This window comes from Sphingomonas pokkalii (genome assembly GCF_003096275.1).
Classification (GTDB): Bacteria; Pseudomonadota; Alphaproteobacteria; order Sphingomonadales; family Sphingomonadaceae; genus Sphingomonas; species Sphingomonas pokkalii.
The window spans coordinates 454,189-511,859 of record NZ_QENQ01000001.1 but is presented as its reverse complement, the minus strand read 5'-3'; the positions used below and the strand labels follow the sequence as shown (position 1 = coordinate 511,859).

The window sequence follows — 57,671 nt, the reverse complement described above, 5'->3', positions numbered from 1 at the left end:
AATCCGGAGAGCATGATCTGCGCGAAATCCTGGCAGACCCCGCCGCGCTGGGCGAAGGCCTCGTGCGGGGGGGTATCGACCAAGGTAGCGGTGGGGTCGAAGGTGAAGTCGCGCTGGATGCGACGGGCGAGCGCGATGCCGGCATCGAGGATGCCGCGATCGGGATCGAGTTCCTCGGCGCACCAGGCGGCGATGTCGCGATCCAGCGGAATCAACGGCGAAGGGAACAGATAGGCGGCAGGACCCGCCGGCGTGGGATCACGGCTTTCGCGTGCCCAGGCCGCGATCTGGCGCAGCGTCGGATCGTCCGGCGCGGGCACCGGAATCGGCCGATGAACGCGGATACGGGCGCGGCTCTCGATCGTCAGGCTGCTGGCATCATGCTCGACGACCAGCCGCACGACATTGGCGAGCCCCGCTTCCGCCCGTGCCGGATAGGTGCGCCCGCCCGGTTGCACCGTCAGCCGGTAGTCTTCGATGGTCTGGCCGGACCAGAGGATGGGCTTCAGGCGCAAATTGCAGCGCGCGAAGGCGACCGGCTGGGCATAGTCGAATCGCGTCACGTGGCGGATGCCGTAGAACATCATGCGAGCACCAGCCCCGCCGCCCGCAGCGGCTCGGCACCGTGCAGGAAATAGCGGCGGCCGATCGCATCCGACAGCGCGCCGAGCCGGGCCTGGAGATCGGCCAGCCACGCATCGTCGATCCGTGTCGCCCGCGCCGTGACCAGTGCCGCCGCGATCGCGCGGGCCTGTTCCTGCTGCGGCTCGGCCAGGCCATCATCGGATAGCACCGGCAGCGCATTGAGATGGGCGGAGATCGCCGCGGCCTGGAACGCGATGCCGCGCGGATTGCCCGGATCGAGCGCCAGCAGATCGAGCACCGGCACCCGCGCCATCCCGGTCAGATAACGCTGCCGATAACTGATCTGGCTGTCGCTGAGATCGAGCAAGGTGGAAAGATCGTCGGCAGTGGCATCGGGCTGGCCCAGCGCGCGGAGGAAACCGATCGTTGCCAGCGCCCGCTCCACCCGGCGGCCGAGATCGTGGAAGCGCCAGGCATCGGTACGGCCCATATGCTCGGCCGCCTGCCCGGCCAGCGCAGAATAGCGACGCTGCAGCGATCCGGCGCGATCGAGCAGCACGCCGCGTTCGGGAAAGGGCGCATCGAGCAGCCGGATCATGTCCGCCGACAGGCGATCGCGCGATACCGCCCCGATCATGCGTGCCTGCTGGTTGATCCTGCGCACGCTCTGCCCCTCGCCCTCCGCTTCCAGGGCGGCGCGGGCAAGCTGGGTGAGATCCTGACGCTTCAGCGCACGCGGTGCCGGCGCCGCACCGGCGGTAACGACGATCTGTGCGAGCCGGCCCACCGTTTCCGGCGCCAGCGCCGCACCGGTATCCGCGCTGATCGAATGGCCGAGCAGCACCCGCAGCACCGAGAGCAGCGCCTCGCCCCGTTCCAGATAGCGACCGAGCCAGAACATGTTGTCCGCAACGCGGCTGGGCAGTGTGCCCGGATTGCGGCGCAGCTGGGTGGAATCCCCCGCCGGCAACAGCGATACCGGCAGCACCGGATCGGGCCCATGGACGCAGACATCGGCGGACCAGCTGCCCTCCCCCATCACCGCCGCCCGCGCATCGGCATGATCGCCGATCCGCGCGAAGCCGCCGGGCATCACCACCCAGCGCCCTTCCGCATCGCGCGCCGCGAACACGCGCAGCGTGAACGGCCGCGCGGCCAGGCGATCCTCGTTGACCGCAGGCATGGTGGAAAGGCAGACCAGTTCCTGCCCGACATAATCCTGCGGCCGTCGACCCAGATCGTCGAGCAGCGCCGCACGCGCCGCGGCATCAAGCTGCGCGCCGATCGCCTGCCCGCCGCCCGGCAGACCCAGCGGCGGCGTGCCGAACGCGGGTGCCAGCACCAGCCCCTCGATATTGGCGGCGACATGGGCAGCCTCCGCCGGCTGGCCGCACCACCAGGTGGCGATGTTGGGCAGGCGCAGCGGCTCGCCGAGCACGATCTCGCTCAGCCGCGGCAGGAAGGCGGCAAAGGCCGGCGCTTCGAGCAGCCCGGCGCCGGGCGCGTTGGCGATCACGACATTGCCGGCCACCATCGCATCGATCAGCCCGGCGACGCCGATCCGCGAATGCGAATCAAGCGCCAGCGGATCCAGAAAACGTGGATCGAAACGGTGCCACAGCGCATCGATGCGCTTCAGCCCGGCGATGGTGCGGACATAGAGCCGATCGTCGAGCACGGCGAGATCGGCGCCCTCCACCATCAGGAAGCCCAGATAGCGGGCGAGATGCGCCTGTTCGGCATAGCTGGCGGTGAAGCGCCCCGGCGTGAGCAGCGCCATGCGCGGTTCGGCACGGCGACAGGCGGCGGCGACGCCATCGCGAAAGGCAGCGAAGAACGGAGCGTGGCGTTCGATGTTGAGCCGCCCCTGCAGACCGCCCAGCGTGCGCGCCATCGCCAGCCGGTTTTCCAGCGCATAGCCGGCACCCGCGGGCGCCCGCAGATGATCGGCCAGCACCCGCCAATGGCCATCGGGGCTGCGGCACAGATCGAACGCGACGAAGTGAAGATGGTGTTCCCCCGGCGGCGTCAGATGGGTGAGCGGCCGCAGGAAGAACGGACTGCCGGTCAACAAGGCGGCCGGGACATGGCCTTCCGCGACCAGCTGGCAGGGACCGTACAGATCGCGCAGCAGCGCTTCCATCAGTTCGGCACGCTGGACCACGCCCGCTTCGATCCCGCGCCATTCGGCGGTTTCGATCAGCAAGGGCACCGGCGAAAGCGGCCAGGGGCGTTCTTCCCCTTCATCCCCGACGCGGTAGCCGGTGCCGATATCCTCGGCGTGGCGATGGGACCGTTCCCGCGCCAGCGCGAACCCCTCGCCGGAAAGCCCGGCCAGTTCCTCGAACAGCGCGCGCCACGCATCGCCCACGGGCGCGCACAGCACGTCCCCTGCCGGCGCGAGCCCGCAATATTCCGTTATCCAACGATCGGCGATCGTGCCGGCGTCGAACAATCCCGCCTCGGCAAGGCTGGCCACAGCTGCTTCCCTTTCTCGGCCGTGGTGATGGGCGAAACGATGGTGCCATGCAACACGGGAGATGTTCGGGACTGCGTTAGCCGAGCTTGGCGAGCGCTGCGTCCAGGGTACACAACCCTGCCTGACCGCGCGCGTTGCATCCGGGGATGGAAAGAATCCGATCGTGCGGGCCGTGGATGCCCAGCGGCCGGGCGCTGCGGAGCTGCTCCAGCGTCTGCGCGCGATAGCGGATGCGGACATAGCGCGTGCCGGCCTTGTCGTGCAGCCGCTCCAGGATCAGCGCACCGCCGGGCACCGGATCGTCGGCGGCGAAGCCCGGCACCTGCCAGTGCACCGCGAACAGCCCGCCAAGATTGGCGATGTTGGTGTCATGGCCGGAGATCATCGTGATGCGCGGGCCGGTATCGGCCAGCCCGGCGCGAACGATATCGGCCAGCCCGGCGAAATTGGCCGCGGCAATGTCGCGCGGGCGGGCGAGGATGCGGAACTCGAGGGCGTGGAACTCCCCCAGCGCGGTGACGTCGGCCAGCGTCGCGCGGCCCCAGCCAATCTCCGCCATCGGCTTGCCCTCGGCCGCCTCGAGCAGCAGGATCTGGGCGGCGGTGGAGGCGCGGTCGAGCGCGCCGGTGAGTTTGGGGCGCTTGTCCGCGCGCGCCGGGGCGACCCCGGTCGGTGTGGCGGAAACGCCGCAGCCGGGGCGCGGGGTGCCGCACAGAATCGTGTCGAGCCGGGTGAGCAGCGGCCGATAGCGCGCGTCGAGCGCGGCGAACCCGCCGGGGCCGACTTCGGCCGCCACGGCCGCATCGGCCCGGGCAGGGTCGAGCGGTGCCTTGCCCGATTCGATCGCCGAGAAGCGGGGATCGGGTTCGTCCTGCGGGCGATGGTCGATCGCCAGCGTGCAGCCCGGCACCAGCGTCGCCGCCCAGGCCTTGGCCGTCGCGATGGTGCGTTGATCGCTGTCCGCGACGATGCGGATCGCGGCGGGCACGGGGCAGCCCTTGGCCGGGAGCAGGCCGTACTGGCGCCATGCGACCCCATCGGCGCTGCCCAGCCGCGCCACGGCGGCGGCGCCGTGGGGGGTGAGCCAGCCCGGCCGAACCGGCCAGTCCGGCCAGCGATCGGGGGTGACCTCGGCCGGCATCGCCGGAGCCTTGGTCGGCGGGCGGACACCATGGCGCATCAGCACCACGACACGGTCCACCACCAGCGGATCGGCGGGGCGGGTGCCGGCGATCGCCGGTGAACCCATTGCCAGCGCCAGCCCCAATGCGATCCGCAGCTTCATCATCGTTCGTTCCTCAGAAGTGGATCTGCACGCCGCCGCGCAGCTGCGTGCCATAGCGTTCGCGTTCAACCAGCAGGTTGCGCGAACCGATATAGCGGCGCCACGGCGCGTCGGTCAGGTTGATCGCATCGCCGAACAGGGTGAACTGCGGCGTCACCTGATAGCTGAGGTGCACGTCGAGCTGGCCATTGCCATCGGTATATTGGTCGGTCGCCGCCGCCGTCGAAATCGTATCGAGGTACGAGGAGCGATAGTTGAACGCGACGCGCGCGCTCAGCCCATATTTCTCGAAGAAGATCTGCGCATTGCCGACATTCTTCGACTGGAAGGCGAGCGGAAGGTCGCCGGCGCGGACGGCACCGGCATTGGCGTGGCCCCAGACATGGGTGAAGTTCGCCGAGACGCCGAATCCGCCGAGCAGGCCGGGCAGGAAGGTGAACTGCAGCTGCACATTGCCTTCGACGCCGGTGATCGTTTCCGAATCGGCGTTGAGCAGGCTGGTGACGTTGGCCGCGGCATAGGTGACGTTGGCCGCGGTCACGTTGGTCTGGCGAACGGTGTTGCTGTAGATCGGGTTGTCGATCTGCTTGTGGAAGGCCCCCGCCGAGACGATCGCACCCGGCGCCGGATAGAATTCGAGCGTCGCGTCGTAATTCACCGCGCGATAGGGTTTGAGGTTCGGATTGCCGAGCGCAATCGCCGCGGTCGCGGGATCGCTGGTGTCGACCACCACGAACGGCGCGAGGTTGGCATAGTTGGGGCGGCCGATCGACGTGGTCACCGCGCCGCGCAGCAACAGGTCCCGCGTGAGTTCGAACTTGGCGTTCACGCCGGGGAACACGTCCGTATAGCTGGTGTGGCCGAAGCTGTTATAGCCATCGGTCAGGGTCGAGGCGGCGTTGACCACCTTGGCCTTCACATCATCCTCGGTATGTTCGACGCGCACGCCCGGAATCACGGTGAGGCCGCCGAACTTCAGCGTCGCCATCACATAGCCTGCGGCGATATTTTCGCGAACCTTGGAATCGTTCGACAGCGTGTCGCTGATCGTGCTCGTCGTATTCAGCTTCGCAACCGAGGGGTTTGCGTTGAAATAGGCGGCTGCATTGGCATAGTTGATCCGCTCGCCAAAGCCGAACATGCCGTCATAAAAGTCGGTCTCGCCGATGCTGGCGACGTTGCTGCCCAGCGTCCATTTGGTGCCGCCGGCGCCGTAATTCGACTTGTTCTGATCGTTATATTTATCGCGCGTCAGATATTTGCCACCCAGCTTGATGCTGGAATCATCGCCGATCGCGACCGGGTGGCTGTAATCGATGCGGCCTTGCCACAGTTCCTCATAGGTGAAGCGCTGGTCGAAATTGACCTTGCTGAACAGGAACAGCGACGGGTTGGTGAACACCGGCGTCGTCGCCGCGAGGGTATAGGGGTAGGTGGTGGGATCGTAGCGCAGCGTCAGCGGCTTCTTCTTGTCGGTCGCGAAGGTGAATTCGCTGCGCAGCGGATCGCTTTTCTCGGCGCGGGTCCAGTTGCCCGAAAGCTCCAGCGTGCCGCCGGCGACGTCGCGGAATTCTCCGCCGAGGGTGACCGACTTGGTGTTGTCGTCCTCGTTGCGGTTGCGCACCAGGATCGATGCGCTGCCGGTCAGCGCATTGGGGTCGCCAACGGCGAGCCGGTTCTGGTCGCGCGTCTCATGGTCCTGGAACTTCGAATAGCTGGTGCGCAGGTACAGCTTCGCCGCATCGCTGGCGTGCCAGTCGAAATTGCCGACCACGCCCAGGCGGGTGCGGGTGAGGTTATAGTCGCGCAGACCGTTGCCGTCGGGAATGCCGGCGGCACTCCAGTTGCTCGAGCCCTGGTAGTTCTGGCTCTCGATCGGGCGCTGCGAATAATTGACCGAGACGACCGCGCCGAACTGCTGCTGCGCGCCGAAGCGGCCCCCCACGGTGCCGTCCAGCTCATAGGGCACCTTATGATTGAGCGAATACCAGCCCTGCGCGGCGCGCGCGTCGAGGAAGAAGGGCTTGGCGCTGTCAAAGCCGGTGCGGGTGCGGATCGCCACTTCGCCGGCGATCGCATTGGCGTCCTGGCTGGCGAGCAGCGACTTGGTGATCGCAACCGACTGGATCATCGCTGAGGGAAGATCGTCGAGCTTCACCTGGCGGCTGCCGGGTTCGGGGGCGGGCAGCGTCTGGCCGTTGAGCGTGACGTTGAGCAGGCTGGGATCGATGCCGCGGACGATCGCATAGCGGCCCTCGCCCTGATCATTGGCGACCGACAGGCCGGGCAGGCGCTTGATCGCCTCGGCGACATTCTGGTCGGGCAGCTTGCCGACATCATTGGCGTGCAGCGTTTCGATGACGTTGTCGGCGGCGCGCTTCTCGGCCACCGCTTCGCGCTGCGAGGCGCGGAAGCCGGTGACGACGATCTCGCCCGGGGCCTCTTCGGCTGCCGGTTCGGCCTGGCTGGTTCTGGCCCGATATTCGCCTGGAACGATCACATAGACATTCGGCCCAGGGCTGATCGCAATCAGGCCGGTGCGAGCAAGCATCTGTTCCAGTGCGCCATCCACCCGCAGCTTGCCCACAACGGCATTGGTGCGATGACCCGCACCGACGCTGCCCGCGACCATGATCTGCACGCCGCTCTGGCGGGCCAGCAGCCGCACCGCGGCGGTGACGTCCTGCGCGGGAATGTTGAAGCTCTGCACCTGCGCCAGCGCGGGCTGGGCGAGCGTGCTCATCGCCACGACTGCCGTCGCGCCGAGCCAGCGATTCTTCGAGATCATGTCTTCCACCCCCCGGAGCCGGAATGGCTCGGTTGTCAAAGGCTCGACGGGGGGCGGCGCGATTTCCTTAGCGAGGGGCTAATTTTTTCCGGGGCGCCGATCAGGATCGCATCCTGGCCGATCCGCGCGCGGGTGCCGAGGCCGATCGCCGCGCTCTGGGCGAAGCCGGCGGGATCGTCGATGCGGAAGGCGCCGTACAGCTTCTCGCGGCCAAGCGCCGGGCTGGCGAGGGTGATCTGCAGCGGGTTGTGGCGATTGAGCTCGGCCACCGCCTCGGCCAGCGTTTCACCGTCGAGGTCGAGCCGGCCGCTGGTCCAGCCGAGCGCACGCTCGATGCCGGGCGCGTCGATGCGCTCCACGGTGGGGCTTGCCGTCCCGTCGATCGCGAAGCGCGCACGCTGGCCGGCGGCAAGACGCAGCGTGCGGCCGGCGGACTGGACCTGCACCAGCCCTTCGCTCACCAGCACTTCCACCGTGCCGGCGGCGCGATCGGCGTCGACCTGGAACACGGTGCCGATATCGGTGATCGTCACGTCGCCGACGGTGACGCGGAACGGCGCGGCGGCATTGTGGCGGACGCGGAACAGCGCCTTGCCGTCGGTGAGTGCCACGGTCCGCGCGCCGGGGCCGATCCGGGTGACAAGAGCGCTGCGGGCATCGACCGCAAGCGACGAACCGTCGTGCAGCGCGACCGAGCGGACCTCGCCGATGCCGGTGCGGATCTGCTCGCCGCGTGCCGGCAGCAGCAGTGCGGCGGTGGCGATCGACGCGGCCAGCGCCGCCGCTGCGCCGCCGAGCAGCCAGCGGCGGCGGGCGGGCGCCTTTTCTTCCAGCGCCAGTGCTTCGGGTGCCGTGCCGCCCAGCATCGCCAGCGTCGCCTGTGCGCGCAGCAGCGCACCGGGATGCACGGGGTCGGCGCGCAGCCAGCGATCGAGGCCGGCGGGGCTGGTTTCGGGCGATGCGTCTATCCGGGCCGCCCAGCGGGCAGCCTCGTCTTCAAGCCGGGATGCGGGTTTGCCGCGGTTCGCCAACGCCCAATTCTTCCTTCTCGAACCCCTCGGTCCGTACCGCGCGCTGGATGCTCCGGAGCGCCTTCTGCACATCGTTCTCGACGATGCTTTCACTTACCCCGAGCCGCCGCGCAATCTCTCGTTGCGGCAGCCCTTCGATTCGCTTGAGCGTGAAGATGGTGCGGCATCGCTCGGGCAGATCGGCGAGCAACTGCTCCACCATCCGCATTTGCTCGCGCGCCGCCACCGCCGCTTCCACGCCCAGTTCCTCTGCTTCGACGAGCCAGGTCGCAATTTCCGTAACTTCCTCGAAGCGCACGACGCGGGCGCGGCGCAACTGGTCGCGCCAGAGATTCTTCACCATCTGCATGAAATAGGCGCCGGGCCGATCGACATGGGCGATGCTGTCCATCGCGGCGAAGCGGCAATAGGCATCCTGGATCAGATCGTCGATATCCGCTTCCGCCACGCCGGCACGGCGCAGCGCGCCGCGCACTTGCGGTTCCTGCGGCACCACATGCAGCGCCACCCAGCGGATGATCTCGGACGAAGCTGTGCGCACGGACCTGCCTTCCCGCAGGCCCCGCTAAGGCGCGCGTGCGAAATTCTCGTGACGGACAGGTTACAGATCGGGGAGCGTCTGGTCGGCGGTGCCCCAGCCCCGCAGCGCGCGGCTGGCGGCGCGTGCGATCAGCGCATCGGCGTCGCGGATGGTGAAGGTGCCCGCGCTGTCGATGGTGCGCAGCTCGCTCCAGGTGACAGGCGCGGCGACCGGCGCATTTGCCCGCGCGCGGGCGACATAGGGCAGCACCGCCGTCGCCCCGCGCTGGTTGCGCAGATAGTCGATGAAGATGCGGCCGGTGCGGCTTATCTTTTTAAGATTGGCGGTGAAGCGGTCAGGCTCGGCCTGCGCCAGCGCCTTGGCGAAGCGTTCGCAGAAGCTCTTCGCGGCCGGCCACTCCGCCCTTGGCACCAGCGGCACCACCACATGCACGCCCTTGCCGCCGGATAGCATCGGCCAACTGGTGAGGCCGATTTCGGCGAGCTGCTCCTTCAGATACGCCGCGGCCTTCTTCACCGCGGCGAAGTCGAGTCCCTCGTCCGGGTCCAGATCGAACACCAGCCGATCGGGCTTCTCGACATCGCCGACGCGCGATCCCCAGCCATGGAATTCGATCGTGCCCATCTGCACGCAGGCGAGCATGCCGTCGGCGTCGGAGAGGTAGAGATAGGGCTCGGTCGATCCGTCCTTTTCGCGAATGTCGACATGGTGGACCTGCTCGCCGAAGCTGCCGGCATCATGCTTCTGGAAGAAGCATTGCCTGGCGCGGCCTTGCGGGCAGCGGACCAGGCTGATCGGGCGATCGGCGAGCCAAGGGAGCGCGATCGGCGCGACGGCGGCGTAATAGTCGGCGAGATCGCCCTTGGTAAGCTTCGATTCGGGGAAGATCACGCGGTCACGGCTGCTGATCTTGATCGTGCTGGCTGCGGTCTCGGGCAGGGCCGCCGGCTCTTCGGCGACCACGGCATCGGCCGCCTTGTCCTCGCGTAGCCCCAGGAAACTTGCATGGCGCACCACCTTCTCGGCAGTGAACTCCGCAAAGGCCACCTCCGCGACCAGTTCGGGCTGTACCCAGTGCGCACCGCGCGCCTCGGGGCGGGGCACTTTGGCGGCGGGCATGTCGGTGGCGCGCTGGTCGAGGCGCTCGCGCAGGGAGCGCAGCGTCTCGCGGTCGAAGCCCGTACCGACTTTGCCGGCATAGACCAGCCCATCCCGGCCGTTCAGGCCAAGCAGCAGCGACTTGAACTCCCGGCCCCGCGCGGTGGAGGGAATCCAGCCCAGGATCACGAATTCCTGGCGATGGGTGCATTTGATCTTCAGCCACACCTTGCTGCGCGTACCGCGATAGGGCGCATCAGCGCGCTTGGACACGACGCCCTCGAACCGGTCACGGCACATTGCCGCGAACAGCTTTTCGCCCTGGCCAAGGACATGCTCGGAGAAGCGGATGCGATCGTCAGCGCCGTCGAGTAGCGAACGCAGCCGTTCCTTGCGCTCCAGCTGGGGAAGCGCCGTCAGGTCCTCGCCGGCTTCGGCGAGCAAATCGAAGGCGAAGCAGATCAGCCCCCCGCCGCCGGCGGAAATCGCCTCCTGCAGCGTCGAGAAATCAGGCTTGCCGTCTTTCATCGCGACGATCTCGCCGTCGAGCAGCGCGCCCGGCGGCAGCGTCGCAGCGGCTTCGGCGATGCCGGGGAATCGCTCGGTCCAGTCGAGGCCGGAGCGCGTATAGAGTCTGGGCCCGCCCGTGCCGGTGGCGATCAGCGCGCGATAGCCGTCATATTTGATCTCGTGGAGCCACTGGTTGCCGGTGGGGACGGTGTCGACCAGCGTGGCGCGCTGGGGTTGCTGGAACGGTGGCGCCTTGGGCTTTTTACGGGACCGTGCACCGATTTCACCTTTGTCACTCCCGCGAAGGCGGGAATCCATTGACGGAGGCGTCTCGGCTCCTGCTGCTGAGCGCTTTGCTAATGGATCCCCGCCTTCGCGGGGATGACGATGGAGGGCGGGTCGGTTCCGCCCCTCGACGTGCTCGGGTTTGGCGCCCTCGGCGATCTCCTGCATCGTGCGGCCGGTCGTGACGCTGGTCAGCCCGGTTTCCACCAGTTCGTCCGTGGCGCCCGCAAACCCATCGTCGATCTTGCGGAGCAGCCAGTTCTCAGCCTTTTCCTTACCCCTCGGCTTCAGCCGGATCAGCAACCATTCGCCCTGCATCCGATGCCCGTGCAACACGAAATGGAGATGCCCCTTGTCCAGGTCCTCGGCGCGCTTGCCCGGGATCGGCTCCCAGGTGCCGCTGTCCCACAGCATCACGGTGCCGCCGCCATATTCGCCCTTGGGGATGGTGCCTTCGAAATCGGCATAGGAGAGCGGATGATCCTCGGTCCGCACCGCCAGCCGCTTCTCGTCGGGGTCGAGGCTGGGGCCGCGCGTCACCGCCCAGCTCTTGAGCACGCCGTCCACTTCCAGACGGAAATCCCAATGGAGACGCGTCGCATCATGTTTCTGGACCAGAAAGCGGTTGCCGCTGCCCTTGGCGACCGTGCCGGCAGGCTCCGACGTCTTCGCGAAGTCGCGCTTGGCATGGTAGCGGGCGAGGCTGCCGGGCTCAGGCACGTTTCTTCGCCGCCGGTTTCTTCGGCGGAGCCTTTTTGGGCGTGGCCTTCGCCTTGACCTCGGGTCCCAGCGATTTCTTGAGCGCTGCCATCAGATCCACGACGTTCGATCCGCGCGGCTCGGCCTTGTCGGGATCTTCGATGATCTTCGCGCCCTTGGCCTTCTTCTTCTTCTCGATCAGGCTGCGCAGCGCATCGACATAGCGATCGTGAAAGCCCTTGGGGTCAAACCTGCCCGATTTCTTCTCGATCAGCGTCTGGGCCAAGTCGAGCAGTTCGGGATCGGGATCGGCATCGGGGATCTCGCGGAAATAGCCCTGCGCCTTCTGCACTTCATCGGCATAGCGCAGCGTCTCGAGGATCATACCGCGCCCGCAGGGCTTGAGGCTGACGACATATTCGCGGCCGCGCATCGCGAGCTGGCCCAGCCCCACCTTGCGCGCCCGCCGCAGCGCCTCGCGCAGTACGATGAAGGCTTCCTCCGCCAGGTCGTCCGCCGGCACGACGAAATAGGGCCGCTCGTAATAGAGCACGTCGATATCGTCGGCATCGACGAACTGGGTGAGTTCCAGCGTCTTCTTCGATTCGAGCTTCACCGCATCGATCTCGTCCTGGTCGAGCAGGACATATTCGCCCTTCTCGATCTCGTAGCCCTTCACGATCTCGTCGGGCTCGACCGCGCCGACGCCGGGGGCCACCTTCTCATACTTTATCCGCTGGCCGCTCGGCGCGTGGATCTGGTGGAACGCGATCTGTGCGCCGGATTTGGTGGCAGTGTAGATCTCGACAGGAATCGAAACGAGGGCCAGCCGGATCTGTCCCTGCCAATAGGCGCGCGCGGCCATGCGGAAGTCTCCTCGTTGCCGGGCCGATTCAATTCCCCAAAGGACGTCATGTTCCGCCCATCGCAACGGCGGCGTTTAGGCTGTAGAGGCAACCCCCATGAGCACCGATCCTTTTGCGCTGTTCCACGACTGGTACACCGAGGCGCGCACTACCGAATTGAACGATTCCAACGCGGTGGCGCTGGCGACGGCAGATGCCGAGGGCCACCCTTCGGTGCGCATGGTGCTGCTGAAGGGCTATGACGAACGCGGCTTCGTCTTCTATACCAATCGCGAGAGCCGCAAGGCCGGCGACCTGGCCGCCAATCCCCATGTCGCACTCCTCTTCCACTGGAAGTCGCTGCGCCGGCAGATCCGCATCGAAGGGCCGGTCAGCTTCGCCAGCGATGCAGAATCGGACGCCTATTTCGCGAGCCGCAGCCGCGATTCGCAACTCGGTGCATGGGCATCCGACCAGTCACGCCCGCTCGATGCCCGCGCCACTTTCGAGGCCCGCTTCGCCGAAGTGCAGGCGCGGTTCGAAGGACAACCGGTACCGAGACCGCCGCATTGGGGCGGCTACCGGGTGACGCCCGAGCGGATCGAATTCTGGCTCGACCGCGAGCATCGCCTGCACGAGCGCCGCGTGTTCACCCGCACCCACGACGGTTGGGCGGAAGGCATGTTGTTCCCGTGACCAACCTCGCCCGCCGCGCGGCGATCGCCAGCGTATGCTGCGCGCTCTTCCTGGGCGCGATCAAATCCTATGCGGCGATCAAGACCGGATCGGTGGCGGTACTGGCGAGCCTGGCCGATTCGGGTCTGGACCTGGTCGCCTCGCTGGTAACGCTCGGCGGGGTGCACTGGGCGGCTCAGCCGGCGGACGAGAAGCATCGCTTCGGCCATGGCAAGGCCGAAGCGCTGGCGGCGCTGTTCCAGGTGGCGATCATCGCGATTTCGGGCTTTGCGATCCTGCTCCGCGCGGTGCAGCGGCTGGTGCAGAACGCGACCAGCGCGCATCCGGCCGATGGTATCGCCGTATCCGTCATCGCGATCCTGGTGACGCTGGCGCTGACGCGATATCAGCGTTCGGTGATCCGCCGCACCGGATCGATCGCGATCACCACAGACAGCATCCATTACAGTTCGGACCTGTATCTGAACGCCGCGGTGATCGCCGCGCTGGTGTGCGAAAGCTATCTGGGCCTGACCGGCGCCGATCCGGTGTTCGGCATCGCCATCGCCTTCTGGCTGCTCTGGGGCGCGTGGCGCGCCTCGATCGCGGCGATCGACCAGTTGATGGACCGCGAATGGCCCGAGGAGAAGCGCCGCCGCTTCGTAGAGATCGCCGCCACCCATCCCGAGCTGAACAGCCTGCACGACCTGCGCACCCGCACCAGCGGCAATCGCGATTTCGTGCAGTTTCACGTCAGCATGCGCCCCAGCATGACGATCGCCGAAGCGCACGAGGTGGTCGAGCGGCTGGAAGCGGCGCTGGGCGAAGCGTTTCCGGACACCGAAATTCTGATCCATGTCGATCCGGACGGCCATGTCGACGAACCGGACAATGCGATGGCCGAGACCAATCTGCTGGACGATGGCGGATCCCAAACCATCGGACAGTAACAGCCTGGCGTTGCGTTCCCTATCTGCGCAAGCGGACGCCCAAGGAGTCGCCGCTTTGAACGAATCATACGCACCCCAGCGGCTCGGCCGCGGCCTGACCTTCGCGATGGCGGCGGCGGCAGGCATCGCCGTGGCCAATATCTATTACAACCAGCCGCTGCTCGGCATCATCGAGCGCGACCTGCCCGGCCAGCCCGCGGGGCTGGTGCCGACCGCGACCCAGCTGGGCTATGCGACGGGGCTGTTCCTGCTCGTGCCGCTGGGCGACCTGCACGAGCGCAAGCGGCTGATCGTGCTGCAGTTCCTGGTGCTGGCGGGTGCGCTGGTGGCGGCAGCGCTGGCGCCCAATGCCTGGATGCTGATCGGTGCCTCCCTGCTCGTCGGCGCCGCGGCGACGGTGGCGCAGCAGATCGTGCCCTTTGCCGCGCATCTCGCCGATCCGGCACGGCGCGGACAGACGGTGGGCATGGTGATGGCCGGGCTGCTCTGCGGTATCCTGCTCAGCCGCACGCTCTCCGGCTTTGTCGGCACCCATGCCGGCTGGCGAGAGATGTTCTGGCTGGGGGTTCCGCTGGCGCTGGGTGCCGCAGCAGTGATGGCATGGCGGCTGCCGCGCAGCGAACCCGAATCCGGGCTCGGCTATGGCGCGCTGCTGCGGTCGCTGGCGCATCTCTGGGTCGCGTTCGCGCCGCTGCGGCTGGCAGCGACCACGCAGGCGCTGCTGTTCGCGGGGTTCACCGCCTTCTGGACGATCCTCGCGCTCTATCTGCAATCGCCGCAGTTCCGGCTGGGCGCGGACGTGGCCGGGCTGTTCGGCGTGGTCGGCGCGGCGGGTATCCTGGGTGCACCGCTGTCGGGCCGCATCGCCGATCGCAGCGGACCGCAGCGCGTGGTGCTCGCCGGCGCGCTGCTGGCGGTGATCAGCTGGGCGATCTTCGGGCTCTGGGCAAGCATCGCCGCGCTGGCGATCGGGGTGATCCTGCTCGACTTCGCGGTGCAGAGCGCGCTGGTTTCCAACCAGCATATCGTATTCGCGCTGCAGCCCGAGGCGCGGGCCCGGCTCAACACCGTGCTGATGGGATCCATGTTCCTCGGCGGGGCGGGCGGATCGGCGACGGCGACACTGGCCTGGGGCGCCGGCGGCTGGACCGGCGTGGCGCTGCTCGGCGGCGGGTTCTCGGCGATGGCGGCGCTGCTCCAGCTGGGCCATCGCCGCCGGGGCTGACCCCGCGACCTTGACGGGTGCGCAGCATCGGGCGCAGCATTGCCGCAATACGGAGTCGCCGATGCCCGCCCAGCCGCCGCGCCATGCCGATATCGTGTTCGATGCCGTCCGCTCGCCGAGCAGCGCGGCGGTGTCGCCGCTTGCCGCTTCCTGGTGTCGATCGGCGCTGCATCATAAGCTCGATCCGGAGGCGGGCGCGCGGGAACGCATCGACGGTGCCGCGCTGGCCGAGCGGCGGACGCTCCACCAGCCGCTGCTGGCGGTAGCCGCGCCGGTGCTCGACGAGATGTTCCGCACCGTCGGCCGCAGCGGCTGCGGCGTGGTACTCAGCGATGCCGAAGGTGTGATCCTCGAGACCCGCGCCGGCCCCGGCGATGTCGATGCCTTCACCCGCGCCGGGCTGGTCGAGGGCGCGCGCTGGGGCGAGGCGGAGGAGGGTACCAACGGCATCGGCACTTGCCTGTTCGAGGACCAGCCGGTGATCATCCACCGCGACCAGCATTTCGCCAGCCGCAACATCGGCATCAGTTGCATGGATGCGCCGGTCCATGATCCCGAAGGCCGGCTGGTCGCCGCGCTCGACGTGTCGAGCTGCCGGGCGGACCATGGCCCGGCGCTGGCGGAGATGATCGCTTCGCTGGTGCGCGATGCCGCGCGGCGGATCGAGCGCGATTATTTCTGCCGCCATTTCGCCGATCGCCGCATCCTGTTCCTCGCCGACGAGGCGGCTACGGGCACCGCGTTGCTCGCCGTGGATCGCGACGACCTGGTGGTGGGCGCCAGCCGCGGCGCGCGGCTGCGCCTGGGGCTGGGGGCAAACGCGCTCGCCCATCCGCAACCGCTGGAATCGCTGCTCGGCGACGGCGCCGCGCCGTCGTTCGACGATGCGGATCGCGCGGTACTGCGCCAGGCACTGGCGCGGGCCGGCGGCAATGCGAGTGCTGCGGCGCGGATGCTCGGCATCGGCCGGGCGACCTTCTACCGCCGGCTGAGCAAGGCCGGACTCCGCCACTGAGCACCGCCTGTCTCGCCAATGAGACAGGTCCGCCGATCCTGTGGGCGGCCGCACTTCCGGCTCGCGCCCGGAAGGCGCATCCTATGCCTCGACGCCGAGAACGGCGCTGACCCATTAGGCAAGAGGATCCGGGCATATGGACATGCTGGTTGAAGACCGCGCGCGCACGCTGAAGGCGCCGTTCGCCGCGCGCTACGACAATTTCATCGGTGGCCGTTTCGTCGCCCCCGCGGCAGGCCGCTATTTCCAGAACGTCTCGCCGGTGACCGGCCAGGTGGTGTGCGAGATCGCCCGCTCCGACGCCGCCGACATCGAACGCGCGCTCGACGCCGCCCATGCCGCCGCGGACGCCTGGGGCCGAACCCCCGTCGCCGAACGTGCGCTGATCCTCAACCGGATCGCCGACCGGATGGAAGCGAATCTGGAGAAGCTCGCCACTGCCGAAACCTGGGACAATGGCAAGCCGATCCGCGAGACCATGGCCGCCGACGTGCCGCTGGCGATCGACCATTTCCGCTATTTCGCGGGCGTCGTGCGCGGCCAGGAAGGCTCGATCGGCGAGATCGACCATGACACCATCGCCTATCATTTCCACGAGCCGCTGGGCGTGGTCGGCCAGATCATCCCGTGGAACTTCCCGCTGCTGATGGCGGCCTGGAAACTCGCCCCCGCGCTCGCCGCCGGCAATTGCGTGGTGCTCAAGCCCGCCGAGCAGACCCCCGCCTCGATCCTCGTCTGGGCCGAGCTGATCGGCGACCTGCTGCCGCCGGGCGTGCTCAACATCGTCAACGGCTACGGGCTGGAGGCCGGCAAGCCGCTCGCCTCGTCGCGCCGCATCGCCAAGATCGCCTTCACCGGCGAGACGAGCACCGGCCGGCTGATCATGCAATATGCCAGCGAGAACCTGATCCCCGTTACGCTGGAGCTCGGCGGCAAGTCCCCCAACATCTTCTTCGAGGACGTGACCCGCGACGACGACGATTTCTTCGACAAGGCGATCGAGGGCTTCGTGATGTTCGCGCTCAACCAGGGCGAGGTGTGCACCTGCCCGAGCCGGGCGCTGGTCCACGAGAAGATCTATGACCGCTTCATCGAGCGCGCGCTGCAACGCGTGCAGGCGATCGTCCAGGGCAGCCCGCTCGACCCCGCGACGATGATCGGCGCGCAGGCCTCGTCCGAGCAGCAGCAGAAGATCTTGTCGTACATCGACATCGGCCGGCAGGAAGGCGCCGAGCTGCTGATCGGCGGCGGCGCGGCGGAGCTGGGCGGCGATCTCTCAGGCGGCTTCTATGTCCAGCCGACGGTTTTCCGCGGGCACAACAAGATGCGGATCTTCCAGGAGGAGATCTTCGGTCCCGTCCTTTCGGTCACCACCTTCAAGGACGAGGATGAGGCGCTGCACCTCGCCAACGACACGCTCTATGGCCTCGGTGCCGGCGTATGGAGCCGCGACGCCAATACCTGCTACCGCTTCGGCCGCGCGATCAAGGCGGGGCGGGTGTGGACCAATTGCTACCACGCCTATCCGGCGCATGCGGCGTTCGGCGGCTACAAACAGTCGGGCATCGGGCGCGAGACACACAAGATGATGCTCGATCACTATCAGCAGACCAAGAACATGCTGGTCAGCTACAGCCCGAAGAAGCTGGGCTTCTTCTGATCGACGGGAAGGGTGCGGGACAGCCGGTCCCGCCCCGCTGCCGACAGGCGGGCGCCGGCGGGAACGCCGGCCCCGCTATTCTTCGTCCTCAGTGGTGGCGTTGGGGTTGCTGCCGCCTTCATCGTTGATGTGGCTCTGGCCACCATGCCCCATGAAGTGGCCCGGCCCTTCCTTGCGCTTCTGTTCGGGATAGGGATTGGGATAGGCGCCGCCGTCGCTCTCCCCCTTGGTGCGGCCATGGCTTTCAACATCGGAAACGCCATCGGGTGCGCCCTTGGGGCCATCGCCGCCCGCGGCCTGCATCGGCTGCTTGTCGCTCATCTTTCAAGCTCCTGATTATTTTGATTTTTATCAACGAAGCGTGTGCCGCGGGCGTTCCCGTGATCGCTTTCCTCGTTCAGTGCCCGAACGCAGGCAGATAGACGAAGCCGCAACGAGCCGCCGTCGCCAGCGCGCTTTGCCCAGATGTTGACCCAGGTTAGGCAGCAAAGAATCGATCAGTCAGGAAGATATTGAACCAATGGGCAAATTCATCCGCTCTTCCCGAACACCAAATCCCCAAGGAGAGACGGAATGTTCATGCACAACAAGCGCCTGCAATATACGGTGCGGGTTGCCGAACCGAACCCGGTACTCGCCTCGCTGATGCTCGAACAGTTCGGCGGTCCGGACGGCGAGTTGGCAGCCGCGATGCGCTACTTTACCCAGGGCCTTGCCGAGGAAGATCCCGGCCGCAAGGATCTGCTCCTCGACATCGCCACCGAGGAGCTGAGCCATCTGGAGGTGATCGGTTCGATCGTCGCCATGCTCAACAAGGGCGTGAAGGCGCACATCTCCGAAGGCGATATGGAGGAAGCCGAACTATATCTATCGCTTACCCAGGGCGGCAGCAGCCATACCCAGGCGATCCTCTATGGTGGCGGTCCCGCTCTCACCAATTCGGCGGGCGTGCCGTGGACAGCAGCCTATGTCGACAGTCGCGGCGACCCGAGCTGCGACCTTCGCTCGAATATCGCCGCCGAAAGCCGCGCCAAGATCGTCTATGAGCGGCTGATCAACCTGACCGACGATGCCGGCATCCAGGACGCGCTCAAGTTCCTGATGACGCGCGAGGTGGCGCACCAGAAATCGTTCGAGAAGGCGCTCTATGCGATCGAGGACAATTTCCCGCCGGGCAAGCTGCCGGGCGTGCCGGAATATGCGAGCATGTACGTCAACGCCTCACAGGGTGAAGGCGACATGCGCGGGCCATGGAACGACGGGCCGGAATGGGACCGGGTGGACGATCTGCAGCAGGTCCTGCCTGCCGATGATGGCGATGGCACGCCGAGCGTAGCGCTGGATGCCGAGGATATGGCGGCCCTCACCCAGCTGGCGGAGCGGACCCGATCGGACCCGTCGAGCAACCCGACAACGGGCGCAGATCTCGCCGCGGGCCCCGGCGCGGGGCGGACCAAATCCGAAATCGAGAACGCCTGATCCCCCGCCGGCCTGGCGACAGGCCTGGCATGATGCCGGTGGTGCCCTGCACACTACCGGCGGCGCGTGAACGAAAAAATGGGCTGGTGGTTGCCCACCAGCCCAGTCGTCCGCAGGAGGAACCTCGTGTGGGCGCCGCGGGGAAGAGCCCGCGCGGCACCGAACTCGTCAATAATTGTAGGCGCGCTCGCCATGCTCGTTGATGTCGAGTCCTTCGACTTCCACTTCCTTGGAGGGGCGGATGCCGATGGTGAGCTTGAGGCCGTAGAACAGCGCCGCCGACACCAGGCCCGACCAGAGCAGGGTGATGCCCACCGCTTCGGCCTGGATGATCAGCTGGCCGACCGTGTCGTAGCTGGGCGCCGCGACCGCCGGGAACTTGGTGTAATCGATCACGCCCTGACCGCCGAGCGCCGGGTTTGCGACGATCGCGGTACCGAGCGCACCGATGATGCCGCCGATGCAGTGCACGCCGAAGACGTCGAGCGAGTCGTCATACTTGAACTTGTTCTTCACCGTGGTGACGAAGAAGAAGCAGACCGGCGAGACGACCAGGCCGAGCACGATCGAGGTCATCGGCGCGGCATAGCCCGAAGCCGGGGTGATCGCGACGAGGCCGGCGACCGCACCGGTCACGCCACCCAGCAGCGACGGCTTCTTGTGCACGATCTGCTCGATCACCGCCCAGCTGACCGCAGCGGCGGCGGTGGCAACGAAGGTGTTGATGAAGGCGACCGCGGTCACGCCGTTCGATTCGAGGTTGGAACCGGCGTTGAAGCCGAACCAGCCCACCCACAGCAGCGAAGCGCCGATCATGGTCATGGTCAGCGAGTGCGGCGGCATCGGCTCGCTCTTGAAGCCCACGCGCTTGCCGATCACGAGGCAGCCGACCAGGCCGGCGATGCCGGCATTGATGTGGACGACGGTGCCGCCGGCGAAATCGAGCGCGCCCTTGCCCCACAGGAAGCCATAGTCGGTCGGCGCATCGACCAGGAAGTCCGGGCCGGCCCAGTACCAGACCATGTGCGCGATCGGGAAATAAACGATCGTCATCCACAGCACGGTGAAAATGATCAGCGGGGTGAACTTCACGCGCTCCGCAAAGGCCCCGACGATCAGCGCCGGCGTGATGCAGGCGAAGGTCATCTGGAAGCAGACGAACGCGAATTCGGGGATATAGACATTGTTCGAGAAGGTCGCGGCATAGGTGCTGCCGCTCACCCCGATCAGGAACGCCTTGGAAAGGCCACCGAAGAAGTGGTTGTCGCCGCCCGAGGTGAAGGCGATCGAATAGCCCCAGGTGCACCACACCAGCGATGCGACCGAGACGATCATGAACACCTGCATCAGCACCGAGAGCATATTCTTGGTGCGCACCAGGCCGCCATAGAACAGCGCCAGTGCCGGCACCGACATCATCAGCACCAGCGCCGAGGAGATCAGCATCCAGGCGGTGTCGCCCTTGTTGACCATCGTCGCCTGCTGGGCGGCATCCGGCGCTTTGATCAGTGCGGTCTGCGCCCAGGCGGGCATCGCCGCGACCAGCGCGGCCGCGCCGAGGCCAAGCCCGGCGGTCTTCCATCCTTGCTTCATTGCTACCCCCTTGCTCACAGCGCCGTCTCGTCGGTCTCGCCGGTGCGGATGCGCACGGCCTGGCCCATGTCTAGGACGAAGATCTTGCCGTCACCGATCGCGCCGGTGGCCGCCGCCGCCTGGATCGCCTCCACGGCGCGGTCGGCAAGATCGCTGCCCACGGCAACCTCGATCTTGATCTTGGGCACCATGTTCGTGCTGTACTCGGCGCCGCGATAGATTTCGGTCTGGCCCTTCTGGCGGCCGAACCCCTTCACTTCGGTCACGGTCATGCCCGTCACCCCGACGGTGGTGAGCGCCTCGCGCACCTCGTCGAGCTTGAAGGGTTTGATGATGGCGATGATGAGCTTCATGTCGCCCCCTCTCGGCGTTTGTCCCGAAGGAAGCTACGCAAGCAGCGTGCCAAGTGGAACCAGGAGGGGGCGTGCGCGTTTTCCGCGCGCCATTTGTTACGGAGTGGTGAATTTTTGGGTGCGCTGCGGCACCATTGCCCAAAAATCAGGCAGATTACTGCAGCGTCGCGCGGTCCTCGCCATGACGGCCGAAGAAACGCATCAGCTGCACGATCAGGTCAGCGCGGGACGACAGCGTCGGGGCCTCCAGCAGCGCCTGCTTCGACGCCGCATCGAACGGCGCGATCTGGGCGATGCCGTTGACCAGCGATTCATCGTCGAGCCGCGTCACCGCCTCCCAATCCACCGCATAGCCAAGACCATCGGCGAAACGACGCGATTCGATCTCGATCGAGGCACGTTCCGCCAGCCCCAGCGTCTCGGGATCGGCAACCTCTTCAAGTGCGGCTTCCACCTGCCGGAACGGCGTCGTCACCTCCAGCTCGCGCAGGATGGTGAAACGGGCGACGCCTTCGAGCACGATGTTATAGCGGCCATCGTCCAGCGCCTCGACATCGGCGATGCGACCGACGCAGCCGATATCGAACAAGGCCGGCGGATCGCGATCGTCGCGCGGCTGGACCATGCCGATCCGGCGATCGCGCGCCAGCGCCTCCGAAACCAGCGCCCGGTAGCGCGGCTCGAAGATATGAAGCGGCAGGTGCATGCGCGGAAACAGCAGCGCACCTGCCAGCGGAAACACCGAGAGCCGCTTGCCCTTCATCCGAACAGGATAGCCGAAAGCTTGCGGCGCTGCGCCCCCACCCAGGGATCCTCCAGCCCAACGACCTCGAACAGCTTGAGCAGGCGCTGGCGGGCTGCCCCCTCGTTCCAGTTGCGGTCGTCGCGCACCATCGCCAGCAAGGTTGACGCCGCGGCTTCGCGATCGCCGGCCGCCATCTGGCCGCCGGCCAGTTCGTAGCGGGCGTCCATATCCTCGGGATTGGCGGCCGCCCGCGCCGCGAGTGCGGCGAGATCGTCGACCGGCTGTGCCTCCCGCGCCAGGGTGAGCGCGGCGCGGGCGCGGTCCACCTCGGGTGCCTTGGCGGCATCGCCTTCGATCGCATCGAGCGCGGCCTGCGCTTCGTCATGGCGGCCCAGCGCAGTCAGCGCCCGCACGCGGCCTGCCGCCACCGCGGCACGATCCGGCGCCATTTCGGCGATCTGGTCGAAGATCGACAGCGCACGCTCGGCATCGCCTTCGCCCAGCACCTGTTCGCCCATCGCGATCAGGGGTTCCAGTTCGGCTTCCGCTTCGGCTTCCTCGCCGCTGATCGGCAGCTGGCGCAGGATCTGGTCGAGCATGGTGCGAAGCTGGCTTTCGGTGCGCGCGCTGGTCAGGTCGGCGACCAGCTGGCCCTGGAACATCGCATAGACCGTCGGGATCGAGCGAACCTGGAACTGGCTGGCGATGAACGAATTCTTGTCGACGTCGATCTTGGCCAGCACCACGCCCTTGCCGGCATAGTCGGCGGAAACCTTTTCGAGCACCGGCCCCAGTGCCTTGCACGGCCCACACCATTCCGCCCAGAAATCGATGATGACGAGCTTCGCCATCGACGGCTCGACGACGTCGCGGCGAAAGGCGTCGACGGCCTGTTTGTCGGCAGGGCTCAATCCAAGCGTGGCCAAAATGCGCTCCTCGAAACATGCGGGTGCCGCGCGCCTCGCAGGCGCCACGGCGTGTTGCTGCCTATTTGGGCGTTCGAAGCGAAACCGCCAAGCCTTTTCCAAAAACTGCACAAAGGGGCTTGCGCACCACAAAGGCCGCTGTTAGTTGGCGCGCCTCACCCGCCGGGAGCGCTTCGAAACGCCACCGGCCACAACGCCAGAGCGGGCGTAGCTCAGGGGTAGAGCACAACCTTGCCAAGGTTGGGGTCGAGGGTTCGAATCCCTTCGCCCGCTCCAGCGGTTCCGGCCATCCCGCCGTCCCCCGCACCATAGAATCGCGTTGACGCAGGTCACTGGACCTTCACCTTTTCGATGGTATCGCGCCTCCAGAGACTGGAGACGTACCGATGGCCCCCTTCCCCCTCGCACTGACACTCGCCGCCGCCCTTTTTGCCGGTGCCGAGCCGCCCGCGCCCACCCTATGGCGCAATCCCAGCAACACGGTGCACGTGCGCGCCGCGCCCTGCGGGAACGGCGGCATGTGCGCGACCGTGGTATGGGCGAGCGAGAAAGCCAAGGCCGATGCCCGCCGCGGCGGCACCGATCCGCTGATCGGCACCCAGCTGTTCCAGAACTTCAGGATCGTCCGCGACGGCCTGTGGAAGGGCACGGTGTTCGTCCCCGACATCAACCAGCGCTTCTCCGGCACCGTGACGGTGGTCGACGAGAACACCATCGTCGGCAAGGGCTGCGCGCTGCTCGGCACGATCTGCAAGTCGCAGACCTGGACGCGCGTGCAGCCCTGACCGGGGCGGTTCACGGCATCAGCCGCTTGCGCCCTTCGGAAAGATGCCAGCGCATCGCCAAGGCCGCACCATCGGCATCCTGGGCCCGAATCGCCTCGACGATCGTCTCATGCTCGCGCACCATCGCCGCGATCGGCGCTGGTTCGCGCAGCCGAGCGATATCGACGCCGGCACGCATGATTCGCATGGTTTCCTCATGAAGATGCTCGAACGCCTTTTCGAACGCCGGATTGGCGGTGCCGCGAAAGATCGCGCGGTGCAGCCGCCAATCCTCGTCGTGCGCCGGATCGCTGGACAGCAGCGCCTTGCGCAGCGCCGCCATCGCCGACTCGATTTCCATGAGCTGCTCCGTCGAGCGCCGCCGCGCCGCCAGGCGGGCCGCCTCCGCCTCGAGCACGAACCGCACCTCATAGGTGCCGAGCGTGGCCGATAGTTCCTCGAAAGCCATGTGTACGCCCAGCCGCAGCGACGGCCGACGCATTACATAGGAACCGGCACCGCGCCGCGATTCGGTGATCCCGTCGGCGGCCAGCCGCACCAGCGCCTCGCGCACCACGGTGCGCGACATGCCGAAGCTTTCAGCCAGCCGCGATTCGGACGGCAATCGATCGCCGATGCCCAGCCCGCCGAGGATGATCTCGACGATGCGGGAATAGGCCTGATCGGCGAGCCGCTGTTCGGCGGTGGAAGCGTGGTTTCGCGACATCATCGCCCACGATACTAACGCGCGAAGAAATGGCGAGTCGCGCGATGGTGGTAGGGAGAGACACGGATGAGCAGCGCACCGATTCGCGTCGGCATCGGCGGATGGACGTTCGAGCCGTGGCGCGGCACCTTCTATCCGCCCAAGCTGCCGCAGAAGCGCGAGCTTGAATATGCCGCAAACGCGCTGACCGCGATCGAGATCAACGGCACCTATTATTCCAGCTTCAAGCCGGCGAGCTTCGCCGGCTGGGCAGCGGCGGCACCCGACGGATTCGTCTTCACGGTCAAGGGCTCGCGCTACGTCACCAACCGCAAGCTGCTGGCCGAGGCGGGCGAGTCGGTCGCGCGCTTCGTCGGCCAGGGGCTGGTCGAACTGGGCGACAAGCTCGGCCCGATCCTCTGGCAGTTCATGGCAACCAAGAAGTTCGACGCCGCCGATTTCGGCGCGTTCCTCGACCTCCTGCCGCGCACGCAGGACGGGGTGGCGCTGCGCCATGCGGTGCAGGTGCGGCACGACAGCTTCCACACGCCCGAATTCGTCGCGCTCTGCCGCGCAGCCGGGGTCGCCATCGTCTTTGCCGATTCGCCGCAATATCCGGCGATCGCCGATGTCAGCGGCGATTTCGTCTATGCCCGGCTGGAAGCGGGTGAGGACGACAACCCCTTCTGCTACCCCGAATCCGATCTGCCGCGCTGGATGGCCGCGGCGGCTGCCTGGTCGGCCGGCGCGCAGCCCGAGGACCTGCCCTATTTCGGTGCCGCGCCCGCGCCGGTGCAACCGCGCGAGACCTTCGTTTTCTTCATCCATGGCGGCAAGGTGCGCGCGCCCGCCGCCGCGCAGGAACTGATTCGCCTGCTCGGCTGATAGTGCGAACCTTTGTCGGTGCAGCTTCGTTGGTCCCGGATTCCCCCAGGAGGCCAGCATGATCCCCGATCCCGACCAGCAGAAGCCGCAGAACGACGAAGCCGAAGCGATGGAAGAAGCCCAGGAAGAGGCCGCCGAGGAACGCGAGGAAGAAGGCGGCTACCAGTAACCGCTCGCTCCCTTCCCTGCCAGGATGGTATAAGAGGGCCACCCCAAAGCCGGCGGGAGGGGGAGAGCGGCCGGACGATCAGCGGTTACGGCCGCTTTGGGCTCGGCCGCTCCGCCACCATCCGTTCGCCATCGATCGTGATCGGGCTCGCCAGGCCGGGCAGTCCTTCCCGCACGATCGCCATGCCGCGGGCGAGCACCTGCGGATCGGCGAACACTTCGTCGATTCGGTTGATCGGCCCGGCCGGCACCCCCACCGCCTCCAACGCCTCGTACAGATCGGCCTTGGGCCAATCCAAAATCGCACGGGCCAGGATCGGAACCAGCTGGTCGCGATGCGTCACCCGCGCGGGGTTGGTCGCGAACCGTGCATCCATGGCCAGATCCAGCCCCAGGATGCCGCACAGCCTGGCGAACTGCCCGTCATTGCCCACCGCGACGATCAGTTCGCCGTCACGACAGGCAAATGCCTGATAGGGTACGAGGTTGGCATGGCCATTGCCCATGCGGTGCGGCACGATGCCGCTGGCCATCCAGTTGAGCGCCTGGTTGGCCAGCACCGCCACCTGGGTGTCGAGCAGCGCCATGTCGATATGGGCACCCACCCCGCTCTGGTCGCGTCGGCGCAGCGCCGCGAGGATCGCAACCGCCGCATAGACCCCGGTGAAGATGTCGGCATAGGCGATCCCGGCCTTTTGCGGCGCGCCATCGGGTTCGCCGGTAAGGCTCATCGCCCCGCCCATGCCCTGGATGATGAAGTCGTAGCCGGCCCGCGCCGCATAGGGCCCGGTCTGGCCGAAACCGGTGATCGAGCAGACGATCAGCTTCGGGTCGGCCGCGCGCAGGCTGGCAGCATCAAGGCCGTATTTGACGAGGCCGCCGACCTTGTAATTCTCGATCACCACATCGGCCTCGGCGATCAGCGCCTTCGCCGCCGCCTGCCCCTCGGGCGTGGCGATATCGATGCCGATGCTGGTCTTGCCCCGGTTGCAGGCGTGAAAATAGGCGGCGTCGCGATTCACGCCTTCCGCATCGTGGAGGAAGGGCGGGCCCCAATGCCGGGTATCGTCGCCTGCGCCCGGCCGCTCGACCTTGACCACCTCGGCCCCCAGGTCGGCGAGCAACTGCCCGCACCACGGCCCGGCCAGGATACGGGCGAGTTCGACGACCTTGACGCCGGCGAGCGGTTTCACCCCTCCCCCCGCCGGATGGCATACACCACATGGTCCGCGAAGACCTTGCCGCCGCCGCGGTGATGGCGGCCCGGAATCAACGCGCCCCCGATTTTCGCCATCGCCCCGCGCGAGCGGTGATTATTCTCACCGACCAGAAACACGACGGTGCCGACGAAGCGGTGGATATGGTCGAGCATCAACCGCTTCACTTCGCGGTTATAGATGCCGCCCCAATAGGCGCGGGCGAGGAAGGTCCAGCCGATCTCGATCTCGTCCTCTTCCGGTACCCAGGCATCGTAGCGGCTGGAGCCGATGATCGCGCCGGTCGCCTTGTCCTCGATCGCCAGGCCGCCGCCGCAGGCCAGTGCCTCGGCGAAGAACTGCCGGAATACCGGCTCCTGCCAGCGATCCGGCCGGGGATGCACTTCCCAGATCAGCGGATCGGAGGCGACCGCATAGAGCGCCTCCCAATCCGCCGCGACCAGCGGCCGGATGCGGACGAGTGCGCCTTCCAGCACCGGCTGCCGATCGGGCGCCATCAGAACGCCGCGATGCCGGTGATCGCCCGGCCGAGGATCAGCCCATGCACGTCGTGCGTGCCCTCATAGGTGTTCACCGTCTCGAGGTTGATCGCGTGGCGGATCACGTGGAATTCGGCCGAGATGCCGTTGCCGCCGTGCATGTCGCGCGCGACACGGGCGATCTCCAGCGCCTTGCCGCAATTGTTGCGCTTGATGATGCTGATCGCCTCCGGGCTCAGCGTGCCCGCGTCGAACATCCGCCCGCAGCGCAGCGCCGCCTGCAGCCCGAGCGCGATCTCGGTTTCCATATTGGCGAGCTTGAGCTGCACCAGCTGGGTCGCGGCGAGCGGCCGGCCGAACTGGTGGCGATCGAGCGTATATTGCCGCGCGGCATGGAAGCACGCCTCGGCCGCGCCCATCGTACCCCAGGCGATGCCGTAGCGCGCGCGGTTGAGACAGCCGAACGGGCCCTTCAGCCCCTGGACGTTGGGCAGCAGCGCCTCCTCGCCCACTTCCACCCCGTCCATCACGATCTCGCCGGTGACGGAGGCGCGCAGGGAAAGCTTGCCCTCGATCTTGGGGCTGGAGAGGCCCTTCATGCCGCGTTCGAGCACGAAGCCGCGGATCGCGCCATCATGCGCGTCGCTCTTCGCCCAGACGACGAAGACGTCGGCGATCGGGGAATTGGTGATCCACATCTTGGCGCCGGTGATCCGGTAGCCGCCGTCGATCTTCTCGGCACGGGTGCGCATGCCGGCGGGATCGGAGCCGGCATCGGGCTCGGTCAGGCCGAAGCAGCCGACCCATTCGCCGCTCGCAAGCTTCGGCAGGTATTTCCGCCGCTGCTCCTCGCTGCCATAGGCATGGATGGGGTGCATGACGAGCGAGCTCTGCACGCTCATCGCCGAGCGATAGCCCGAATCGACCCGCTCCACTTCGCGCGCGACCAAGCCATAGGCGACATAGCCGAGGCCGGCCCCGCCATAGGTTTCGGGAATCGTCGGGCCGAGCAGGCCGAGCGTGCCCATCTCCGCCATGATCTCGCGGTCGAAGCGTTCCTCCAGATAGGCGGACGTGACGCGCGGGAGCAGCTCGCCCTGCGCATAATCGCGTGCGGCGTCGCGCACCATCCGCTCTTCGTCGGTCAGCTCGCCGTCGACCCCGAACGGATCCTGCCAGTCAAACCGGCCCATCTCTGCCATTTCAGTCGTTCCTCGGTGTCTCCGGTGCCGGGGCGGGGGCGGGTGCCGGCGCCACGACCGGGGGTTTGGGCGGCGTTGCAGCTGCCGCCTTCTCTATCTCGTCCAGTGCCTTGCGGGCATTCACATAGCGGGTCGCCGCGCCGGTCCAGCCCTCGGCGATCGAGGCGCCGGGCATATGTGCGATTTCAGCGATGGCGGTTTCGACATTGCCCGCGGCCAGGGCGCTGCGGGCGCGCCGCAGCCGCTCGGCCGGGCGCGGGCTCGGCATACCCACCTGATGAAGCACGAACAGATCGCTGACAAAGGCGCGGATCCGCACCCACAGGCTATCGTCCGGCCCGGTTCCCAGGCGTGGCGCGATCGTATCCAGCGCGATGCGCAGATCTTCCAGGGTCAACGGATCGGACGCGGCCGTCACGATCGCCGCCACCGCGGCAGGATGGCTCTCGCCGAAGCGGGCACGCAGCTGCTGTTCCAGGCTGCCCAGCGGCTGGCCGCGCTCCACCGCGCGGCGCACGGCGGCGGCGACCATCAGCCGTTCGGCCTGGGTGGAATATTGCGCGGCGTTGCGCGCGCTCGCATCGGCATCGCGCAGCTGCCGTTCCAGTGCGTCGAGCCGTCCGGCGAGCGCCACCTCGCGGGCATCGAGCGTCGCGACATCCGTGGCGGGCGGCAGCGTGGGCTTGGCCGCCACGGCCGGGACCGTGGGCGTTGGCGCCCCGGCCGGCTTGACAGCGGACGGCGGTGCCGTGGCCGAATGCGGCCCGGCCAGCTCGATCAGCCCTGCGGTCAGGGCAACGCCGCCCACAAAGCCCAGCCCTCCTGTGATCCATCGGCTACGCAGCAAGGAAGGGTTGCGGACCGGCTCGGGCGCCAGGGGCTCGTCGCTCATGGCGCCCTTTTCGCCGGGTGAAGCCGCGCGGTCAATCACAGAGCGCAATGGCGGTGTCGATCAGCGCTTCGGTTTCGGGATGGGATGCGACCGCCACGCCGGCCCAGCCGGTTCCCGCCGCCGCCGCGGCCGCCGCGCTGACCGCCGCGACGATGATCGATGCGCGGTCCGGCACGATCTCCGCCAGCCGCGCGCCGGCCCGTGCCGACTGGATCAGCGCGACGCTTCCGGCCAGCGCGGCGATCTCCGCCGCAGCGATCGGCAGCGCCTCGCTGGCATAGACCGGCACCACCGCCGCAACGATGCCACCGGCTTCCAGCGTGCGCTCGCGCCCGGCCAGATGCAGCGCCCGCCGCACGCCGGCGGCGGCAGCCTGATTCACCAGCGCCGTCGCTCCCGCCGACCCGACATCGACCACGTCGAGATGCGCGCGGCGCGCGGCCGAGGCGGTCGCCTCCCCCACCGCATAGACCGGCAGCCCCTGCAGCGCCGCCAGCCCCTCGCCCGCCCAGCGCACGGCATTGGCGCTCGTCAGGATCAGGGCGTCGAACGCGGCCGCGTCGGGCACGCCCCAGGCGATCGGGCGCGTCGCGAACAGCGGCAGCCGGATCGCCCGCCGCCCGCGCCCTTCGATCGCGGCGGCGGTGATGCGATTGCCCGGCTCGGGCCGCAACACCGCGATCGGCCGATTCATCCGGCGAACAGCGCGCGCACCGCATCGGGCGCACGATCCAGCAGATCGCGCGCAAGCGCAGCGGGCAGCATCGGATCTTCCGGCGCGCCTTCGATCATGCCATGGACATGGGCGCTGCCATCTTCGGAGAACAGCTCCGCCTCGATCGTCAGGATCGCCCCCTCGATCGTCGCCAGCGCCGCGACCGGCGAGTGGCAATCGGCCAGCAACGCCGCCAGCAGCGCGCGTTCGGCAAGCACGCACGCGCGCGTCGCCGGATGATCGATCGCGGCCAGCAGCCCCAGCATCCGCGAATCGCCTGCGCGCACCTCGATCCCCACCGCCCCCTGGGCCGGGGCAGGCAGCATCACCTGAAGCGGCACGGCATGGCCGACATCATGCCGCCCCAGCCGCGCCAGCCCGGCCGAGGCGAGCAGCGTCGCATCCGCCTCCCCCGCCGCCAGCTTGGCCAGCCTGGTGTCGACATTGCCGCGGAACAGCACGGTCGTCACATCGGGCCGGTGCCGCTTCACCTGCGCGGCCCGCCGCGGCGATGCAGTGCCGATCACCGCGCCCGGCTTCAGCGCCGCCAGCGTCTCGGCCCCCACCAGCCGATCGCGCACATCGGCGCGCGGCAGCATCGCGGCGATGACGATCGCCTCCGGCCGCACCGTCTCGACATCCTTCATCGAATGCACCGCGCAGTCGATCTCGCCGCCCAGCAGTGCGCGGTCCAGTTCCTTGGTCCACAGCGCCTTGCCGCCGATTTCGGCCAGCGGGCGATCCTGCACCTTGTCGCCGGTGGTGCGCACCACGACGATCTCGCCCTCGATGCCATGCGCCGCCTTCAGCGCATCGCGAACCATGGCTGCCTGTGTGAGAGCGAGCGGCGAACCGCGCGTACCGATACGAAATCCCGTCATGCGCCAACTGCTAGGATTGTGGGCTGGCAAGGGCAATGGGGGCGATACCGGAGGCTATTTTGGTTCACGCGGAGGCGCGGAGAACGCAGGGAGCGCGGGCAATGCTGCGGCGTCAGCCGCCTCAAAATACGCGTGGCAGAAAGAGGGCCGCTGGCGCGGCAGGCGATGCCCCTCTGCGCTCTCTGCGCCTCTGCGCGAACAAAAACCTCCGCGTCTCCGCGCCTCCGCGTGAACCAAAACTCTGGACCACGCGCCCAAGCAGCTTAGATGGGAAGCATGGCACTCATCCTCGGCCTTGAATCGAGCTGCGACGAAACCGCAGCGGCCCTCGTCGATAGCGACGGCACGATCCGCGCGCACAAGCTGGCGCGGCAGGAGGAAGCGCATCGCCCCTATGGCGGCGTCGTGCCCGAAATCGCCGCCCGCGCGCATGTCGAAATGCTGGGCCCCTTGGTTGAAGCCGCGCTCGCCGAAGCCGGCGTCACGCTCTCGCAAGTCGACGCGATCGCCGCCACTGCCGGCCCCGGCCTGATCGGCGGCGTGATGGTCGGCCTCGTTACCGGCAAGGCGCTGGCGCTCGCGGCCAACAAGCCGCTCGTCGCGGTCAACCATCTGGAGGGCCACGCGCTGTCCCCCCGCCTCGGCGCCCCGAGCCTCACCTTCCCCTATTTGCTCCTCCTCGTCTCGGGCGGCCATTGCCAGTTGCTGCTGGTCGAAGGCGTCGGCCGCTATCGCCGCCTCGCCACCACGATCGACGATGCCGCGGGGGAAGCGTTCGACAAGACCGCCAAGCTGCTCGGCCTCGGCTTTCCCGGCGGCCCGGCGGTGGAAGTCGCCGCCGCGCGCGGCAATCCCAAAGCCGTCCCCCTGCCCCGCCCGCTGGTCGGTTCGGGCGAGCCGCATTTCTCCTTCGCCGGCCTGAAAAGCGCCGTCGCCCGCGCGGTGAACGACTATAGCGCCGAGGATCTCGCCGCCTCGTTCCAGCAGGCGGTGGTCGATTGCCTGGTCGATCGCACCCGCCTCGCGCTCGCGATCACCCGGCCGACCGCGCTCGTCGTCGCCGGCGGCGTCGCGGCGAACACGGCGGTGCGCGCCGCACTCGAATCGCTGGCAAGCGAGCACGGCCTGCCCTTCGTCGCCCCGCCGCTCTGGCTGTGTACCGACAATGCGGCGATGATCGCCTGGGCCGGCGCCGAACGCTTCGGCCAGGGGCTTACCGATCCGCTCGACTTCCCGGCCCGCCCGCGCTGGCCGCTCGATCCGGATGCGGAAAAGGTCCGCGGCGCAGGAGTGAAAGCATGAGGATCGGCGTGATCGGCGGCGGCGCCTGGGGCACCGCATTGGCGCAGGTGGCGGCGCGCGACGACGCCCCGGTCCTGCTCTGGGCGCGCGAGCCCGACGTGGTGGAGAGCATCAACGGTGCCCATGAAAACCGCGCCTTCCTGCCCGGCGTGCCGCTCTCCGCCAGCATCCGCGCGACCGGCACGCTTGCCGATCTCGCCGGGCTCGACGCGCTGCTCGTCGTCGCCCCCGCCCAGCATGTCCGAACCGTGCTTTCGGAAATCGCAGTCGGCACCACCCCGCTGGTGCTCTGCGCCAAGGGGATCGAGGCGGGCACCCGCCTGCTCGTCGGCGAAGTGGCGCGCAGCGTCGCGCCGCACGCGCCCATCGCCGTCCTCTCCGGCCCCACCTTCGCCCATGAAGTCGCCGCCGGAAAGCCCACAGCCGTCACCCTCGCCTGCGAAGACGAAGCGCTGCGCACCCGGCTGGTCGAGCGCCTCGGCGCCCCCGCCTTCCGCCCCTATGCCTCGGCCGACGTCACCGGCGCGGAGATTGGCGGCGCGGTGAAGAACGTCCTCGCCATCGCCTGCGGCGTCGTCGAAGGCGCCGGCCTGGGCCTCAACGCCCGCGCCGCGCTGATCGCGCGCGGCTTTGCCGAAATGACCCGCTTCGGCCTGGCGCGCGGCGCGCAGGCGGATACGCTGACCGGCCTGTCGGGCCTAGGCGACCTCGTCCTCACCTGTTCCTCGACCAATTCGCGCAACTTCTCGCTCGGCGTCGGCCTGGGCCAGGGCCGCAGCGCCGCCGAACTGCTGGCCGACCGCAAGACGGTCGCGGAGGGCGCCTTCACCGCCCCGGTCCTCCGCGAAGCCGCGGCGGAGGCGGGCGTCGACATGCCGGTAGTCGCCGCGGTCAACGCCCTGCTGGAAGGCGCACCGGTGGCCGATGTGATCGAAGCGCTGCTCAGCCGGCCGCTCAAGGCGGAGGCGGTGTAGGGGATTTCCTACAGGGGTTGGTCTTGGTGTGTTCCGATTTGCACTTTGACATGATCGGTATGGAACGAAGGGAACGCTGAAGGCAGCTGCCGCCCATGTGTGGACGTAGCAATCTAGTGAGAGCTTATGCCCGTGAAAGTACTCCTCCCCCTCGCTTTGCTCTTGGTCGGTGCAGCGCCCGTCGACCATCCTCGCACGTACCTGCTTTCAATCGGGAGCGTTCCGCTGAAGGACACCGAGAGCATAGAGGGGTTCTCCATCAAGACCTGGGGAGTTCGGTTCCGGGCCGTATGTAGCATTCCCGCCGGTTGGAGGATCAAAGCTGGCAGCAGCGCTACCCCGAGAGGCGAACTCGAAGGAGTAGGGAGCCAAGGCGCAACATGGTTCAATCATGGCAGCCCGAAGGAGCTTCAATCATTCGTGCTTGTCACACTCTACGCTCCAGTTCAGCGTATGGACCGAGGATCACCTGACAACGGAGTCCCTGCGACTTTTCAGGGAACCGCAACGATCAGCACGGATGACGGTGACCTACAGCGCCCCCTGACCTATAGGAATATAACTCTCAAGCCGGCACGCAGCTGCCCCGTCAGATAGCAGCGGCTTCCCACCACGTCCCGCCACGCCGCCTCGCTTAGAATTTAGAGGCTGGCCATTGCAGTCCCCCTCAAACGCTCCCACACCTGTCACGAACCTAATCTTACGCGTTCGTGCCGCGCTCAGAAATCGACGGCGATGCCCTTCAATTCCCAGTCGCCATAGCGCACCGGATCCTTCTCCAGCGGGTCGTGTTCCGGCCGCTGCATCGGTTCGGGCTTGGGCACCGGCGGGCTCTTCGAGAGATATTCAGGCGGCTTCACATGCTCGGGTCGCTTGCCCATCGGGATTGCCTTCCTTGGTTGCCCGGCCCATGTCGGCCGCCAAAGGAGCATGGTCAAGTGAACGGTTGGGTAGCGGTACAGGATGCGCGGGCAGAGTATGACGGGGGAACGTGCTGATGGCCGGCCCCACGCCGCGCCGGAACGAGCAGGATGCCCCCGGCGTCCCCGCCCGTCAGGCGGCGCTGAAGCTGCTCGATGCGGTGCTCCGCCGCGGGCTGGCGCTGGAACAGGCACTCGATTCCGCGGCGCGCGGATTGGCCCCCAATGATCGCGGCCTGGCCCATGCGATTGCGGCAGAGGCGCTGCGCCGGCTGCCCGATCTGGATGCACTGATCGATTCCGCCACCCGCCAGCGCCTGCCTGATGATGCCAAGGCACGCTTTGCGCTGCGGATCGCGCTGGTCCAGGCGATCGCGCTCGGCACCCCCGGCCATGCTGCGATCGCGACGGTTCTGCCGCTGGTCGATGGCGGGCCGCGCAAGCTGGTCCACGGCGTGTTCGGCACGCTGATGCGCGGCAATGCGACGCTGCCCGATCTGCCGATGCTGCCCGATGCCGTCGCGCTACGCTGGCAGGCTTTGTGGGGCGACGAGATGGTCGAGGCCGCCCGCCACGCCATCACCTCCCCGCCGCCGCTCGACCTCAGCCTGCGCGATGCGGGGGTGGAGGTGACCCATTCGACCAGCCTCGCCCCGCTGCACGCCCGGCTGGAGCCCGGCACCAGCGTCCCCGACCTCCCCGGTTTCGCCGAGGGCGCATGGTGGGTGCAGGATCTCGCCGCGTCGATCCCCGCCCGGCTGATCGGGGCCGGCACCGGCACCGCGCTCGACCTGTGCGCCGCGCCGGGCGGCAAGACGCTGCAGCTCGCCGCCGCCGGTTGGCAGGTGACCGCGGTGGACGTCGCCGAAAACCGGCTGGTGCGCCTGCGCGAAAATCTGGAGCGCACCCAGCTTTCCGCCACGGTGATCACCGCCGATCTGCTGCGCTGGGCGCCGGCCGAGCCCGCCGATGCAGTGCTGCTCGATGCGCCGTGCAGCGCCACCGGCATTTTCCGCCGCCACCCGGACGTGCTCCACCGCGTCCGCCCCTCGCTGGTCACCGAAATGGCGGAGCTGCAAGCCAAGCTACTCGACCGGGCCGCCGCCTGGGTAAAGCCGGGCGGGACGCTGGTGTTCGCCACCTGCTCGCTGGAGCAGAAGGAAGGCGAAGCGCACCTCGCCCCCTTCCTGGCGGCGCATCCCGACTTCACGCTGGTGCCCGCCACCGCCGACGAGCTGCCCCCCGGCATCACGCCGCGCGAGGACGGATCGGTCCGCATCCTGCCGGGCATGTTGGCCGATGCCGGCGGGCTCGACGGCTTCTTCATCGCCCGGTTCCGCCGCGGTTGATCGCGGGGGCGGACCGGCTGGTCCCACCCCGGCACCAAGCTGTGGATAAAGCTGTGGAGAAGCCGTGGATCAGCGGTGGACACGCTGCCCCTGCGGTTGCGCCCGACTCGCCGCTTGCCTAGGAGATCGATCATGTCCGTCCGCATTGCCCCTTCGATCCTCTCGGCCGATTTCGCGCGGCTCGGCGAGGAGATCCGCGCCATCGACGCCGCCGGCGCCGACTGGATCCATGTCGATGTGATGGACGGGCATTTCGTGCCGAACATCACGATCGGCCCCGCCGTCATCAAGGCGCTGCGCCCGCACACCGCCAAGCCGTTTGACGTCCACCTGATGATCGCGCCGGTCGACCCGCTGCTCGCCGCCTTTGCCGATGCGGGTGCGGACACGATTTCAGTGCACCCGGAAGCCGGCCCGCACCTCCACCGCACGCTCCAGACGATCAAGGCGCTGGGCAAGCGCGCCGGCGTGGTGCTCAACCCGGCGACCCCGGTGAACGTGGTCGATCACGTCATGGACATGGTCGACCTGATCCTGGTGATGAGCGTGAACCCCGGTTTCGGCGGCCAGAAGTTCATCGAGAGCCAGTTGCCCAAGATCACCGAACTGCGCCGCCGAATCGAGGCGAGCGGTCGGGCGATCGATCTGGAAGTCGATGGCGGCGTCGATCGCGAAACCGCACCGCGCGTGATCGCCGCCGGCGCCGATGCGCTGGTTGCCGGCACCGCCACCTTCACCGGTGGGCCCGATCGCTATGCCGCCAACATCACCGCATTGAGAGGCCTTTGACCGATCCGACGCCGGACTTCGCCGCCGACGGAGTTGAGGAAGGCAAGCGGTTGATCCGGGTGGGGGGCGATCACGGCCTGTCGCTGGCCGATCGCATCGCCGACCGGTTTCAGCGCCTCGCCTGGCGTTCGCCTTTCTACGCCATGCGGCTGAAGGGGCGGCATCCGCTCAAGCTGATGACCGTCGCCGACGATCCCTTCTTCGGCGATGCCCGGCGCGGCAATGCACTGCTCGAAGGCGCGTTGCAGCTATGCGGCGAAGTCCGGGAGATCGAGACGCTCGATTTCGCCAAGGCCGACTGGTCGCCCGCCTTCACCCAGCATCTCCAGGGCTTCGCCTGGCTGCGCGACCTGTCCAGCGTCGCCACCCGCCAGCAGGGCGCGCCGATCGCCGAACACATCATGCGGCGCTGGCTGAAGGTGCATGGCGAACAGGTGGCGGCCCCCGCCTGGCGGCCCGATCTGGTCGGCCGCCGCATCCTGCTCTGGGTCGCCCATGCGCCGCTGATCCTGTCGTCGACCGACCAGGTCTATCGCTCGGGCGTGATGCACGCCCTGGCCCGCGGCGCCCGCCATCTCGACCGCAGCGCCGACAAGGTGCCGGCCGGCGCCCCACGGCTCGCCGCCTGGGCGGGGCTCACCGTCGCGGGGCTGGTGCTGCCGGGCGGCGATCCCCGCCGCGCCTTTGCCGAGGCGGGGCTCAACCGCGCGATCACCGCGTCGGTCTATGAGGATGGCGGCACCGTCGGCCGCTCGCCGGATGGCCAGCTCGACGCGATCCAGCTGCTGACCCTGCTCTGCGAAACCTACGCCGCCCGCCGCATCGAACCGCCGGCCTTCGTGCTCGGCGCGCTCAACCGGATGGTCGCCGCACTGCTCGGCGTGTGCCACGGCGATGGCGGCCTCGCCAGCTGGCAGGGCTGCGGGCCCGTCAACGGCGCGCTGATCGAGCAGACGATCGAGGCCACCGGTGTCCGCACCCGCCCGCTCAAACAGGCACGCGAATGGGGCTATCAGCGCCTTTCCTGTGCCGGCACCGTGCTGATCCTCGACGCCGCCCCGCCGCCGGTCGCGCGCGTGGCGCAGACCGGCTGCGCCTCCACCCTCGCCTTCGAGCTTTCCGACGGCGCGGACCGCATCATCGTCAATTGCGGCGGTGGCCGCGCCGCCGATGCACAGCTCCCCGCCGAGCTGGTCCAGGGCTTGCGCACCACCGCCGCGCATTCGACGCTGACGCTGGGCGACAGCAACTCCACCGCCATCCATGCCGACGGCACGCTCGGCCGGGGAGTGAGCGAAGTGGAACTGGTGCGCCACGAAACTGAACATGCCAGCCGGATCGAGGCAGCGCATGACGGCTATGTCCGCCGCTTCGGGCTGCTCCATCGCCGCGAGCTTACCCTGTCGCACGACGGACGCGATCTGCGCGGCGAAGATCTGCTGCTGCCCGCCGGCAAGCGTCGGCTCGACTCGACGCCCTTCGCGCTGCGCTTCCACCTCGCCCCCCAGATCGAAGTATCGCCCACCGCCGACGGACATGGCGCCATCCTGCGCACCCCTTCGGGCATCCTGTGGCAGTTTCGCGCCAAGGGCGGCACGCTGGCGATCGACGAGAGCCTATGGATCGACGCGCGCGGCCGGCCGCACGCCACCCAGCAGCTGGTGCTCCAGGGTGAGACCCCGGCGGGCGGGGCCAGCCTGAACTGGGTGTTCCACCGCTCGAAATAGGGCTTGCTCCGCGCGGCCCGATTGGAGAGAGGGGCGGGCCATGGACATCAAGATCACCCGCGCACTCCTCTCGGTCTCCGACAAGACCGGGATCGTCGAACTCGGCCAGGCTCTGGCCGCCCAGGGCGTCGAGCTCGTCTCGACCGGCGGTACCGCCACCGCCCTGCGTAACGCAGGCCTGGAGGTCCGCGACATCTCGGACCTGACCGGCTTCCCGGAGATGATGGACGGCCGCGTGAAGACGCTGCACCCCAAGGTGCATGGCGGCCTGCTCTCGGTCCGCGACAATCCCGAGCACCAGGCCTCGATGGCCGAGCACGCGATCGCGCCGATCGACCTGGTGGTGGTGAACCTCTATCCCTTCGCCCAGACCGTCGCCAAGGGCGCGGATCGCGACGAGATCATCGAGAATATCGATATTGGCGGCCCGTCGATGGTGCGCTCGGCCGCGAAGAATCATGAGTCGGTGGCGATCGTCACCGATCCGGCCGATTATGCGCTGGTGATGGGCGGCACGACGACACTGGAGCAGCGCCGAAAGTTCGCCGCCAAGGCCTATGCCGCGACCGCCGCCTATGACGCGATGATCTCCAGCTGGTTCGCCTTCGCCGACCAGGGCGAGGCGTTCCCCGAAACGCTCAACATCTCGCTGAAGCGCGGCCAGGCGCTGCGCTATGGCGAGAACCCGCACCAGCAGGCGGCCTTTTATGCCGCGACCGGCCCCGCCGCGCGCGGCATCGGCCAGGCCCGCCAGCTGCAGGGCAAGGAACTGAGCTACAACAACTATAACGACGCCGATGCGGCGCTCGAGCTGGTCAGCGAATTCCGCGACGGTCCGCCGACCGCGGTGATCGTCAAGCACGCCAATCCGTGCGGCGTGGCGAGCGGCGCAACGCTCGCCGAGGCCTATGCGGCGGCCTTCGCCTGCGACACCGTATCGGCCTTCGGCGGCATCATCGCGGTCAACCGCCCGCTCGACCGCGCGACCGCCGAGCAGATCACCGGCATCTTCACCGAAGTGGTGGTGGCCCCCGACGCCGACGAAGAGGCGCTGGCGCTGTTCGCGGCGAAGAAGAATCTCCGCCTGCTGCTCACCGGCGAACTGCCCGACCCGGCGCGGGCGGGCCTGTTCGCCAAGTCGATCGCCGGCGGTTGGCTGGTCCAGGGCCGCGACAACGGCATCGTCATGCGCGACCAGCTCAAGGTCGTCACCAAGCGCCAGCCGACCGAGCAGGAACTGGCCGACTGCCTATTCGCCTGGACGGTGGCCAAGCACGTCAAGTCGAACGCGATCGTCTATGCCAAGGACGGCAGCACCGCCGGCGTCGGCGCCGGCCAGATGAACCGTCTGGAAAGCGCCCGCATCGCCGCGTGGAAGGCCAAGGACGCCGCCGACAAGGCCGGCTGGGCGCAGCCGCGCACGATCGGCTCGGCCGTGGCATCGGACGCGTTCTTCCCCTTCGCCGACGGCCTGCTCGCGGCGGTCGAAGCGGGTGCGACCGCGGTGATCCAGCCGGGCGGGTCGATCCGCGACGACGAGGTCATCGCGGCGGCCGACGAGGCCGGGCTGGCGATGGTGTTCACCGGCATGCGCCACTTCCGGCACTGAGGCACAAGCGCCGCGCTTCCGGTTGGGGGCGCGGCGTTGCGACATGCCACCCGTCACCCCGCGAAGGCTGGGGTCCATTGACGCTGGAGCTGCGGTTCTTTCCCCGGACGTTCAGGCGAATGGATTCCCGCCTTCGCGGGAATGACGGTGGGGGGCGCCCCCTCCACCACCGCCTGCGGCGGCGGTCCCCCTCCCCCAGCTTCGCCGAGGGAGGAAACACTTACGCCGCCTCCGCCGTCGCCCCCCCGGCCCGCGGCACCTTGCGGAACAGGGCGCGGTCCTCGGGGCCGAAGCCGAAGCGGATGATGACGTAGAGGAAGGTGACCAGGATCGCCGGCATCCCCAGGCTCATTTCCGCCCATTCATAGCGATGCGGCAGCGCCATGAACGCCGCGCCGACCAGCCCGGCAATGACGACGGCGGCGAAGAAGCTCGGGCGGATGCTCACCACCGGCGCGCCGAGCTTGGCCTGGAGCAGCAGGCCCTTGGCGATCGAACCGATTGTCAGCGAGAGCGCCAGCGCCACCGCGGGCGCGGCCGACTGCACCGGCACCGACCAGCCCTGCCCCCGCGCCACGACGATCAGCACGAAACTGAGCGCGATCTGGAGCATCAGCACGCAGACCGAGATCATCAGATTGGTGTGCCGGGCGATATAGATCAGCGCCGTCTCGCACACCGCGCCGGGCGACGCGAACACCTCTGCGAACAGCAATACGCACAGCACCGCCGAGCCGATCACGAATTCGCGGCCGAGCAGGCCCATCACCCCCTCGGCGGGAATCGAGAACATCACCGCAAGACCCGCCTGCGCGCAGAGGATCCAGAAGCCGACCTGCCGCACCTGCCGCGCCACCGCCGGGCGGTCACCGGCGGCGAGGCTTTGGGTGATCACCGGCCCCAGGATCGGGTCGAAGCTCGATTTCAGCCGCTGCGGCACCGAGGCGACCTGCTGCGCCATGTAATAGATGCCGACCACCGAGGGCGCGAACAATAGGCCGAGGATAAAGCGATCGACGTTGCGCGTCGCCCACTCGATCGCATCGGCCCCCGCCAGCGGCGCATTGAGCCGCGCGAGCCCCCAGATCACCGCCGGCTGGGGGCGCCAGCCCAGCGGCAGGCCATATTCGCGCACGAACGGGACGAGCGAGGCCACCAGGGCAGCCGACATCGACAGCACATAGGCCATTAGCAGCCCGTCGCGCGTGGAGACGAACGAGAAGACCCAGGCGGCGATGCTGATCGTCCACGGCTCGATGATCGCCCGCGCCGTCACCGACGCGCCGATATTGTGGCGATAGGCGAGCGCCGAGAGCGAGACATCGGATAGCGCGATGGCGATCACCACCAGCGGCAGGAAGCGCTCCAGCCCCATCACCGGGCTGTTGGGGAACAGCGCCTGCGGGAACAGGATCATCACCCCGCTCGCGATCAGCGCCGCGACGAAGGCGACCACCAGCGCATCCCACACGACATGGGTGTGCGGTCGATCAGTGCTGGACAGCGCCTGTGCGAGCCCGCGCTTCAGGCCGATCGTGGCGACCAGCGCCACGAACTCGATCACCAGCACCGCGATGGCGTACCGCCCGACAATCTCCGGCCCATAGGCACGGCCGGCGATGAACAGGAACGGCAGCCGCGCCACCAGCCGGATGAGGAAGCCCAGCATGTTGGTGCGCCCGCCCTTGGCCAGCGCGTTGATGTCTTGCGACGCTTCCCCCTGGCTCAATGCGCGGCGCCCCAGCTGGGGCCGACGCCGATCTCCACGCCGAGCGGCACGGTGAGCTGGATCGCCGGTTCGGCGGCGGTGGCCATCACCCGCTCGATGATCGGCCGCGCGGCCGCGACATCGCCCTCGGGCAGCTCGAACACCAGTTCGTCATGCACCTGGAGGAGCATGCGGACCTTCTCCAGCCCCGCCTCGCGCAGCGCCGGGCCCATCCGCGCCATGGCGCGCTTGATGATGTCGGCGCTGGTGCCCTGGATCGGCGCGTTGATCGCGGCGCGCTCGCTGCCCGCCCGCTCATTGGGGTTGGAGGCCTTGAGCCGCGGGAAGTGGGTCTTCCGGCCGAACAGCGTCGTCGTATAGCCGCGCTCCTTCGCCTCCCGCAGCGTATCGGCGATGTAGCGGTTGATGCCGGGGAAGCGCTCGAAATAGCGGTTGATCATCGCCTGCGCCTCGTCCGGCGTCACGTCGAGCCGGCCGGCCAGGCCCCAGCGCGAGATGCCGTAGAGGATCGCGAAGTTGATCGTCTTGGCACGACCACGCGTGTCGCGGTTCACCTCCCCGAACAGTTCCATCGCGGTCATGCTGTGGATGTCGTCGCCATTCGCGAAGGCGGTGCGCAGCGCCGGCACATCGGCGATGTGCGCGGCCAGCCGCAGCTCGATCTGCGAATAGTCAGCCGAGAGGATGACGTTGCCCGGCTCCGCCACGAAGGCGTCGCGGATCTGGCGGCCGGTCTCGGTGCGCACCGGAATGTTCTGCAGGTTCGGGTCGGTCGAGGAGAGCCGCCCGGTCTGCGCGCCGGTGAGGCTGTAGCTGGTGTGGACGCGCCCAGTCTGCGGGTTGATCTGCGCCTGCAGCGCGTCGGTATAGGTCGACTTGAGCTTGGACAGCTGGCGCCAGTCGAGAACCTTCAGCACCATCTCGCGGCCGGGCGAATCCTTGTCGGCGGCGATGCGCTCCAGCTCGTTGACGTCGGTGGAATAGACGCCGGACTTGCCCTTGCGGCCGCCCTTGATCCCCATCTTGTCGAACAGCACGTCGCCCAGCTGCTTGGGGCTACCGATGGTGAACTTGAAGCCGGTGATGGCGTGGATTTCCTCCTCCAGCGCGGCGATCTGCTGCGCGAAGTCGGACGAGAGCTTCGACAGCACCCCGGCATCGACCTTGATGCCGGTGCTCTCCATCTCCGCCAGCACCGCGACCAGCGGGCGATCGACGCTCTCATAGACGCGCGTCACGCTCTCATAGGCGAGGCGCGGCTTGAGGCGCCGCCACAGCCGCAGCGTGACATCGGCATCCTCGGCGGCGTAGCGGGTCGCCGCCTTGAGATCGACCTGGCCGAAATGGAGCTGGTTCTTCCCCGTGCCGACCACGTCCTTGTAGGCGATGCAGCTATGGGCGAGATGGGTGGCGGCAAGCTCGTCCATGCCGTGGCCGTGCAGCCCGGCATCGAGATCGAAGCTCATCACGATCGTGTCGTCATAGGGCGCGACGCGGATGCCGGCGCGACCGAGCACGATCATGTCGTACTTCAGATTGTGGCCGATCTTGAGGACGGCGGGGTCCTCCAGCAGCGGTTTCAGCCGGGCGATCGCCTCGGCGCGGTCGAGCTGCACCGGCTTTTCGGCGAACATGTCGGTGCCGCCATGGCCAAGCGGAATGTAGCAGGCGAGGTTGGGCGCCAGCGCCATGCTGACCCCGACGAGATCGGCCTGGGTCGCATCGAGCCCGCTCGTCTCGGTATCGATCGCCACCCAGCCCTGGTGCCGCGAGACGGTGATCCAGCGATCCAGCGCGTCCAAGTCGGTCACGGTCTCGTAGCCGTCATGATTGCAGGGCGGATCTTCCTCGACACCGGGCGCCTCGTGCGTCTCCACCGGCGCGTCGGCGACCGAGGACAGCCGCGAGAGCAGCGTCTTGAAGCCGTGATGCTCGAGGAAGGCGCGGAGCGGCGCGTCGGGGATGCCCTGCAACTCGAGCGCTTCCAGCGGCTCGGGCAGCGGCACGTCGCAGGCGAGCGTGACCAGCTTGTGGCTCAGCCGGGCGAGATCGGCATGCTCGATCAGATTGTCGCGCAGCTTGCCCTTCTTCATCTCCGGCGCGGCGGCGAGCACCGATTCGAGATCGCCATGTTCGAGGATCAGCTTGGCCGCGGTCTTGGGGCCGACGCCGGGGACGCCGGGGACGTTGTCGACGCTGTCGCCCATCAGCGCCAGCACTTCGCCGAGCTTTTCCGGGCCGACGCCGAACTTCTCGCGCGTATCGTCGGGCCCCATGCGCCGGTTGTTCATCGTGTCGAGCATGTCGACCGACGGATCGGTCATCAGCTGCATCAGGTCCTTGTCGGAGCTGACGATCGTCACCTGCCAGCCCTGCGCCAGCGCGGCCTTGGTGTAGCTCGCGATCAGGTCGTCGGCCTCCCAGCCCAGCTCCTCGATGCAGGGAAGGCTGAAGGCGCGCGTCGCGTCGCGGATCATCGGGAACTGGGGGACCAGATCTTCCGGAGCCGGCGGGCGGTGCGCCTTGTACTGGTCGTAGAGATCGTTGCGGAACGTGTGCTCGGACTTGTCGAGGATCACCGCCATGTGCGTCGGGCCATCGGCCTTGTGCAGCGCGTCGACCAGCTTCCACAGCATCGCGGTATAGCCATAGACGGCCCCCACAGGCTCGCCATGCTTGTTCGTCAGCGGCGGCAGCCGGTGATAGGCGCGGAAGATATAGCTGGAGCCGTCGACGAGATAGAGATGGGGCATGGGGCGGGAGATAGCAGCGCCCGCACGCTCCGTCATCCCGAACGACGGCCTGTTTTCAGCCGCCCGCCTGATGTTCGGCGACGACCGCACGCACCACGGCGTGCATCAGCAGCTGGCGCTCGTTGATCGGCCGCGGCGTATCGCCGATCATCACCGCCAGCGCAAAGGAGCGGCCATCCGGCGCGGTGAGCAGCGCCACGTCGTTATAGCCCGCGGTACGGCCGAACAGGTCCTGCCCCGTGCCGGTCTTGTGCGCGAGCTGCCACCCCGGCGGCAGCGCGCCGCGCAGGCGGTGCTTGCCGGTGTGCGAGGCCTGCATCGTCGACAGCAGCCACTGGGTGGAAACGGGCGAAAGCAGCTCGCCGCGCTTCAGCCGCGCCAGCGCGCCCGCAATGGCGAGCGGCGCCGCGCCGTCGGGCGGATCGGCGACATAGGACTGATAGGCGGCGACGCGGGTGGCACGCGGCAGCTGGGCGCGGGCGACCGCGAAGCTGTTACCCATCGAATATTCGGGCTTCCACGCCGGCAGGCCCGAAGTGCCGAGCTGGAGCAGCTTCTCGCCCGGTCCGAAGCGGATCGAGCCGAGCGCATTGCGCGCGATGAACGAACGCACCGCCGGCGGCCCGCCGACGAGGCGGAGCAGCTTGTCGTTGCAGGTATTGTCGCTCATCGTCAGCGCGCGGCGCATGATCTCGCCGACGGTGCTGTGGTAACCTTGGTCGCCCTTGACCAGCGACGCGACCGGCTGGTGGAACAGGGTGAAATCGGCGCGGGTGATGACGAGTGGGTCGCTTAGCCGGATGCGGCCCTGGTCGACTTGGTCGAGCACGGTCATCGCGACCCATAGCTTGGAAACGCTCTGCTGCGGCAGCCTGCGCGCGCCGCCCTGCGAGGCGGTCCAGTTGCGATCGACGCTGGTGACGGCGATACCGACGACGCCGTCGAAATTGCGGGCGACTTCCGACAGGCGATTCACCAGCGCTGCCGGCGGCGGCACTTCAGCACGCGGCGCGGCATGGGCGGGCGGAATCGGCAGCAGCACGCCGTAATTGGGCGCGGGCAGATAGGCGGCGAGTTCGGGATGTTCGTGCACCGCGCAGCCGAGCAGCACCGCGGGCCCAAGCCCCGCGACGGTCAGCGCACGCTCGACCTTGGAGAACCGAATTCTACGCACCGCAACCAACCTCTTGCCCAAGCCCATCATGCGACTGCCCCTAGAGGCGGCAAAGCAAGGGATTGCCGCAATGCGACGAAGCGAGTCGGTGGAGCGACGAGGCGTGAAGTCGCTGCAGCACCCGACCCACACCTTTCGTCATTCCCGCGCAGGCGGGAATCCATTGGCCGTGCCGGTGCGGCTCCTGCTTCGACTGCACAGGCGAATGGATCCCCGCCTCCGCGGGGATGACGGGTGGATTGGAGAATGCGCAGGGGCAGAAAGCCTTGTCGATTCAAGGCACCAATACCGTGTCTACGGCCTCGGCCGCCATCTCCGGATAGTCGAGCGTGTAGTGCAGCCCGCGGCTTTCCTTGCGGTGCAGCGCCGAGCGGACGATCAGGTCGGCGCTTTCCAGCAGGTTGCGCAGCTCGATCAGGTCGGGTGTGACGCGGAAATGGCCGTAATAGTCGGCCACTTCCTCGCGCAGCAGCTTGATGCGGTGCGCCGCGCGCTCCAGCCGCTTGGTCGTCCGCACGATGCCGACATAGTTCCACATGAAGCGGCGGATCTCGGTCCAGTTCTGCTTGATGACGACTTCCTCGTCCGAATCGGCGACGCGGCTCTCGTCCCAGGGCCGGATCGCCGGCGGCGGCGGCAGGTCGCCCCAATTGCCCAGGATGTGATTCGCCACCGCCTCGCCGAACACGAAGCATTCGAGCAGCGAGTTGGACGCCAGGCGATTGGCGCCGTGCAGCCCCGACTGGCTGACCTCGCCCGCGGCATAGAGGCCCGGCAGGTCGGTCCGCCCGTCGCGATCGATCATCACCCCGCCACAGGTATAATGCTGGGCGGGCACCACCGGGATCGGCTCCTTGGTCATGTCGATGTCGAGGTCGAGCAGCCGGTGGTAGATGGTCGGGAAATGGTGCTGGACGAATTCCGGCCCCATATGGCTGATGTCCAGGTGGACATAGTCGAGGCCGAGCCGCTTGATCTCATGGTCGATCGCGCGGGCCACGATGTCGCGCGGCGCCAGTTCCAGCCGGGGGTCGAAATCGGGCATGAAGCGGTGCCCTGCCTCTTCGCCCGCATCGGGCGGCAGCAGCAGATGCCCGCCCTCGCCGCGCACCGCCTCGGTGATCAGGAAGTTCTTGACGTCGAGATTGTAGAGGCAGGTCGGATGGAACTGCATCATCTCCATGTTCGAGATGCGGCAGCCCGCGCGCCACGCCATCGCGATGCCGTCCCCGGTCGCGCCGCGCGGGGCGGTGGAAAAGAGATAGGTCCGCCCCGCCCCGCCGGTCGCCAGCACGGTCGCGCGGGCGGTGAACAGCTCGACGCGGTTGGTCTGGCGGTTGAAGGCATAGACGCCCCAGACATTGCCCGCGCCCGAATAGCGGAGCTCGTGCCGGCTGGTGGCGAGGTCGATCACCACCATATCGGGCACCAGCGTGATGTTGGGGTGCGCCTGCGCGGCGCGGAGCAACGCGGTCTGCACGGCGAGGCCGGTCGCATCGTCGACATGCGCGATGCGCCGGTGGCTGTGGCCACCCTCACGGGTGAGGTGCAGCGCATTGCCCTCGGTGTTGAACGGCACGCCCAGCTTCACCAGCCGCTGGATCGCGGCGGGGGCGTTTTCGACCACCATTTCCACCGTCGCGCGGTCGTTGAGGCCGGCGCCGGCGACCATCGTGTCCTCGATATGGCTTTCGAAGGTGTCGCCCTCCTCCAGCACCGCGGCGATGCCGCCCTGCGCCCAGGCGGTCGAGCCCTCGGCAAAGCCGCCCTTGGCCAGCACCGTCACCTTGAAGCGATCCGCCAGATGCAGCGCGGCGGTGAGCCCCGCCGCGCCGGAACCGAGGATCAGGACATCGCTTTGGTGGTTGGTGTCGGGCAAAGAGGCACTCCTTCGCGTGCGCTTAAAGCGCGCATGGGGCGGGTTCCGCAATCCCTACCCTCGGGCATAAGGGGTTAGCGAGAGGAGAAGCAGATGCGATTGGGCTGGTGGATCGGAGTGGCGGCGCTGTTCGGCAGCGGCTCGGCGCAGGCGGCGACGTGTCGGCTGGGCGCGGCGGGAACAACAGTGTCGGTGACGATCGAGGGCACCGGGCGCTCGATGCTGGTGCATTTGCCCGCCGGCCGCAGCACCGCGCGGCTGCCTTTGGTGTTCGTGTTCCACGGCAGCACCGGCAAGGGCCGCGACATCCTCGCCCAGTCCAAGCTGGAGGCGACCGCGGACCGCCACGGCTTCCTGCTCGCCGCGCCCGATGGCGGCATTCCGGCCGAACAGGGCTTCGTGTGGAACATCCCCGGCGTGCCGACGGTGACCGGCAAGGTGCCCAGCCCCGACGATGCCGACGACGTCGCCTTCGTGAAGACCGCGATCGACCAGCTGGCCGCCAAGGGCTGCGTGGACCGGTCGCGTGTCTACGCCACCGGCTATTCGGGTGGCGGGCGGATGACCTCCTGGCTCAGCTGCGTCGCGGCAGACCGCTTCGCCGCGATCGCGCCGGTGGTCGGCCTGCGCGCTGGCAATCCGTTGAAGGAAACGCCGCGCGTCCCCGATCCGGCGACCTGCACGCCGTCGCGGCCGATGCCGGTGCTGGCGTTCGCCGGCGATGCCGACACCACCAACCCGATCCAGGGCGGCGGCGCGGGCTATTGGCAGTACACGATGCACACCGCACTGGTCCGCTGGGCAGATCTGAACGGGTGCCGCATGGGGCCGGTGGAGCGCGAGGTTTCGGCCGACGTGAAGGAGGAGCGCTTCACCCGCTGCTCGGGCGGCGCGGACGTGGCCGGTCGGGTGAAGCACGGCGCCGGCCATGTCTGGGTGGCAGACAACGAGGCAATGTGGGCGTTCTTCGCTGCACATCGGCAGTGAGAAAATCGGCGGCATGAAAAACGAAAATAATCCGCCGGAAGACCGCCACCTTTCGTTCGATGGGGAATTGTCAGTCCCCCTGAAGCCATGCAAAATCCTCCCTTATGAGGACGAGTTTGATAGCTAAGGGATTTGGGTCCCTGCTTTTGCTGATAGCGCCTGCGTCGCCACAGTCCGCTCAATTGTCTTCCCGCGCAGGAGAGACATACGAAATCACCCAAAGCTACAAAACGTCTGAGGAAGCGAGCGACGGCTCGTCGGGAAGCTCCAGCGGTAGCTACACGATCCGCGAACGTATCCTCACCGAACGGGACGGCGGCTTCGAGATCGAATATGATTTGCCGCCCCAATCTACCGCCAACGATCGTGCTGACAACTGGCAGCTTCCGGCACGCGTATTGAAGATTCCTGGTCGCTCCATGCAACTGCTGAACGCGGACCAGCTGGAAAGGCGACTTGGCGATTGGCTCAAAGCTGCCAAATGGGATCGTTCGGTTTGCGGCCGATGGATTTTCACGTGGAATGCATTCCGCATAGACTGCGACCCGCATTCGATCATCGAACGTGTCGACATCATGAATTTGGATGCCCAGGATCTTCACGAAGGCGCCGCCTATAAAGATCCACAAGCCATAGGCCTTGCGCACTTAGCACGGAATGTGAGCGCTTCTAACGGCACGACTTTGCGCGTGACGGCATCGGTTGATCCCGAAAAAATCAAACGCCAGCGCGCGGTGAACGACGTGGCCGTCGGAGAGATTTCGCAGAAGCCGGTTAGCCTGGAAAGCGCCCTTCGTGCGCGTTCTGGGGAGCAGGTTTCCGGGTCTATTTCGGTAGTGTGGGAAATTGATGAAACCGGCTCGGCTAGAAAGCGCACAAAGACGACCACGGTAGAAATCCGGCGACCAGACGGTATCACGGAAAAGCGCATGTCGACCGACATCGTAGAGCGCCGACAGATCCTCCAATAGGGAATGTACGCGACGGCGGCTTGCGTTCTCGTCCCGCGTACACAACGCGGGCATCAGCCAAAGCGGCCGACCGCCTCCCTACGCCGCCCGCGTCAAATTCAGGAACACATCCTCCAGGTCCGCCTCGCGGGTCGACACGTCGACGATCCCCAGCCCCGCCGCCTGCACCGCACCCAGCACTTCGCCGGCGTTCGCCTGGTCCTTGCGGTAGGTGATCACCAGCACCCGCTCGCCCTTCAGCTCCACCTTCTGGAAGCAGGCATTGTCCGGTGCGGCGGCGATGTCGCGGTCCACCGTCACCTCGACCACCTTTTCCTGCGCCATGCCGACCAGCTCGCGGGTGGGCTTGTTGGCGATCAGCTGGCCGTGGTTGATGATCGCGATGCGGTCGCACAGCTCCTCGGCCTCTTCGAGATAGTGCGTCGTCAGCACCACCGTGACGCCGCGCTGGTTGAGCTGCTTCACATAGGCCCAGAGCTGCTGGCGCAGTTCGACGTCGACGCCCGCGGTCGGCTCGTCGAGCACGATGATCGGCGGGGAATGGACCATCGCCTTGGCGACCATCAGCCGCCGCTTCATGCCGCCCGAAAGCGTGCGCGAATAGGCATGGGCCTTGTCTTCAAGATGCACCGCGCGGAGCAGCGCCATCGCGTCGAACTTGTCCTTGGCCACGCCGTACAGGCCCGCCTGGATCTCCAGCGTCTCCTTCGGCGTGAAGAAGGGATCGAACAGGATCTCCTGGTTGACGATGCCGATGCTCGCCTTGGCGTTGCGCGGGTGCGCGTCGATGTCGAAGCCCCAGATCGCAACCTTGCCGTCGGTCTTGTTGACCAGCCCCGCCAGGATGTTGATCAGCGTCGACTTGCCCGCGCCATTGGGGCCGAGCAGCCCGAAGATCTGCCCGCGCGGCACCTCGAAGCTCACCCCGTCCAGCGCGCGCTTGCCGCCGGAATAGGTCTTGCAGAGAGTGTCGATCGCGATCGCAGCCTGGGTCATGGGGCGCAGCTTTAAGACCCTGCGCATCCGATTGCGAGCCCCCGCGCGCTTTGCTAAGGCGCGGGGCATGATCGCCCCGCCCGAAGTCCTCCGCACCGCCCAGTCCCGCGTCGCCTGCGACGGCACCGGCCCCGGCCTGCCCGCCGCGCTCGGCCACCCGCGCGTATTCCTGCAGATCGACGAATCCGGCTATGTCGATTGCGGCTATTGCGATCGCCGCTTCGTGCTGATCGGCGGCCCCGCCGACGGCGCCGACCAGAGCCAGCTGCCCGATCACCCGGCAGGCGCCAGCATCTGAGCTAAAAGCGCAGCCCGGTTTCGCATGGACTAACCGAGGCCTTTACTTTCTTGGCATTCCACTTTCTCGGGCATATCAATGTACCGGCAAGTGGAAGGGGCCGTTCAATGACGCTTTGGCTTTTCGCTATGTTTGTGCAGTCGCCTGACGTCATCGAACTTCGGTGCCCGGGCTCGACAACTGTCCTGGCACCTACCAAGCAGGGCTCCGCAGTTGTTACTGGTCCTGCGGGGACTGCAGCAACTGCGTCTGTGGAGCGCACTGCCGTCGATTCTCGCGGCGTCACGGAATTCCGCATTGAAGGCGATAAGGCTTTCGCCCGGCCACCTCTTGGCTTCGTCGAGCGAAAGGGGACCAACGGCTGGCTGCCGGTAAAGAAGCTTGTGGTCACTGATGGTGAGATTTCGGGCATGGTGCAGGTTGATCTACTTACGGCATCGCGGTTTCGAATCGACCGACGCACAGGTGAGTTGACGACAAGCGGTGGCTTTCGTGGAGTTTGCACAAAGCTAGAAGCGAACGACAAAAGAGCGTTCTAGCCGACTCATCGTTCTTGATTCCCACCACGAACCCAAGCCAGCGCAGCCGTGTTAGGCGACGGTTTGCTTGTACTTGGAGTTGGAATGGGCCCAACTCCTGCAGGCGTACCGCTCAAAATCCATGAACGGGCCGACGGCCGCTGATCGTCGCGCTGATGCGTGACTCTTTGATCGCGCCTCCTATATCGGTAAGATGAGCATTCCCACCGATCCCCGCGCCTTCCTCTATCGCGACGGGCTTGATCCCGACGCTGCCGTTCGCCTGACCGCCGATGCGCTGGGCCAGGCCGAGGATGGCGAGCTCTATCTGCAATATCGCAAGTCCGAGGCGTTCGGCTTCGACGACGGCCGGCTGAAGACCGCGGCGTACGACACGCAGTCGGGCTTCGGCCTGCGCGCGGTCTCGGGCGAGACGACGGCGTTCGCCCACGCCAACGAGATCAGCGCCGCCGCGATCCGCCGCGCCGCCGAGACGATGGCGCTGATCGATCCGGCCAGGCAGGGCAAGGCCCCGCCGCCCCAGGGCAACAACCGCCATCTCTACACCGATGCCGATCCGCTCGACCTGGTCCCCTTCGCCGACAAGGTGAACCTGTGCCAGACGATCGACGCCGCCGCCCGCGCGCGCGATCCCCGCGTCAAGCAGGTCTCCGTCAGCCTCACCGGCCAGTGGAGCGTGGTCGAGGTGGTGCGCGCCGACGGCTTCGTCGCCACCGATGTCCGGCCGCTGGTGCGGCTCAACGTCTCGGTGGTCGTCGAGCAGAATGGCCGCCGCGAGACCGGCAGCTTCGGCACCGGCGGGCGCGTCGTCTATGACCGGCTGTTCCAGCCCGAAACCTGGAACCGCGCGATCGACGAGGCGCTGGCACAGGCGCTGGTCAATCTCGATGCGGTGGCCGCGCCTGCAGGCGACATGACCGTGCTGTGCGGCCCCGGCTGGCCCGGCGTGCTGCTCCACGAGGCGGTGGGCCATGGTCTCGAGGGCGACTTCAACCGCAAGGGCACCAGCGCCTTTTCGGGCCGCATCGGCGAGCGCGTCGCGGCGCCCGGCGTGACCGTGGTCGACGACGGCTCGATCCATGATCGCCGCGGCTCGCTCTCGATCGACGACGAGGGCACGCCGACGCGCGAGACGGTGCTGATCGAGGACGGCATCCTCAAGGGCTATATGCAGGACCGCTTGAACGCCCGTCTGATGGGCGTCGAGCCGACCGGCAACGGCCGCCGCGAATCCTTCCAGCACGCGCCGATGCCGCGGATGACCAACACCTTCATGAAAGGCGGCAAGGACGATCCCGCCGAACTGCTCTCGCGCGTGAAGAAGGGCATCTACGCCAAGAGCTTCGGCGGCGGCCAGGTCGACATCGTCTCGGGCAAGTTCGTCTTCTCGTGCACCGAGGCGTACCTCATCGATAACGGCAAGCTGGGCGCCCCGATCAAGGGCGCGACGCTGATCGGCGACGGGCCGACCGTGCTCCACCGCGTGACCGGCATCGGCAACGACTTCGCGCTCGACGAAGGCATCGGCATGTGCGGCAAGGGCGGCCAGTCGATCCCCGCCGGCGTCGGCCAGCCGACGCTGCTGGTGGAGGGGCTGACGGTTGGCGGGACGGCAGCCTGATCAGCCGCTGCCGGTGAGCACGTCGATCGCGCCGAGGATGCGGAAGCGCTCCTCGGCAAGCGATCCCACCCGCTCGCGCAGCTCGGCGGTGCGTATCGCGGCGGCGAATTCCGTCATCAGGACCAAGGTCTCGCCGTTCACGTCGAAGTGCGGATGCAAACGCGGCGTCGTCGGGGCGCTTTCGCCGGGCTTTGCAAGCGGGATGACGAAGCGCGTGCCGATCGTTGCGAGATCCTCGGCCTGGCAGTCGATCACCAGGCCGCCGCCCGCCAGCCGATGCACGTCAAACTGCGCCATCAGAACAGGCGGTAGCGCTCGAGCGGCAATCCGTTCTCTTCGACCCAGCGATTATGGGCTTCCGCCCATTCGCGATTCTCTTCCTGCCAACGCCGGTCGCGCTCCGCCTTGGCGGCGGCGCGGATCGCGGCTTCGCAAACCTGGGAGAGATTCAGCCCCACCTCGCGCGCAGCCGCGACCACGCCCGTGTCGAGCGACAAGTTCACCGCCTTGCGCTTGCCGGACGCGATCGGATCGTGCTTCATGCGGATAAGCTATGCGCATGCCCCATGCGCGTCAATCATCGGAGGCCGGCATGGCGCTCGTCGAACTCGGCCGGTTCAACCGGCAGGAAGCCTTCATCGTCCAGGGCCGGCGGATGAGGAAATCCCCAGCTTCGTGTTCGACGCAGGCGCCAGCATCGCCGACGGCAGCTATCTGCTGATCCCGGTACGGGTGATGGTCGACGACGAGGATCTCGCCGCCGCCCGCACCATCCTCGCCGCGGCGGGTGGCGCTACGCCGTAATCCCCTGGAGCAGCTTGGGTACGTCGCCGCTCTCGCCGCGCGCCTCGCCCATGAACCAGGACTTGAGCGGCGGGATCCGGTCCACCGCCGACAGGCCAAAGCGCCGCGCCGCATGGGGCAGCGCGCCGGGGATGCCGAACAGCCGGGTGAGCCCGTCGGTCGCCAGCGCCACCATGAAGGTGTCGAGCCCGCGCCAGCGCTGGTAGCGGGCGAGCAGCTCGGGATCGCCCATGTCGAGCCCCAGGCGCTTGCCGTCGACCAGCACCTCGACCAAAGTCGCCACGTCGCGGAAGCCGACATTGACGCCCTGCCCCGCGATCGGATGGATGCCGTGCGCCGCGTCGCCGACCAGCGCCAGCCGCTCGGCGGTGATCCAGGCGGCATGGTGGAAGCCGAGCGGATAGGAGGAGCGCGACGACAGCGGCCCCAGCTTGCCCAGAAAACCACCCATCTTCTTCTCGGCCTCGGCCAGATAGGCGCGATCGGAAATCTTGTGCATCGCCGCCGCGTCGCTGCCCTTCACCGTCCACACCACCGCCGAGCGATGGCCGTTCTCGTCATCGAGCAGCGGCAGGATCGCAAACGGGCCCTGCGGGTAGAAGATCTCGTAGGCGATATTCTCGTGGGAACGCTCGTGATTGAGCGTCGCGATCATCGCGGCATGGTCATAGGTCCAGCGCGCGACCTTGAAGCCCGCCGAATCGCGGGTCGGCGAGTTGCGCCCCTCCGCTGCAATCAGCAGCTGCGCGCGCACCGTCGCACCCGAATCGAGCGTCGCCACCACGCCGTGCGGCCCGCGCTCCACCGATACCGCGCGCGTCTGCATCCGCACGTCCGCCAGCGGCGCCGCCTGCGCCGCCTCGAACAGCGCGGTGCGCAGCACGCGATTCTCGAACATATGGCCGAGCGCACCGTCATCGGCGTCCGGCGCGAAATCGAGCTTGCCCGGCGCCAGCCCGTCGGAGACGCGGATGCCCTCGATCGGGCACCCCTTCCCCGCCAGCCGCCCGGCGACGCCGATCGCCTCGAACATCCGCATCGGCGCGCTCGCGATCGCCGAGGCGCGGCCGTCGAAACTCGCGCCGAGGATGGTTTCGGGGTCCGCCGGATCGATCACGATCGCGCTGATGCCATGCGCGTCGAGCGCAACCGCCAGCGCGCTGCCGACCAGCCCGCCGCCGAGGATGAGAATGTCCGCCTGGTCCATGGAAACCGCCCTAGCAGGTTCGCGGCCGCCTGCCAGCCGTCAACAAGTGCAGGCGGCCCGCTCCCGCTTGACGGCGGAGTCGCCAAGGGCGATGCAATCCTTCGACTTTCCTTGCAGTTCCGGAGAATGGGTGATGGCCACCCGCGCACAGACGCCGCATTGGCGCGATACGATGAAAGCGGGGGTTCGCCGTAGCGGGGCCGTGTTGGCTGGCATCGCCCTTTTCGTGGTGACGGTGGCGCTGGTGCTGGCGCTGGTGAGCTTTCATTCGCAGGATCCAGCGCTCAATACCGCGTCCGGCGGACCGGTGCGCAACTGGCTGGGGCCGATCGGTGCCTGGACCTCGGACATTCTCTATTCGCTGCTCGGATTGCCGATCCTGATGCTGGCGCCAGTTGGGCTGATCACCGCCCATCGCTGGATGACCGGCCGCCCGAACGAGCGCCCGCGCCGGATGATCGTAGGCGCAGCGGTGGGCACGCTCGTGGCCGCGATCGGGCTTACGCTGCTGCATATCGACTGGTCGCTGCCGATCGAATGGCGGCTACCGGCCGGACTTGGCGGACTGGCCGGGCTCGCGGTAGCCGGCGGCGTCGACTGGGTGATCGGACTGGCGGGCGATCCGGCGGTTTCCTTCTGGGCCGGGCGCGGGCTGGGCCTGATCCTGCTGCTCGGCGGCCTGTGGTTCTGGTGGATGCGGCTGGAGTTCACCGCGCCTACGCGCCTGTTCCGAATGCCGCGCCTTACCCGCAGCACGGGCGAAGAGCGGATCGTCGCCGCCGACGCCCCCCGCTTCCGCATCGCCGACCCGCAACCGCACGAGGACGACCTGCCGTTCGAACGCGCCGCGCCGCTCGCCACCGAGCCCCGCCGGCAGGTCGTGCCGGACAATCGCCCAGGCCCGGTGATCGCCGAGCGCACCATCGCCACCTCCCCCGCCCGTGCCAAGCCGCCGGTACAGGCCGCGCTGGACTTCAAGGACAGCTATCAGCTGCCGCCGCTCGACCTGCTGGCGCCACCGCCGGCAAACACCAATGCGACGATCGACAAGGCTGCGCTGGAGCGCAACGCCCGGCTGCTGGAGAGCGTGCTCGAAGACTTCCATGTGAAGGGCGAAATCGTCGAGGTGCGCCCCGGCCCGGTCGTCACCATGTACGAGCTGGAACCGGCGAGCGGCATCAAGGCCAGCCGCGTGATCCAGCTGGCCGACGACATCGCCCGCAACATGAGCGCGATCTCTGCCCGCGTCGCGACGATTCCTGGCCGCACCGTGATCGGCATCGAGCTGCCCAATGCGGTGCGCGAAGGCGTCAACCTGCACGAGCTGATCGGCAGCCAGCAGTTCGAGGAACAGGGCGCGACCCTGCCGGTGGTGCTCGGCAAGAACATCGCCGGCGAACCGGTGATCGCCGACCTTGCGCCGATGCCGCACCTGCTCGTCGCCGGCACCACCGGCTCGGGCAAGTCCGTGGGGCTCAACTGCATGATCCTGTCGCTGCTCTATCGGCTGACGCCCGAGCAGTGCCGGCTGATCATGATCGATCCGAAGATGCTGGAACTCAGCATGTACAAGGACATCCCCCATTTGCTCGCCGATGTGGTGACCGAGCCGGCCAAGGCGGTGCGCGCGCTGAAATGGGCCGTGGAGCAGATGGAGGACCGCTACCGGATGATGGCATCGGTCAACGTCCGCAGCCTGGCGAGCTTCAACGACAAGGTCCGCACCGCCAAGGCCAAGGGGCAGACGCTCGGCCGCAAGGTGCAGGTCGGCTATGATTCGGATACCGGCAAGCCGATCTACGAGGAGGAAGAACTCGACCTGCAGGTGCTGCCGCTGATCGTCGTCATCGTCGATGAGCTGGCCGACCTGATGATGACCGCGGGCAAGGAAGTCGAATTCCTGATCCAGCGCCTGGCGCAGAAGGCACGCGCGGCGGGCATCCACCTGATCATGGCGACGCAGCGCCCCTCGGTCGACGTCATCACCGGCGTCATCAAGGCCAACCTGCCGACCCGGATCAGCTTCCACGTCACCTCGAAGATCGATTCGCGCACCATCCTGGGCGAACAGGGCGCCGAGCAGCTGCTGGGCAAGGGCGACATGCTCTACATGTCCGGCGGCAAGGGCATCACCCGCGTGCACGGCCCCTTCGTCAGTGACGACGAGGTGCAGGCGATCACCGATTTCTGGCGTTCGCAGGGGGCGCCGGATTATATCTCCGCGGTAACCGAGGAGCCCGAGGATGGTGGCTTCAAGCTGGAAGGCGAGCCCGACGGCGAGGACAGCCCCGAGGAGCAATCCTATCGCCGCGCAGTGCAGCTGGTTGCGGAAAGCCAGAAGGCCTCGACCTCGTGGCTGCAACGCCAGCTGCGGGTGGGCTATAACTCCGCCGCACGGCTGATCGAGCGGATGGAACGCGAGGGGCTGGTATCGCGGCCGGACCATGTCGGCCGTCGTGAAGTGCTGATGGATACCGAGGGGCGGCAGCTCTAAGAGGATCGAATCGGGGCAGTAACGGGTTCACAGCCCGTTCAAGCCCCGCCCGCTATCCGGGCGACCAGCAATACGGAGAAGAACCTCGTGTTTTCGCGCCCCCTGGCCCTTTCGATTCTTGCCGCGCCGCTGCTCGTTTCGGCGGCGCCCGCCCCGGAGCTTGCGCAGGTGCAGCGGCATCTGAAAGGCATCTCCACGATGACCGCCGATTTCACGCAGGAAGACCGGAACGGCCGTGTCCTGAGCGGCGTGCTGACGCTGAAGCAGCCCGGCAAGATCCGCTTCCAATATGAAAAGGGCGTGCCGCAGCTGATCGTCGCCGATGGCAAGAGCCTGTATTTCATCGACTATCAGGTGCGCCAGGTGCAGCGCTGGCCGACCGGCAACTCGCCGCTACGGGTGCTGCTTGATCCCGGCCAGGATATCAGCAGCTATGCGAAGGTGAAACCCACCGCCGATCCGCGCGTGGTTTCGGTGGAGGTGCATGATTCAAAGCACCCCGAATATGGCCGCATCACCCTGGTGTTCCAGAAGGACAGCGCCGCCCCCGCGGGGCTGAAGCTGCAAGGCTGGGTGGCGTTGGACGCGCAGAACAACCGCACCACGATCCGGCTGAGCAACCAGCGCTTCAACGGCCCAGTGGCCGATTCCGCTTTCCGCTGGAGCGACCCGCGGATTCAGGTTCGCACGCATTAATTTCCGTATAGTGCAATCGTTCATCCAAGCGACAGGTTTGCACGTCTATCAAGGCAAGGCGGAAGGGGTTGCTGTCCGGGATTTTTCCCCCTGTTGCCCGGCTTTATGCCCCCTCCCCCTGCGTGACGAACGCTAGGTCGGCCCTCGCTCCATTGCCCCCGGAGCGGGGGCCTTTCC

Annotated in this window: 51 protein-coding genes and 1 tRNA gene (1 of these 52 running past the window's edge); 23 read left to right on the top strand and 29 right to left on the bottom strand. The window is 67.6% G+C overall.

Annotated elements, in window-relative coordinates; translation table 11 throughout:
* The 8 genes from DD559_RS02470 to ku all read right to left on the bottom strand — a co-directional run.
* On the bottom strand, positions 1–584 hold the 5' portion of the coding sequence (locus DD559_RS02470) for a transglutaminase family protein (RefSeq protein ID WP_116470666.1). The gene continues 304 nt to the left of window position 1, outside the view; 584 of the gene's 888 nt are visible here — the first part of the coding sequence; the start codon lies at positions 582–584; the stop codon falls past the left edge of the window.
* Positions 584–3,064 (bottom strand): circularly permuted type 2 ATP-grasp protein, encoded by a 2,481-nt coding sequence (locus tag DD559_RS02465; RefSeq protein WP_116467792.1) that lies wholly within the window; start codon positions 3,062–3,064, stop codon positions 584–586. Before DD559_RS02465 ends, DD559_RS02470 begins: the two co-directional genes overlap by 1 nt.
* A gap of 76 nt (positions 3,065–3,140) precedes the next feature.
* Positions 3,141–4,352 (bottom strand): histidine-type phosphatase, encoded by a 1,212-nt coding sequence (locus DD559_RS02460; RefSeq protein WP_240610089.1) that lies wholly within the window; start codon positions 4,350–4,352, stop codon positions 3,141–3,143.
* A 10-nt stretch (positions 4,353–4,362) separates the two neighbouring features.
* Positions 4,363–7,137 (bottom strand): TonB-dependent receptor, encoded by a 2,775-nt coding sequence (locus tag DD559_RS02455; RefSeq protein ID WP_116467791.1) that lies wholly within the window; start codon positions 7,135–7,137, stop codon positions 4,363–4,365.
* 35 nt (positions 7,138–7,172) lie between these two features.
* Positions 7,173–8,168, bottom strand: coding sequence for a FecR family protein (locus DD559_RS02450; RefSeq protein WP_240610088.1), 996 nt, complete (start codon positions 8,166–8,168; stop codon positions 7,173–7,175).
* Positions 8,134–8,709 carry an RNA polymerase sigma factor gene (locus DD559_RS02445; RefSeq protein WP_240610087.1) on the bottom strand — a complete coding sequence of 192 codons (576 nt, stop codon included), beginning with the start codon at positions 8,707–8,709 and terminating at the stop codon, positions 8,134–8,136. Before DD559_RS02445 ends, DD559_RS02450 begins: the two co-directional genes overlap by 35 nt.
* Before the next feature lie 60 nt (positions 8,710–8,769).
* Entirely contained in the window at positions 8,770–11,322 is a 2,553-nt protein-coding gene (gene ligD / locus DD559_RS02440; RefSeq protein WP_116467788.1) for a DNA ligase D, read from the bottom strand.
* A complete protein-coding gene (gene ku, locus DD559_RS02435) occupies positions 11,315–12,166 on the bottom strand; it encodes a non-homologous end joining protein Ku (protein ID WP_116467787.1) in 852 nt (283 codons plus the stop codon). The genes ligD and ku overlap by 8 nt, the downstream gene beginning before the upstream one ends.
* Before the next feature lie 97 nt (positions 12,167–12,263).
* Between ku and pdxH the strand changes: the two genes are divergently transcribed.
* The 5 genes from pdxH (at position 12,264) to adh (ending at position 17,671) form a co-directional block, all read left to right on the top strand.
* On the top strand, positions 12,264–12,842 hold the full coding sequence (gene pdxH, locus DD559_RS02430) for a pyridoxamine 5'-phosphate oxidase (RefSeq protein ID WP_116467786.1): 579 nt from the start codon (positions 12,264–12,266) through the stop codon (positions 12,840–12,842).
* Complete coding sequence (locus DD559_RS02425) at positions 12,839–13,771, top strand: cation diffusion facilitator family transporter (protein WP_116467785.1); 933 nt, start codon at positions 12,839–12,841, stop codon at positions 13,769–13,771. Before pdxH ends, DD559_RS02425 begins: the two co-directional genes overlap by 4 nt.
* A gap of 106 nt (positions 13,772–13,877) precedes the next feature.
* The gene (locus DD559_RS02420) at positions 13,878–14,996 is read left to right on the top strand and encodes an MFS transporter (RefSeq protein WP_206364548.1); all 1,119 of its coding nucleotides are present in this window, start codon (positions 13,878–13,880) and stop codon (positions 14,994–14,996) included.
* Between the two features lie 61 nt (positions 14,997–15,057).
* Entirely contained in the window at positions 15,058–16,011 is a 954-nt protein-coding gene (locus tag DD559_RS02415; RefSeq protein ID WP_116467783.1) for a GAF domain-containing protein, read from the top strand.
* 136 nt (positions 16,012–16,147) lie between these two features.
* A complete protein-coding gene (adh, locus tag DD559_RS02410) occupies positions 16,148–17,671 on the top strand; it encodes an aldehyde dehydrogenase (RefSeq protein WP_206364425.1) in 1,524 nt (507 codons plus the stop codon).
* 75 nt (positions 17,672–17,746) lie between these two features.
* Here the strand turns inward: adh and DD559_RS02405 are convergent, their stop codons facing one another.
* Positions 17,747–17,992: a hypothetical protein gene (locus DD559_RS02405; protein ID WP_116467782.1), complete on the bottom strand. Its 246-nt coding sequence runs from the start codon at positions 17,990–17,992 to the stop codon at positions 17,747–17,749.
* Positions 17,993–18,244: 252 nt separating this feature from the next.
* On the opposite strand from DD559_RS02405, the gene DD559_RS02400 reads away from it, so the two are divergent.
* Complete coding sequence (locus DD559_RS02400; RefSeq protein WP_116467781.1) at positions 18,245–19,150, top strand: manganese catalase family protein; 906 nt, start codon at positions 18,245–18,247, stop codon at positions 19,148–19,150.
* Positions 19,151–19,318: 168 nt separating this feature from the next.
* Here DD559_RS02400 and DD559_RS02395 read toward each other — a convergent pair whose 3' ends face one another.
* From DD559_RS02395 to DD559_RS02380, 4 genes are all read right to left on the bottom strand, one after another.
* The gene (locus DD559_RS02395; protein WP_116467780.1) at positions 19,319–20,743 is read right to left on the bottom strand and encodes an ammonium transporter; all 1,425 of its coding nucleotides are present in this window, start codon (positions 20,741–20,743) and stop codon (positions 19,319–19,321) included.
* 14 nt (positions 20,744–20,757) lie between these two features.
* Complete coding sequence (locus DD559_RS02390; protein ID WP_116467779.1) at positions 20,758–21,096, bottom strand: P-II family nitrogen regulator; 339 nt, start codon at positions 21,094–21,096, stop codon at positions 20,758–20,760.
* A gap of 154 nt (positions 21,097–21,250) precedes the next feature.
* Positions 21,251–21,859, bottom strand: a complete 609-nt coding sequence (locus tag DD559_RS02385) for an LON peptidase substrate-binding domain-containing protein (protein ID WP_116467778.1) — start codon at positions 21,857–21,859, stop codon at positions 21,251–21,253.
* Positions 21,856–22,752, bottom strand: coding sequence for a tetratricopeptide repeat protein (locus DD559_RS02380; RefSeq protein ID WP_116467777.1), 897 nt, complete (start codon positions 22,750–22,752; stop codon positions 21,856–21,858). Before DD559_RS02380 ends, DD559_RS02385 begins: the two co-directional genes overlap by 4 nt.
* Before the next feature lie 216 nt (positions 22,753–22,968).
* On the opposite strand from DD559_RS02380, the gene DD559_RS02375 reads away from it, so the two are divergent.
* Positions 22,969–23,043, top strand: a tRNA-Gly gene (locus DD559_RS02375).
* A 110-nt stretch (positions 23,044–23,153) separates the two neighbouring features.
* Positions 23,154–23,552 (top strand): DUF2147 domain-containing protein, encoded by a 399-nt coding sequence (locus tag DD559_RS02370; RefSeq protein WP_116467776.1) that lies wholly within the window; start codon positions 23,154–23,156, stop codon positions 23,550–23,552.
* Positions 23,553–23,562: 10 nt separating this feature from the next.
* Here the strand turns inward: DD559_RS02370 and DD559_RS02365 are convergent, their stop codons facing one another.
* Positions 23,563–24,258, bottom strand: a complete 696-nt coding sequence (locus DD559_RS02365; protein WP_116470663.1) for a FadR/GntR family transcriptional regulator — start codon at positions 24,256–24,258, stop codon at positions 23,563–23,565.
* 66 nt (positions 24,259–24,324) lie between these two features.
* Between DD559_RS02365 and DD559_RS02360 the strand changes: the two genes are divergently transcribed.
* Positions 24,325–25,122 carry a DUF72 domain-containing protein gene (locus DD559_RS02360; RefSeq protein WP_116467775.1) on the top strand — a complete coding sequence of 266 codons (798 nt, stop codon included), beginning with the start codon at positions 24,325–24,327 and terminating at the stop codon, positions 25,120–25,122.
* A gap of 254 nt (positions 25,123–25,376) precedes the next feature.
* Here DD559_RS02360 and DD559_RS02355 read toward each other — a convergent pair whose 3' ends face one another.
* The 6 genes from DD559_RS02355 to hemC are packed head-to-tail and all read right to left on the bottom strand — an operon-like array spanning position 25,377 to position 30,676.
* Complete coding sequence (locus tag DD559_RS02355; protein WP_116467774.1) at positions 25,377–26,483, bottom strand: CaiB/BaiF CoA transferase family protein; 1,107 nt, start codon at positions 26,481–26,483, stop codon at positions 25,377–25,379.
* Positions 26,480–27,004, bottom strand: coding sequence for a GNAT family N-acetyltransferase (locus tag DD559_RS02350; RefSeq protein ID WP_116467773.1), 525 nt, complete (start codon positions 27,002–27,004; stop codon positions 26,480–26,482). Before DD559_RS02350 ends, DD559_RS02355 begins: the two co-directional genes overlap by 4 nt.
* Positions 27,004–28,188, bottom strand: coding sequence for an acyl-CoA dehydrogenase (locus tag DD559_RS02345; RefSeq protein ID WP_116467772.1), 1,185 nt, complete (start codon positions 28,186–28,188; stop codon positions 27,004–27,006). The genes DD559_RS02350 and DD559_RS02345 overlap by 1 nt, the downstream gene beginning before the upstream one ends.
* A 1-nt stretch (position 28,189) precedes the next feature.
* The gene (locus DD559_RS02340) at positions 28,190–29,080 is read right to left on the bottom strand and encodes a hypothetical protein (protein ID WP_116467771.1); all 891 of its coding nucleotides are present in this window, start codon (positions 29,078–29,080) and stop codon (positions 28,190–28,192) included.
* Positions 29,081–29,111: 31 nt separating this feature from the next.
* Positions 29,112–29,774 (bottom strand): uroporphyrinogen-III synthase, encoded by a 663-nt coding sequence (locus DD559_RS02335; RefSeq protein WP_116467770.1) that lies wholly within the window; start codon positions 29,772–29,774, stop codon positions 29,112–29,114.
* Positions 29,771–30,676: a hydroxymethylbilane synthase gene (hemC, locus tag DD559_RS02330; protein WP_116467769.1), complete on the bottom strand. Its 906-nt coding sequence runs from the start codon at positions 30,674–30,676 to the stop codon at positions 29,771–29,773. The genes DD559_RS02335 and hemC overlap by 4 nt, the downstream gene beginning before the upstream one ends.
* 276 nt (positions 30,677–30,952) lie before the next feature.
* Between hemC and tsaD the strand changes: the two genes are divergently transcribed.
* Complete coding sequence (gene tsaD / locus DD559_RS02325) at positions 30,953–31,978, top strand: tRNA (adenosine(37)-N6)-threonylcarbamoyltransferase complex transferase subunit TsaD (RefSeq protein WP_116467768.1); 1,026 nt, start codon at positions 30,953–30,955, stop codon at positions 31,976–31,978.
* Entirely contained in the window at positions 31,975–32,952 is a 978-nt protein-coding gene (locus tag DD559_RS02320; RefSeq protein WP_116467767.1) for an NAD(P)H-dependent glycerol-3-phosphate dehydrogenase, read from the top strand. The genes tsaD and DD559_RS02320 overlap by 4 nt, the downstream gene beginning before the upstream one ends.
* Before the next feature lie 719 nt (positions 32,953–33,671).
* On the opposite strand, the gene DD559_RS02315 is transcribed toward DD559_RS02320, so the two are convergent.
* The gene (locus DD559_RS02315; RefSeq protein ID WP_116467766.1) at positions 33,672–33,833 is read right to left on the bottom strand and encodes a DUF1674 domain-containing protein; all 162 of its coding nucleotides are present in this window, start codon (positions 33,831–33,833) and stop codon (positions 33,672–33,674) included.
* A 116-nt stretch (positions 33,834–33,949) separates the two neighbouring features.
* On the opposite strand from DD559_RS02315, the gene DD559_RS02310 reads away from it, so the two are divergent.
* From DD559_RS02310 to purH, 4 genes are all read left to right on the top strand, one after another.
* The gene (locus DD559_RS02310) at positions 33,950–35,221 is read left to right on the top strand and encodes an RsmB/NOP family class I SAM-dependent RNA methyltransferase (RefSeq protein ID WP_116467765.1); all 1,272 of its coding nucleotides are present in this window, start codon (positions 33,950–33,952) and stop codon (positions 35,219–35,221) included.
* Between the two features lie 132 nt (positions 35,222–35,353).
* Positions 35,354–36,010 carry a ribulose-phosphate 3-epimerase gene (gene rpe / locus DD559_RS02305; RefSeq protein ID WP_116467764.1) on the top strand — a complete coding sequence of 219 codons (657 nt, stop codon included), beginning with the start codon at positions 35,354–35,356 and terminating at the stop codon, positions 36,008–36,010.
* Positions 36,007–37,737 carry a heparinase II/III family protein gene (locus tag DD559_RS02300; protein ID WP_116467763.1) on the top strand — a complete coding sequence of 577 codons (1,731 nt, stop codon included), beginning with the start codon at positions 36,007–36,009 and terminating at the stop codon, positions 37,735–37,737. The genes rpe and DD559_RS02300 overlap by 4 nt, the downstream gene beginning before the upstream one ends.
* Before the next feature lie 40 nt (positions 37,738–37,777).
* A complete protein-coding gene (gene purH / locus DD559_RS02295) occupies positions 37,778–39,346 on the top strand; it encodes a bifunctional phosphoribosylaminoimidazolecarboxamide formyltransferase/IMP cyclohydrolase (RefSeq protein WP_116467762.1) in 1,569 nt (522 codons plus the stop codon).
* A gap of 220 nt (positions 39,347–39,566) precedes the next feature.
* Here purH and DD559_RS02290 read toward each other — a convergent pair whose 3' ends face one another.
* The 4 genes from DD559_RS02290 to nadB form a co-directional block, all read right to left on the bottom strand.
* Positions 39,567–41,075, bottom strand: coding sequence for a lipopolysaccharide biosynthesis protein (locus DD559_RS02290; RefSeq protein WP_206364424.1), 1,509 nt, complete (start codon positions 41,073–41,075; stop codon positions 39,567–39,569).
* The gene (polA, locus tag DD559_RS02285) at positions 41,072–43,828 is read right to left on the bottom strand and encodes a DNA polymerase I (RefSeq protein ID WP_116467761.1); all 2,757 of its coding nucleotides are present in this window, start codon (positions 43,826–43,828) and stop codon (positions 41,072–41,074) included. The genes DD559_RS02290 and polA overlap by 4 nt, the downstream gene beginning before the upstream one ends.
* Positions 43,829–43,883: 55 nt before the next feature.
* Positions 43,884–44,993 carry a serine hydrolase gene (locus tag DD559_RS02280; protein ID WP_240610358.1) on the bottom strand — a complete coding sequence of 370 codons (1,110 nt, stop codon included), beginning with the start codon at positions 44,991–44,993 and terminating at the stop codon, positions 43,884–43,886.
* Positions 44,994–45,276: 283 nt separating this feature from the next.
* Complete coding sequence (gene nadB / locus DD559_RS02275) at positions 45,277–46,881, bottom strand: L-aspartate oxidase (RefSeq protein ID WP_116467760.1); 1,605 nt, start codon at positions 46,879–46,881, stop codon at positions 45,277–45,279.
* Positions 46,882–46,974: 93 nt separating this feature from the next.
* On the opposite strand from nadB, the gene DD559_RS02270 reads away from it, so the two are divergent.
* Together DD559_RS02270 and DD559_RS02265 are read left to right on the top strand one after the other, a co-directional pair.
* Positions 46,975–47,868 carry a CE1 family esterase gene (locus DD559_RS02270; protein WP_116467759.1) on the top strand — a complete coding sequence of 298 codons (894 nt, stop codon included), beginning with the start codon at positions 46,975–46,977 and terminating at the stop codon, positions 47,866–47,868.
* Between the two features lie 182 nt (positions 47,869–48,050).
* Complete coding sequence (locus tag DD559_RS02265; protein WP_165830953.1) at positions 48,051–48,839, top strand: hypothetical protein; 789 nt, start codon at positions 48,051–48,053, stop codon at positions 48,837–48,839.
* A 78-nt stretch (positions 48,840–48,917) separates the two neighbouring features.
* On the opposite strand, the gene DD559_RS02260 is transcribed toward DD559_RS02265, so the two are convergent.
* Entirely contained in the window at positions 48,918–49,835 is a 918-nt protein-coding gene (locus DD559_RS02260) for an ABC transporter ATP-binding protein (protein ID WP_116467757.1), read from the bottom strand.
* 67 nt (positions 49,836–49,902) lie between these two features.
* Here DD559_RS02260 and DD559_RS02255 point away from each other — a divergent pair, with 67 nt between their 5' ends.
* From DD559_RS02255 to tldD, 3 genes are all read left to right on the top strand, one after another.
* A complete protein-coding gene (locus DD559_RS02255; protein ID WP_116467756.1) occupies positions 49,903–50,133 on the top strand; it encodes a zinc-finger domain-containing protein in 231 nt (76 codons plus the stop codon).
* Between the two features lie 107 nt (positions 50,134–50,240).
* The gene (locus DD559_RS19550; protein ID WP_133243758.1) at positions 50,241–50,672 is read left to right on the top strand and encodes a hypothetical protein; all 432 of its coding nucleotides are present in this window, start codon (positions 50,241–50,243) and stop codon (positions 50,670–50,672) included.
* A gap of 193 nt (positions 50,673–50,865) precedes the next feature.
* The gene (tldD, locus tag DD559_RS02250) at positions 50,866–52,293 is read left to right on the top strand and encodes a metalloprotease TldD (protein WP_116467755.1); all 1,428 of its coding nucleotides are present in this window, start codon (positions 50,866–50,868) and stop codon (positions 52,291–52,293) included.
* On the opposite strand, the gene DD559_RS02245 is transcribed toward tldD, so the two are convergent.
* Both DD559_RS02245 and DD559_RS02240 read right to left on the bottom strand, forming a co-directional pair.
* Entirely contained in the window at positions 52,294–52,590 is a 297-nt protein-coding gene (locus DD559_RS02245) for a CcdB family protein (protein WP_116467754.1), read from the bottom strand.
* Complete coding sequence (locus DD559_RS02240) at positions 52,590–52,835, bottom strand: type II toxin-antitoxin system CcdA family antitoxin (protein WP_116467753.1); 246 nt, start codon at positions 52,833–52,835, stop codon at positions 52,590–52,592. Before DD559_RS02240 ends, DD559_RS02245 begins: the two co-directional genes overlap by 1 nt.
* Before the next feature lie 133 nt (positions 52,836–52,968).
* Between DD559_RS02240 and DD559_RS20440 the strand changes: the two genes are divergently transcribed.
* Positions 52,969–53,097, top strand: a complete 129-nt coding sequence (locus DD559_RS20440; protein WP_438270356.1) for a putative signal transducing protein — start codon at positions 52,969–52,971, stop codon at positions 53,095–53,097.
* Here the strand turns inward: DD559_RS20440 and DD559_RS02230 are convergent.
* Positions 53,087–54,304: a UbiH/UbiF/VisC/COQ6 family ubiquinone biosynthesis hydroxylase gene (locus tag DD559_RS02230; RefSeq protein WP_116467752.1), complete on the bottom strand. Its 1,218-nt coding sequence runs from the start codon at positions 54,302–54,304 to the stop codon at positions 53,087–53,089. The genes DD559_RS20440 and DD559_RS02230 overlap by 11 nt on opposite strands.
* Positions 54,305–54,437: 133 nt before the next feature.
* Between DD559_RS02230 and DD559_RS02225 the strand changes: the two genes are divergently transcribed.
* Positions 54,438–56,798, top strand: coding sequence for a DNA translocase FtsK (locus tag DD559_RS02225; protein ID WP_116467751.1), 2,361 nt, complete (start codon positions 54,438–54,440; stop codon positions 56,796–56,798).
* Between the two features lie 87 nt (positions 56,799–56,885).
* Positions 56,886–57,494 carry a LolA family protein gene (locus tag DD559_RS02220; RefSeq protein WP_165830952.1) on the top strand — a complete coding sequence of 203 codons (609 nt, stop codon included), beginning with the start codon at positions 56,886–56,888 and terminating at the stop codon, positions 57,492–57,494.
* The last annotated feature ends 177 nt before the right edge of the window (positions 57,495–57,671 follow it).

Bases quoted from the DNA above. Each gene is read 5' to 3' on its own strand.
- DD559_RS02320 (WP_116467767.1), top strand. From the start codon at position 31,975: ATGAGGATCGGCGTGATCGGCGGCGGCGCCTGGGGCACCGCATTGGCG.
- purH (WP_116467762.1), top strand. From the start codon at position 37,778: ATGGACATCAAGATCACCCGCGCACTCCTCTCGGTCTCCGACAAGACC.
- DD559_RS02225 (WP_116467751.1), top strand. From the start codon at position 54,438: ATGGCCACCCGCGCACAGACGCCGCATTGGCGCGATACGATGAAAGCG.
- DD559_RS02415 (WP_116467783.1), top strand. From the start codon at position 15,058: ATGCCCGCCCAGCCGCCGCGCCATGCCGATATCGTGTTCGATGCCGTC.
- DD559_RS02350 (WP_116467773.1), bottom strand. From the start codon at position 27,004: ATGGCGCCCGATCGGCAGCCGGTGCTGGAAGGCGCACTCGTCCGCATC.
- DD559_RS02370 (WP_116467776.1), top strand. From the start codon at position 23,154: ATGGCCCCCTTCCCCCTCGCACTGACACTCGCCGCCGCCCTTTTTGCC.
- DD559_RS19550 (WP_133243758.1), top strand. From the start codon at position 50,241: ATGACGCTTTGGCTTTTCGCTATGTTTGTGCAGTCGCCTGACGTCATC.
- DD559_RS02460 (WP_240610089.1), bottom strand. From the start codon at position 4,352: ATGATGAAGCTGCGGATCGCATTGGGGCTGGCGCTGGCAATGGGTTCA.
- DD559_RS02310 (WP_116467765.1), top strand. From the start codon at position 33,950: ATGGCCGGCCCCACGCCGCGCCGGAACGAGCAGGATGCCCCCGGCGTC.
- DD559_RS02260 (WP_116467757.1), bottom strand. From the start codon at position 49,835: ATGACCCAGGCTGCGATCGCGATCGACACTCTCTGCAAGACCTATTCC.
- DD559_RS02360 (WP_116467775.1), top strand. From the start codon at position 24,325: ATGAGCAGCGCACCGATTCGCGTCGGCATCGGCGGATGGACGTTCGAG.
- pdxH (WP_116467786.1), top strand. From the start codon at position 12,264: ATGAGCACCGATCCTTTTGCGCTGTTCCACGACTGGTACACCGAGGCG.
- DD559_RS02420 (WP_206364548.1), top strand. From the start codon at position 13,878: ATGGCGGCGGCGGCAGGCATCGCCGTGGCCAATATCTATTACAACCAG.
- tldD (WP_116467755.1), top strand. From the start codon at position 50,866: ATGAGCATTCCCACCGATCCCCGCGCCTTCCTCTATCGCGACGGGCTT.
- DD559_RS02395 (WP_116467780.1), bottom strand. From the start codon at position 20,743: ATGAAGCAAGGATGGAAGACCGCCGGGCTTGGCCTCGGCGCGGCCGCG.
- DD559_RS02230 (WP_116467752.1), bottom strand. From the start codon at position 54,304: ATGGACCAGGCGGACATTCTCATCCTCGGCGGCGGGCTGGTCGGCAGC.
- DD559_RS02340 (WP_116467771.1), bottom strand. From the start codon at position 29,080: ATGAGCGACGAGCCCCTGGCGCCCGAGCCGGTCCGCAACCCTTCCTTG.
- DD559_RS02390 (WP_116467779.1), bottom strand. From the start codon at position 21,096: ATGAAGCTCATCATCGCCATCATCAAACCCTTCAAGCTCGACGAGGTG.
- hemC (WP_116467769.1), bottom strand. From the start codon at position 30,676: ATGACGGGATTTCGTATCGGTACGCGCGGTTCGCCGCTCGCTCTCACA.
- tsaD (WP_116467768.1), top strand. From the start codon at position 30,953: ATGGCACTCATCCTCGGCCTTGAATCGAGCTGCGACGAAACCGCAGCG.
- DD559_RS02455 (WP_116467791.1), bottom strand. From the start codon at position 7,137: ATGATCTCGAAGAATCGCTGGCTCGGCGCGACGGCAGTCGTGGCGATG.
- rpe (WP_116467764.1), top strand. From the start codon at position 35,354: ATGTCCGTCCGCATTGCCCCTTCGATCCTCTCGGCCGATTTCGCGCGG.
- ku (WP_116467787.1), bottom strand. From the start codon at position 12,166: ATGGCCGCGCGCGCCTATTGGCAGGGACAGATCCGGCTGGCCCTCGTT.
- DD559_RS02315 (WP_116467766.1), bottom strand. From the start codon at position 33,833: ATGGGCAAGCGACCCGAGCATGTGAAGCCGCCTGAATATCTCTCGAAG.
- DD559_RS02400 (WP_116467781.1), top strand. From the start codon at position 18,245: ATGTTCATGCACAACAAGCGCCTGCAATATACGGTGCGGGTTGCCGAA.
- DD559_RS02255 (WP_116467756.1), top strand. From the start codon at position 49,903: ATGATCGCCCCGCCCGAAGTCCTCCGCACCGCCCAGTCCCGCGTCGCC.
- DD559_RS02270 (WP_116467759.1), top strand. From the start codon at position 46,975: ATGCGATTGGGCTGGTGGATCGGAGTGGCGGCGCTGTTCGGCAGCGGC.
- DD559_RS02240 (WP_116467753.1), bottom strand. From the start codon at position 52,835: ATGAAGCACGATCCGATCGCGTCCGGCAAGCGCAAGGCGGTGAACTTG.
- DD559_RS02405 (WP_116467782.1), bottom strand. From the start codon at position 17,992: ATGAGCGACAAGCAGCCGATGCAGGCCGCGGGCGGCGATGGCCCCAAG.
- polA (WP_116467761.1), bottom strand. From the start codon at position 43,828: ATGCCCCATCTCTATCTCGTCGACGGCTCCAGCTATATCTTCCGCGCC.
- DD559_RS02245 (WP_116467754.1), bottom strand. From the start codon at position 52,590: ATGGCGCAGTTTGACGTGCATCGGCTGGCGGGCGGCGGCCTGGTGATC.
- DD559_RS02365 (WP_116470663.1), bottom strand. From the start codon at position 24,258: ATGTCGCGAAACCACGCTTCCACCGCCGAACAGCGGCTCGCCGATCAG.
- DD559_RS02335 (WP_116467770.1), bottom strand. From the start codon at position 29,774: ATGAATCGGCCGATCGCGGTGTTGCGGCCCGAGCCGGGCAATCGCATC.
- DD559_RS02385 (WP_116467778.1), bottom strand. From the start codon at position 21,859: ATGAAGGGCAAGCGGCTCTCGGTGTTTCCGCTGGCAGGTGCGCTGCTG.
- adh (WP_206364425.1), top strand. From the start codon at position 16,148: ATGGACATGCTGGTTGAAGACCGCGCGCGCACGCTGAAGGCGCCGTTC.
- DD559_RS02345 (WP_116467772.1), bottom strand. From the start codon at position 28,188: ATGGCAGAGATGGGCCGGTTTGACTGGCAGGATCCGTTCGGGGTCGAC.